The organism is Zhenpiania hominis, assembly GCF_014333425.1.
GTDB classification, from domain to species: domain Bacteria; phylum Bacillota; class Clostridia; order Peptostreptococcales; family Anaerovoracaceae; genus Hominibacterium; species Hominibacterium hominis.
Genome location: NZ_JACRYT010000017.1, coordinates 1 through 57671, shown reverse-complemented (window position 1 = coordinate 57671; position 57671 = coordinate 1). Strand labels below are relative to the sequence as shown.

57 protein-coding genes (1 of these 57 running past the window's edge) are annotated in these 57671 nt (G+C 46.9%); 16 read left to right on the top strand and 41 right to left on the bottom strand.

The features are described 5' to 3' along the window. The 3 genes in view from H9L42_RS12930 to murC are tightly spaced (at most 46 nt apart) and all read right to left on the bottom strand, a layout consistent with a single transcriptional unit that may run on beyond the window. Positions 1 to 48, bottom strand: partial view of a ribose-phosphate diphosphokinase gene (locus tag H9L42_RS12930; protein WP_187303822.1) — the 5' portion only. 903 nt of this gene lie to the left of the window's left edge; the window shows 48 of its 951 coding nt (coding positions 1-48); it begins with the start codon at positions 46 to 48; its stop codon lies off the left edge, out of view. 46 nt (positions 49 to 94) lie between these two features. Beyond that, positions 95 to 796: a DapH/DapD/GlmU-related protein gene (locus H9L42_RS12925; RefSeq protein ID WP_187303821.1), complete on the bottom strand. Its 702-nt coding sequence runs from the start codon at positions 794 to 796 to the stop codon at positions 95 to 97. A gap of 18 nt (positions 797 to 814) precedes the next feature. Beyond that, positions 815 to 2203 carry a UDP-N-acetylmuramate--L-alanine ligase gene (gene murC, locus H9L42_RS12920; RefSeq protein WP_187303820.1) on the bottom strand — a complete coding sequence of 463 codons (1389 nt, stop codon included), beginning with the start codon at positions 2201 to 2203 and terminating at the stop codon, positions 815 to 817. Positions 2204 to 2370: 167 nt separating this feature from the next. Here murC and purR point away from each other — a divergent pair, with 167 nt between their 5' ends. After that, positions 2371 to 3195: a pur operon repressor gene (gene purR / locus H9L42_RS12915; protein ID WP_187303819.1), complete on the top strand. Its 825-nt coding sequence runs from the start codon at positions 2371 to 2373 to the stop codon at positions 3193 to 3195. Between the two features lie 84 nt (positions 3196 to 3279). After that, positions 3280 to 3570 carry a septation regulator SpoVG gene (gene spoVG / locus H9L42_RS12910; RefSeq protein WP_187303818.1) on the top strand — a complete coding sequence of 97 codons (291 nt, stop codon included), beginning with the start codon at positions 3280 to 3282 and terminating at the stop codon, positions 3568 to 3570. Between the two features lie 223 nt (positions 3571 to 3793). On the opposite strand, the gene H9L42_RS12905 is transcribed toward spoVG, so the two are convergent. The 4 genes from H9L42_RS12905 to H9L42_RS12890 all read right to left on the bottom strand — a co-directional run bounded on the left by H9L42_RS12905 (position 3794) and on the right by H9L42_RS12890 (position 9745). Continuing rightward, positions 3794 to 5197, bottom strand: a complete 1404-nt coding sequence (locus tag H9L42_RS12905; protein WP_187303817.1) for an MFS transporter — start codon at positions 5195 to 5197, stop codon at positions 3794 to 3796. Between the two features lie 72 nt (positions 5198 to 5269). Continuing rightward, positions 5270 to 6466, bottom strand: a complete 1197-nt coding sequence (locus H9L42_RS12900) for an L-lactate MFS transporter (protein WP_187303816.1) — start codon at positions 6464 to 6466, stop codon at positions 5270 to 5272. Positions 6467 to 6491: 25 nt separating this feature from the next. Further along, positions 6492 to 8105, bottom strand: a complete 1614-nt coding sequence (locus tag H9L42_RS12895; RefSeq protein ID WP_187303815.1) for an amidohydrolase — start codon at positions 8103 to 8105, stop codon at positions 6492 to 6494. A 14-nt stretch (positions 8106 to 8119) separates the two neighbouring features. Next, positions 8120 to 9745 carry an amidohydrolase family protein gene (locus H9L42_RS12890; RefSeq protein ID WP_187303814.1) on the bottom strand — a complete coding sequence of 542 codons (1626 nt, stop codon included), beginning with the start codon at positions 9743 to 9745 and terminating at the stop codon, positions 8120 to 8122. 229 nt (positions 9746 to 9974) lie between these two features. Here H9L42_RS12890 and H9L42_RS12885 point away from each other — a divergent pair, with 229 nt between their 5' ends. From H9L42_RS12885 to H9L42_RS17055, 5 genes are all read left to right on the top strand, one after another. Beyond that, a complete protein-coding gene (locus tag H9L42_RS12885; RefSeq protein WP_187303813.1) occupies positions 9975 to 10724 on the top strand; it encodes a LuxR C-terminal-related transcriptional regulator in 750 nt (249 codons plus the stop codon). A gap of 18 nt (positions 10725 to 10742) precedes the next feature. Further along, positions 10743 to 11381 carry a DUF6873 family GME fold protein gene (locus H9L42_RS12880; protein ID WP_187303812.1) on the top strand — a complete coding sequence of 213 codons (639 nt, stop codon included), beginning with the start codon at positions 10743 to 10745 and terminating at the stop codon, positions 11379 to 11381. A 96-nt stretch (positions 11382 to 11477) separates the two neighbouring features. After that, positions 11478 to 11624 carry a six-cysteine ranthipeptide SCIFF gene (scfA, locus tag H9L42_RS12875; protein WP_148395035.1) on the top strand — a complete coding sequence of 49 codons (147 nt, stop codon included), beginning with the start codon at positions 11478 to 11480 and terminating at the stop codon, positions 11622 to 11624. 134 nt (positions 11625 to 11758) lie between these two features. Next, on the top strand, positions 11759 to 13132 hold the full coding sequence (gene scfB, locus H9L42_RS12870; protein WP_187303811.1) for a thioether cross-link-forming SCIFF peptide maturase: 1374 nt from the start codon (positions 11759 to 11761) through the stop codon (positions 13130 to 13132). Beyond that, positions 13126 to 14043: a LysO family transporter gene (locus tag H9L42_RS17055; RefSeq protein WP_243235783.1), complete on the top strand. Its 918-nt coding sequence runs from the start codon at positions 13126 to 13128 to the stop codon at positions 14041 to 14043. The genes scfB and H9L42_RS17055 overlap by 7 nt, the downstream gene beginning before the upstream one ends. 33 nt (positions 14044 to 14076) lie before the next feature. On the opposite strand, the gene recQ is transcribed toward H9L42_RS17055, so the two are convergent. From recQ to H9L42_RS12810, 11 genes are all read right to left on the bottom strand, one after another. Beyond that, complete coding sequence (gene recQ, locus H9L42_RS12860; RefSeq protein ID WP_243235781.1) at positions 14077 to 15897, bottom strand: DNA helicase RecQ; 1821 nt, start codon at positions 15895 to 15897, stop codon at positions 14077 to 14079. A 53-nt stretch (positions 15898 to 15950) separates the two neighbouring features. Next, the gene (locus tag H9L42_RS12855; RefSeq protein ID WP_187303809.1) at positions 15951 to 16514 is read right to left on the bottom strand and encodes a VanZ family protein; all 564 of its coding nucleotides are present in this window, start codon (positions 16512 to 16514) and stop codon (positions 15951 to 15953) included. A gap of 122 nt (positions 16515 to 16636) precedes the next feature. Beyond that, complete coding sequence (locus tag H9L42_RS12850) at positions 16637 to 17299, bottom strand: hypothetical protein (RefSeq protein ID WP_187303808.1); 663 nt, start codon at positions 17297 to 17299, stop codon at positions 16637 to 16639. Beyond that, positions 17278 to 18120, bottom strand: a complete 843-nt coding sequence (locus tag H9L42_RS12845) for an ABC transporter ATP-binding protein (protein WP_187303807.1) — start codon at positions 18118 to 18120, stop codon at positions 17278 to 17280. The genes H9L42_RS12850 and H9L42_RS12845 overlap by 22 nt, the downstream gene beginning before the upstream one ends. A 17-nt stretch (positions 18121 to 18137) precedes the next feature. Further along, positions 18138 to 19781 carry a M1 aminopeptidase family protein gene (locus H9L42_RS12840; protein ID WP_187303806.1) on the bottom strand — a complete coding sequence of 548 codons (1644 nt, stop codon included), beginning with the start codon at positions 19779 to 19781 and terminating at the stop codon, positions 18138 to 18140. A 13-nt stretch (positions 19782 to 19794) separates the two neighbouring features. After that, a complete protein-coding gene (locus H9L42_RS12835) occupies positions 19795 to 20331 on the bottom strand; it encodes a hypothetical protein (RefSeq protein WP_187303805.1) in 537 nt (178 codons plus the stop codon). Continuing rightward, entirely contained in the window at positions 20319 to 20951 is a 633-nt protein-coding gene (locus tag H9L42_RS12830; protein WP_187303804.1) for an ABC transporter ATP-binding protein, read from the bottom strand. Before H9L42_RS12830 ends, H9L42_RS12835 begins: the two co-directional genes overlap by 13 nt. A 1-nt stretch (position 20952) precedes the next feature. Continuing rightward, entirely contained in the window at positions 20953 to 21717 is a 765-nt protein-coding gene (locus tag H9L42_RS12825; RefSeq protein WP_187303803.1) for a hypothetical protein, read from the bottom strand. Positions 21718 to 21721: 4 nt separating this feature from the next. Beyond that, a complete protein-coding gene (locus tag H9L42_RS12820) occupies positions 21722 to 22306 on the bottom strand; it encodes a hypothetical protein (RefSeq protein WP_187303802.1) in 585 nt (194 codons plus the stop codon). Between the two features lie 55 nt (positions 22307 to 22361). Further along, positions 22362 to 23159 (bottom strand): hypothetical protein, encoded by a 798-nt coding sequence (locus H9L42_RS12815; protein WP_187303801.1) that lies wholly within the window; start codon positions 23157 to 23159, stop codon positions 22362 to 22364. Positions 23160 to 23190: 31 nt separating this feature from the next. Further along, positions 23191 to 23361 (bottom strand): hypothetical protein, encoded by a 171-nt coding sequence (locus H9L42_RS12810; RefSeq protein WP_187303800.1) that lies wholly within the window; start codon positions 23359 to 23361, stop codon positions 23191 to 23193. A 177-nt stretch (positions 23362 to 23538) separates the two neighbouring features. Here H9L42_RS12810 and H9L42_RS12805 point away from each other — a divergent pair, with 177 nt between their 5' ends. From H9L42_RS12805 to H9L42_RS12795, 3 genes are all read left to right on the top strand, one after another. After that, positions 23539 to 23886, top strand: a complete 348-nt coding sequence (locus tag H9L42_RS12805) for a PadR family transcriptional regulator (protein WP_187303799.1) — start codon at positions 23539 to 23541, stop codon at positions 23884 to 23886. A 19-nt stretch (positions 23887 to 23905) separates the two neighbouring features. Beyond that, positions 23906 to 24307, top strand: a complete 402-nt coding sequence (locus H9L42_RS12800; protein WP_187303798.1) for a hypothetical protein — start codon at positions 23906 to 23908, stop codon at positions 24305 to 24307. Between the two features lie 131 nt (positions 24308 to 24438). Next, positions 24439 to 25212, top strand: coding sequence for a CehA/McbA family metallohydrolase (locus tag H9L42_RS12795; RefSeq protein ID WP_187303797.1), 774 nt, complete (start codon positions 24439 to 24441; stop codon positions 25210 to 25212). A 57-nt stretch (positions 25213 to 25269) separates the two neighbouring features. On the opposite strand, the gene H9L42_RS12790 is transcribed toward H9L42_RS12795, so the two are convergent. From H9L42_RS12790 to murI, 6 genes are all read right to left on the bottom strand, one after another. After that, positions 25270 to 26205 (bottom strand): MBL fold metallo-hydrolase, encoded by a 936-nt coding sequence (locus tag H9L42_RS12790; protein WP_187303796.1) that lies wholly within the window; start codon positions 26203 to 26205, stop codon positions 25270 to 25272. Between the two features lie 84 nt (positions 26206 to 26289). Then, a complete protein-coding gene (locus H9L42_RS12785) occupies positions 26290 to 28743 on the bottom strand; it encodes an ABC transporter ATP-binding protein/permease (protein WP_187303795.1) in 2454 nt (817 codons plus the stop codon). 2 nt (positions 28744 to 28745) lie between these two features. After that, positions 28746 to 30968 (bottom strand): ABC transporter ATP-binding protein/permease, encoded by a 2223-nt coding sequence (locus H9L42_RS12780; RefSeq protein WP_187303794.1) that lies wholly within the window; start codon positions 30966 to 30968, stop codon positions 28746 to 28748. Positions 30969 to 31165: 197 nt separating this feature from the next. Further along, entirely contained in the window at positions 31166 to 31351 is a 186-nt protein-coding gene (locus tag H9L42_RS12775) for a hypothetical protein (RefSeq protein ID WP_187303793.1), read from the bottom strand. A gap of 65 nt (positions 31352 to 31416) precedes the next feature. Beyond that, on the bottom strand, positions 31417 to 32058 hold the full coding sequence (locus tag H9L42_RS12770) for a hypothetical protein (RefSeq protein WP_187303792.1): 642 nt from the start codon (positions 32056 to 32058) through the stop codon (positions 31417 to 31419). Continuing rightward, positions 32055 to 32885 (bottom strand): glutamate racemase, encoded by an 831-nt coding sequence (murI, locus tag H9L42_RS12765; protein ID WP_187303791.1) that lies wholly within the window; start codon positions 32883 to 32885, stop codon positions 32055 to 32057. The genes H9L42_RS12770 and murI overlap by 4 nt, the downstream gene beginning before the upstream one ends. A 153-nt stretch (positions 32886 to 33038) precedes the next feature. Here murI and pepF point away from each other — a divergent pair, with 153 nt between their 5' ends. Genes pepF through H9L42_RS12750 form a run of 3 tightly spaced genes read left to right on the top strand, consistent with a single transcriptional unit; the run spans position 33039 to position 36562 of the window. Beyond that, positions 33039 to 34838, top strand: coding sequence for an oligoendopeptidase F (pepF, locus tag H9L42_RS12760; protein ID WP_187303790.1), 1800 nt, complete (start codon positions 33039 to 33041; stop codon positions 34836 to 34838). 1 nt (position 34839) lies between these two features. Continuing rightward, positions 34840 to 35655, top strand: coding sequence for an NAD(+)/NADH kinase (locus H9L42_RS12755; protein WP_187303789.1), 816 nt, complete (start codon positions 34840 to 34842; stop codon positions 35653 to 35655). Positions 35656 to 35671: 16 nt separating this feature from the next. Further along, on the top strand, positions 35672 to 36562 hold the full coding sequence (locus H9L42_RS12750) for an RluA family pseudouridine synthase (protein ID WP_187303788.1): 891 nt from the start codon (positions 35672 to 35674) through the stop codon (positions 36560 to 36562). A 78-nt stretch (positions 36563 to 36640) separates the two neighbouring features. Here the strand turns inward: H9L42_RS12750 and H9L42_RS12745 are convergent, their stop codons facing one another. The 11 genes from H9L42_RS12745 to H9L42_RS12695 all read right to left on the bottom strand — a co-directional run bounded on the left by H9L42_RS12745 (position 36641) and on the right by H9L42_RS12695 (position 50530). Further along, positions 36641 to 38050, bottom strand: a complete 1410-nt coding sequence (locus H9L42_RS12745) for a DUF4825 domain-containing protein (protein ID WP_187303787.1) — start codon at positions 38048 to 38050, stop codon at positions 36641 to 36643. Positions 38051 to 38149: 99 nt separating this feature from the next. Continuing rightward, complete coding sequence (locus H9L42_RS12740; protein ID WP_187303786.1) at positions 38150 to 39520, bottom strand: sigma-54-dependent transcriptional regulator; 1371 nt, start codon at positions 39518 to 39520, stop codon at positions 38150 to 38152. Further along, entirely contained in the window at positions 39501 to 41474 is a 1974-nt protein-coding gene (locus H9L42_RS12735; protein ID WP_187303785.1) for an ATP-binding protein, read from the bottom strand. Before H9L42_RS12735 ends, H9L42_RS12740 begins: the two co-directional genes overlap by 20 nt. Position 41475: 1 nt before the next feature. Continuing rightward, a complete protein-coding gene (locus H9L42_RS12730; protein ID WP_187303784.1) occupies positions 41476 to 42897 on the bottom strand; it encodes an APC family permease in 1422 nt (473 codons plus the stop codon). 102 nt (positions 42898 to 42999) lie between these two features. Then, on the bottom strand, positions 43000 to 44445 hold the full coding sequence (locus H9L42_RS12725; protein ID WP_187303783.1) for an APC family permease: 1446 nt from the start codon (positions 44443 to 44445) through the stop codon (positions 43000 to 43002). A gap of 215 nt (positions 44446 to 44660) precedes the next feature. Then, the gene (locus H9L42_RS12720; protein WP_187303782.1) at positions 44661 to 46175 is read right to left on the bottom strand and encodes a Mur ligase family protein; all 1515 of its coding nucleotides are present in this window, start codon (positions 46173 to 46175) and stop codon (positions 44661 to 44663) included. Then, positions 46165 to 46896 carry a cysteate racemase gene (gene cuyB, locus H9L42_RS12715; RefSeq protein ID WP_187303781.1) on the bottom strand — a complete coding sequence of 244 codons (732 nt, stop codon included), beginning with the start codon at positions 46894 to 46896 and terminating at the stop codon, positions 46165 to 46167. Before cuyB ends, H9L42_RS12720 begins: the two co-directional genes overlap by 11 nt. A 16-nt stretch (positions 46897 to 46912) precedes the next feature. Then, the gene (locus tag H9L42_RS12710; RefSeq protein WP_187303780.1) at positions 46913 to 48115 is read right to left on the bottom strand and encodes a carboxylate--amine ligase; all 1203 of its coding nucleotides are present in this window, start codon (positions 48113 to 48115) and stop codon (positions 46913 to 46915) included. 58 nt (positions 48116 to 48173) lie between these two features. Further along, complete coding sequence (locus H9L42_RS12705) at positions 48174 to 49280, bottom strand: ATPase (protein ID WP_187303779.1); 1107 nt, start codon at positions 49278 to 49280, stop codon at positions 48174 to 48176. A 103-nt stretch (positions 49281 to 49383) separates the two neighbouring features. Then, a complete protein-coding gene (locus tag H9L42_RS12700) occupies positions 49384 to 49665 on the bottom strand; it encodes a cysteine-rich small domain-containing protein (protein WP_187303829.1) in 282 nt (93 codons plus the stop codon). A gap of 49 nt (positions 49666 to 49714) precedes the next feature. Then, positions 49715 to 50530, bottom strand: a complete 816-nt coding sequence (locus H9L42_RS12695) for a DUF975 family protein (protein ID WP_187303778.1) — start codon at positions 50528 to 50530, stop codon at positions 49715 to 49717. Positions 50531 to 50744: 214 nt separating this feature from the next. Here H9L42_RS12695 and H9L42_RS12690 point away from each other — a divergent pair, with 214 nt between their 5' ends. From H9L42_RS12690 to H9L42_RS12680, 3 genes are read left to right on the top strand one after another with little or no spacing between them, the layout of a single operon-like run. Beyond that, on the top strand, positions 50745 to 51353 hold the full coding sequence (locus H9L42_RS12690) for a TetR/AcrR family transcriptional regulator (RefSeq protein ID WP_187303777.1): 609 nt from the start codon (positions 50745 to 50747) through the stop codon (positions 51351 to 51353). Next, the gene (locus H9L42_RS12685; protein WP_187303776.1) at positions 51346 to 51708 is read left to right on the top strand and encodes a DMT family transporter; all 363 of its coding nucleotides are present in this window, start codon (positions 51346 to 51348) and stop codon (positions 51706 to 51708) included. The genes H9L42_RS12690 and H9L42_RS12685 overlap by 8 nt, the downstream gene beginning before the upstream one ends. Next, the gene (locus H9L42_RS12680; protein WP_187303775.1) at positions 51709 to 52023 is read left to right on the top strand and encodes a DMT family transporter; all 315 of its coding nucleotides are present in this window, start codon (positions 51709 to 51711) and stop codon (positions 52021 to 52023) included. A 115-nt stretch (positions 52024 to 52138) separates the two neighbouring features. On the opposite strand, the gene H9L42_RS12675 is transcribed toward H9L42_RS12680, so the two are convergent. The 6 genes from H9L42_RS12675 to H9L42_RS12650 all read right to left on the bottom strand — a co-directional run bounded on the left by H9L42_RS12675 (position 52139) and on the right by H9L42_RS12650 (position 57433). Next, positions 52139 to 52495 carry a DUF4190 domain-containing protein gene (locus tag H9L42_RS12675; protein ID WP_187303774.1) on the bottom strand — a complete coding sequence of 119 codons (357 nt, stop codon included), beginning with the start codon at positions 52493 to 52495 and terminating at the stop codon, positions 52139 to 52141. 147 nt (positions 52496 to 52642) lie between these two features. Continuing rightward, a complete protein-coding gene (locus H9L42_RS12670; RefSeq protein WP_187303773.1) occupies positions 52643 to 53767 on the bottom strand; it encodes a 4-hydroxybutyrate dehydrogenase in 1125 nt (374 codons plus the stop codon). A gap of 71 nt (positions 53768 to 53838) precedes the next feature. Then, positions 53839 to 55155 (bottom strand): acetyl-CoA hydrolase/transferase family protein, encoded by a 1317-nt coding sequence (locus tag H9L42_RS12665; protein ID WP_187303772.1) that lies wholly within the window; start codon positions 55153 to 55155, stop codon positions 53839 to 53841. Positions 55156 to 55184: 29 nt separating this feature from the next. After that, the gene (locus H9L42_RS12660; protein ID WP_187303771.1) at positions 55185 to 55451 is read right to left on the bottom strand and encodes a hypothetical protein; all 267 of its coding nucleotides are present in this window, start codon (positions 55449 to 55451) and stop codon (positions 55185 to 55187) included. 100 nt (positions 55452 to 55551) lie between these two features. Beyond that, positions 55552 to 57027: a 4-hydroxyphenylacetate 3-hydroxylase family protein gene (locus tag H9L42_RS12655; RefSeq protein ID WP_346726319.1), complete on the bottom strand. Its 1476-nt coding sequence runs from the start codon at positions 57025 to 57027 to the stop codon at positions 55552 to 55554. Between the two features lie 127 nt (positions 57028 to 57154). Next, positions 57155 to 57433 carry a NifU family protein gene (locus H9L42_RS12650; RefSeq protein ID WP_187303769.1) on the bottom strand — a complete coding sequence of 93 codons (279 nt, stop codon included), beginning with the start codon at positions 57431 to 57433 and terminating at the stop codon, positions 57155 to 57157. Positions 57434 to 57671 lie beyond the last annotated feature (238 nt).

Genomic DNA, 57671 nt, shown 5'->3' with positions numbered 1-57671 from the left:
TGAGTTTCCTGCAAATACTTTGTAATCTGCAAACGCTCCATTCTTCATCTGTCCTTTTTACCTCTTCTTTCTCTTTACTTGAATTAAAAAACGTTTATTTCTTTTCTTTTTTAAGGATCCCTCTCTTTTCGACCCATCCATCCAGGGTCCGACCTTTTGACCTCGCTACATACAGAGCTCCTGCCGGCACATCGTGAGTCACCGTGCTTCCTGCCGCCACATAAGCACCCTCCTCCACTACCACCGGTGAAACCAGATTACTGTTACATCCGATAAACGCTCCGTCCTTTACGGTCGAACGATATTTCTTGCTTCCATCATAATTCACAAATACAACACCGCAGCCTAAATTTACGTTTTTCCCCACGTCAGAGTCTCCAATATACGTCAGATGGGACGCCTTCGCTCCATCTCCCATTGACGAATTTTTAATCTCCACGAAATCTCCAACTTTGCACTGATTTCCCACATTGCTGCCCGGTCTGAGATATGCGAAGGGACCAACCTTTGTTTCACTGCCAACTCTGCTCTCTAAAATAACCGAACTCTGAATTGTTGTTCTGTCTCCGATTTCCGAGTCTACAATCCGTGAGTTTTGTCCGATCACACAATCTTCACCGATTTTAACACTCCCCTCCAGTACAACGCAAGGGTAAATCGTCGTCCCCGGTCCGATTTCTACAGTCTCATCAATATATGCGGCTCTGAGATCAATAAACCGGACACCATTTTCCATATGCCTTAAGTTGATCTCCATCCGTTTTTGTTCGATTTGCTCATATTCCTTTAAATTCATCTTGCTCTCCCTGAAACTTTAAAATTTTCGATCCTTTTCCAGAATCATTTCTCCCGCTTTATAGATATCGCCAGCTCCCATGGTTATAACCAGATCTCCCGGCTCCGCGTTATTATATACAAAACTGGCGATTTCCTCAAAATCTTTGAAAAAATAAACTTCCTTGTCCGGATGAGCCTCCTTAATGCGGTTTACCAATTCCTTTGAACTAATCTTGTAGATATTCTTCTCCCTAGCCGCATAGATCTCTGCCAGCACAATTTTGTCCGCATCCCCAAAAGACTCTGCAAAGTCGTCAAACAGAGCCATAGTTCTCGTATAAGTATGGGGCTGAAAAAGACACCACATCTTATTGTGTTTCATATTTTTTACCGCGGAAAGAGTTGCCTTGATTTCTGTCGGATGATGGGCGTAGTCATCAATGATTTTAATCCCTTCCGATGTAGTTCCCATGATGTCAAACCGTCTTTGGGTTCCTGTGAAGGACTGAAGCGTACGCGCAATAGACTCCGCTTCCACCCCCAAAATATGGCAGCAGGCAAATGCTGCCAAAGAGTTCAGAATATTATGTTCCCCAGGAATGGAAAGCTGGACATTGCACAATACCTTTCCTCTATGATTTACATTAAAGTCCGGCATGCCTTCTCCATTAAAGACAATATCGCCGGCATAATAGTCGCAACTTTCATTCAGCCCGTAAGTCACCACATTCGCCCGTTCTTTTACCACACTCTTCACAAACGGGTTGGCATCGTAAGCAATGATTGTCCCATCTTCCGGCACCAATGAAGCAAAGGTTTCAAAAGAACGGGCAATGTGATCAATATCCTTAAAATAGTCCAGATGATCCGAATCAATGTTTAAGATAATCTCAATTTTAGGCTTCAGAGACAGAAAGCTGTCCATGTATTCACAAGCTTCCGTAACAAAGTACCGGCTGTCTCCAACTTTCACATTTCCCCCGATTTCGGACAAATTACCGCCCACCAAAATCGTCGGATCCTTTTTGGCGTCCTTTAAAATTAAAGAAACCATAGAGGTTGTCGTAGTCTTCCCGTGAGTTCCTGAGATTGCAATACTGTCTTCATACTCACTCATAAGAAGCCCCAGAACTTCCGCTCTGGTCGCGGTCGGAATATTCAGTTCCTTCGCCCTCGCGAGTTCCGGATTGTCATTTCCGACTGCCGCGGAGTAGACCACCAGGTCTGCTCCCTCTACGTTCTTTTCTCTATGGCCTAAAAAAATATTCGCTCCATCCGCGATAAGTTTTTCTGTAATATCACTTTCTCTCATATCAGAGCCTGTGACCTTATACCCTCTGGCGATTAGGATCTCCGCAATTGCAGAAAGTCCAATACCCCCAATTCCAATGCAATGTATCTGCCTGCAATCAGATAAATTCACCATTGTCTAATCCTCCCTGGTCGTGATAAAACGATTATACCATACCTGCGCCAAAAAATGCGCTCTATTTGACAAAAAAATAAAAAGCGAATATTATCATAGAATACGCCATATTTTATCGGAAAATTTATTCATTTCTGTTTCTTATTATTCATTAAGGAGGCATCTTCATGAAACGTGTACAGCGCATTGGCGCACTGATGGAGATCCTAAGCGGTTCTCCCAACAAAGTGTTTTCTCTAAGCGAATTTTGTTCTCTATTTGGAGCCGCAAAATCCAGCGTCAGTGAAGATCTCGCGCAAGCCCGCGAGATTACCCGCCTAACCGGCCTTGGGAAAATTGAAACAATTTCCGGCGTAACAGGAGGCGTCCGCTATGTTCCTTTTATTTCTGAAGAACGGGCCGCTCAATGCCAGGAAAAACTGTGCCGCAAGCTCCGGGAAAAGAACCGGGTTTTAGGCGGTGGTTTTTTGTACACTTCCGACATCATGTTCCACCCGGCCATTGTAAAAGAAATGGCTCAGGTCTTTGCCCGCAAATTCAGCGACTGCGGAGCTGATTATATCGTGACGATCGAAACCAAAGGCATTCCTCTCGCTTTAAAGACAGCGGAACTTCTCAACCTTCCTTCCGTTGTTGTAAGGCGGGAAGCAAAAATTTCAGAGGGTGCCACCATGAGTATCAACTACCTGTCCGGTTCTTCAGAGCGGATGCAGAAAATGTCCATTTCCAAACGAGCGGCGCTCAGCGGTTCCAGAGCGCTTATTATCGATGATTTTATGCGGGGAGGCGGCAGCGTCAGAGGAATCAGTGATATTCTTTCTGAATTCGATACAGAAGTCATTGGCATCGGTGTGGCGATCGCGAACATCTCTCCGGAAAAAAAGAAAGTCTCAGATTATTGCCCTATCGTATATCTGGGACATGTAGATGAGGAAACAAAGGAGATAGAGGTTTTTCCAAACAATCAGATTTTTCAAAAAAGTGCCTTGTAAAAGAAACTCAATTCATGTATAATATTACTAGGTGTATTTAAAAACACTAATACATTTGTCAGCATGAAAGGGTGGTAACTAAGAATGAACATAACGGATGTTAGAGTACGTAAAGTCAACGACGAAGGGAAAATGAAAGCGGTTGTTTCGATCACGTTCGATGATGAGTTCGTGGTACATGATATTAAAATTATCGAAGGTCAGAATGGGCTTTTTATTGCAATGCCTAGCAGAAAGATGGGAGAAGGCGATTTTCGCGATATTGCGCACCCTCTTGTATCTGAAACAAGGAATAAAATCAAGGAAGCAATTTTTGCGGAATACGAAAAAGTTTTAGCGGAAAAAAACGCCATGGAAGCAGCTTCCGAAGAATAAATACACCGACCTGAGAAAGACTTCACTGACAATCATATAATGAAGGGATGCCATCTTTTACAATGACATCCCTTTTTTACTTGCCATTTTTTAATATCTGATAAAAAAATTACGATAAGACAACGCCGTCAGCTCCAACGTTGACGGCGTTGTCTTGTCGAGACCCGAAAGAGTTGTACTGGCCTCTATGCTTATGTAAAATTGGCGAGATAATCAGTAATCTTTAAAGAATTCTCTCAAGTCCTTCCCTGCTGTATTCTCCTGTTTTCTTTTTATCCTCAAGCGCTTTCTGTACAAGCAGGAATTTTTCTCTTGAAATCGGGTATGCGATAATAAATACGGCGGAAAGCAGAATTCCAATTCCAGGAACGATCGTACTCAAAGATAAAATCGAGTCCAAAGCGCTATCAGTCTGCGCAGCTGCTGTCGCGTCGAATCCTCCAAAGGCAAGAACCCATCCCCAGATCAGCATACCGATGGAACCGGCAACCTGCTGCAGAACCGTCTGCAGAGAAGCAAGCGCTCCCTCCAGCCTCCTGCCGCAGTTAATTTCCACAACCTCCACAAGGTCATAGCTGAGAGCCGCGATTAACTGCCAGTAAGCTGCCATCGCGATCATGACTCCCGCTCCCAGCAAAATAATCAACGGTATCGACGGTTCAAATAAATCGAAAATGAACCTGAACACAAACAACCAAACTGCAGCCGCTACGAAAAAGATAACATAAGCTTTCCGTTTGTCCATTTTGTTCGCGACAGTACCGATTAACGGAACGAGTACCAACGCAATCAACATTCCTGCTCCTGATACGATCGATACGATGGAAGCCGGAAGACCGGAGTAATAGGTAACAACGAAAGAGAGGTTAGAGGCATAAATGGTATTGATAATAATATAACATAAGATCGCTCCTATTAGCCATTTGGTCGGTTTTGCCTTAACAATTTCAAAAGTATCTTTCACAATATTTGTTCTGTTCTTACTTACATCAATAATCAGCTCGTGCCCTTTGGTTGCCTTTATTGTAATTGCAAAAATAATGCAGGACGCAACCACCAGGATGGCGGCCATTACGGTCCACGACATCGATTCCCCAAGGCCGCAGGCAGCCAGCAGACCTACCAGTGCCATCGGCACCGCACCACCGATGAAATTTCCACTCTGTGTAAAAATCGCCGCGCGATTACGCAAGTTAAGCCGCTCGTCATAATCCTCTGTAATCTCTGCTCCCAAAGCTGTATAAGGAACAAACCACATGGTATACGCGCACCACAGAATCATAACCAAGGTTCCATAGTAGAGAATCGCCGTCGTTCCGGAGAATCCAAAATCAGAAAATAACAGTATCATTGCGACAAGCAACACCGGAATCGCTACTTTAATAAAAGGCCTTCTCCTTCCATTCGGGTTTTTACAATTATCGGATAAATACCCTACAACTAACGCGGCACCCGCGCTTACAAATAGTCCGACTGAGGACATAGTTCCCGCCGGACCTGCCGCCACGCCCGCCGGTCCGGTCAGAAAATAAGCCAAATAGCTGACCAGCATACAATATACCATCGCGTCACCTAACTGCCCGATAGCATATCCAAATATAACTTTATTTGATAATTTCTTTTTCATACTTGATAACATCTCCTTTCCTTACAAATTGCAGTACATTATTCCAAAACAGATACGTTTATCTCGCCATATTTACGCTTTCTGTCTTTTCACAAATAATGAGATTACCAGTCCTATCGCCGCAATGACAAAAGCAGCGATGAATCCACCGATATAGGGATTTGAACCGACATTTCCCAAGGATACGGTAAGCTGCGGACCCACAAGTCCTCCAATGGCGAACCCCCAAAACATGATTCCATAATTAGTTCCCTGATTCTTTGTTCCAAAGTTTTCCGCTGTAATTGCAGGATAAATGCCGATAAATCCCCCATAGCAGATTCCTACCATTGAAATTCCGATTAAAAAACGAATCCAGGTTCCGTAACCCGATGTGATAAGCAACGCCTCTCCCGCCAGGATTGCCAGGAACATGATTATCAGCACATTCCGCCATCCAATCCTGTCGGCCAGAATACCGTATGTTACTCTACCGGCCGCATTCATAAAGGAAAAAACACTGACCGCTACCGCTGCGGCCGCTGCAGTAACCTTTACGATTCCCTGTGCCATAATCGCAAGCTGACTCGCGATCATCATTCCTGCGGTCGCTCCCGCAAGAAACATCAGTACAAGCGCGTAGAACAACGGAGTTTTCAGCATTTCTTTCCAGTTTTTATCCACGCTTCTCACCTTCCTATGAGGAACGCTAAGTCCTTCCTGTTCCGGCGCCTGTCTGATAAAAAGACTGGCTGCTATCATAATTACCATACTCGCGATACCGATGATTCGAAATGTCATCTGGACATGGAATATATGAATCAGCATTTGCACCAGAGGTGCGATGAAAATGGTCGCACCTCCTATGCTTGTTGTGACAACTCCTGAAACCAAACCTCTATGTTCCGGAAAAAATTTGATGCTATTATTTACAGTGCAGTTGAAGACCGTTGACATCCCAAGGGTGACGGTAGCCGGATAAACCACATACAACACCGCTAAGGATTCAATCACTCCGCAAAAAAAATTTCCAGCGCTGTATAAAATGGACGCCAAGAGAATCACGACGCGCACTCCGTATTTATCCATCATTTTTCCACCGATTGTCATAGAAACCGGACCTAATAAAGCCGATAAAATAAACACGATCGTGAGCTTGTCCGCAGGCCATTGAAACAAATCCATATAGCCCGCCGCAAAGATACTCCACGCGTAATAGGTACCGAGACAGAAATTAATCGAAATGCTGGCGGCTAATACCTGCCACCTTTTGTGTTTCAGACTGCTCATTCCGTACTCCTTATCTCTATATCATCTATTTTTCATAAATTATTTTTCCATCCAGCATCGTCATCACCACTTTGGCATCTTTAATTTCTTCAACATCGATATCAAAAAGATTCCGATCAATTACTGCGATATCCGCCAATTTTCCTGCAGAAAGGGTACCCAACTCGTGATCTCTTCCCTCCGCGTAAGCACCTCCCAAGGTATAGGCCCGTAGCGCCTCATAGAGATCTATTTTTTCCCACGGGTTAATACTCGTAATTTTCCCGTCATAACCATGCCTTGTTACCGCATAATAAATGCTAGGAAGCGGGTTGTAATCCGATACAAAGTAGTCCGTTCCAAAGGCCAGGATCCCTCCCGTTTCCAAAATCGACCGGAAAGGCCACTCGTATACACAGCGCTCATACCCTACGCGGGACAATTTTTCATTGTATTCCAGAGGCACGTGAGCCGGCTGCATGGATGCTACTGTATTTAATAATTTGAATCGCGGAATATCATCCGGGTGAATCGTTTCGATATGCTCCACCGCATTTCGGATATTCGACAGATCGTTTACCCTTGCGGAAGCTTCATAACCGTCCAACGCCCATCTGACCGCCTTATCTCCGATACAGTGAATCCGTACTCCGAATCCCGCCGCGTTAGCTGCTTTGATATTTTCAATCAGTGCTTCATATTGATAAAGTGTATCTCCAGATACGCCCGGATTGTCGGTATAAGGCTCGAACAGGCTGGCGGTATAGGTGGATGTCGTTCCGTCAAGCATTCCTTTTACACAGGGTACACTTAAAAACGGAGAGGAAAACCTCTTTCTTAACGCTTTCGCCTCTTCCAGCTTTTCCGGCCCGTCCAGGTTGCCGCTCAGATGCATCCGGATAGTCAGTTCACCCCTCTGCTCCATCGCTTCCCGGGCGTCGTATTCTACATGTGGCAGATGTCCGGACAAATCATTAAAGGAAGTGATTCCACACGCGTTACATCCCCGAATCAGGTTTCTTTGAACTTTATAGTCGATGTCAAACCCCATTTGATAAATATGGGGAGTTACATAATCAAATAGAGCTTTTTCTTTTACGACTCCCGCAGGATACCCGTTTTCTTCTTTCAATATGAATTTATCCAGATCCGGATCCTGATTTTTGTCTACCCCTGTCAATTCAATGGCCTTCGTATTCAGCCACGCGGAATGTCCGTCGGCCGCATGCAGCAGAATCGGTCTGTCCGGACACACCGCATCAAGGCTGTGCCTTGTCGGAAGGGGCGCGTCATTCCAGTTGGCTGGAAACCATCCCAAGCCAACGATTTTTTCCAGCGCCGGATGGCTCTCCGCAAATGCCTGAACCATCTGAACACACTCTTCTTCGGATTTACTTTCCGCAATTTCTCTGAGGAAATCCTCGCTACCAAACAATGCTCCATCCTGAAAATGCGCGTGCGCCTCACAAAATCCCGGTAGGATCATACAATCCCCGTAGTCTTTGAGAACGGTTTGCGGACCAATATATGTCTCCGTGTCATCCCATGAAACAAAAGCAGTGATCCGGTTTCCGTTAATGATTACGGCTCCTTTCTGGGGTATCGCAGATAATCCGGTAAATACGGCGCTGCTTTTCAAAATTATATCTGCCTTCTTCATTCACCTGCCCCCTATCAATCTCTTTCGTACACCACATTTCCATCCATAACCGTCAACAAAATTTTCGTATCTTTAATTTCGTCAACCGGAATTTCAAACAGATTCCGATCCGTTACAATGACATCCGCGAGCTTTCCGGCCTCCAGAGTCCCCAGTTCTTTTTCTCTTCCATAAACGTACGCCGATCCGATGGTATTCGCTTTCAGCGCTTCCGGAAGGGTCAGGGATTCCCCATTGTCAACCCCCGCCATCGATCCATCGTAATTTTTACGGGCGATCGTCGCATAAATTCCCGGGAACTGATTGTAACGTACAACCGGATAATCCGTTCCCAGCGCCAGTCTTGCTCCCGCGTCCACAAGAGAACGAAATGCCCATTCATAGCGGCACCGTTCTTTGCCCAGACGAATAATTTTTTCATTCATTTCCAATGGAAGATGCTCACCCTGCATAGATGCCACAACTCCCAATTCCTTAAATCTAGGAATATCGTCCGGATGAATCGTCTCAATGTGCTCGATCGTATTGACAAGTCCATGCCTGCCATTGACTTTTATGGACTCTTCAAAGGCATCCAGCGCCATCCGTACGGACCCTTCGGCAATGCAGTGGATCCTGACCGGAAGCCCGGCGGCATTCGCCGCGATTACACTGGCAGTCAGTGATTCTTTGCTGACCAGAGGAACTCCTTCTCCGATTGTATCCGGACGATCCGCATAGGGTTCCAGCAACAGCCCCGTATAAGTTGATGTTACGCCATCCAGGAATCCTTTTACGCCTACCACCCGGAAGTTCGGCAATTGAAATTCTTTTGTCCATTTTACGGCTTCCGAAAAATCAGTCCGTCTCATAAACGCCGTGTATACATGCACTCTGCTTGTAATTTCTCCTTTTTCCGCCATTTCCTTAAAAATTTGATAACGATGTTTGGTAGAATCTGTATATTCATCCGCGCTCATCTCACTGAGAGACGTTACCCCCTGGGAGGCAAGTCCTTTCATAAAATTCCGCATAATCTCTTTCATCTGCTCTTCCGGAAAATCATAATAGTTTTTCCACGCGTATGCCATAGCGTCCGGTTCAAAAACCAGACCATTCAACTCCCCATTTTCGTCGACTCCGACCGATCCTGCTACCAGTTCCATATCCGGAGAATATCCGGACTCTTCCAGCGCCCTGGAATTCATCCATATCGTATGCCCGTCCGCGCAGTTCATATATGCCGGTCGATCCGGCACCGCTTTATCTAAAGACATTTTCGTTGGGAGGGGCGCATCGTTCCAGTTGGCCGGAAACCACCCGAATCCCCGGATCCTCTGTTCGTCCGGATGTTCCACCGCGTACTTTTTGATCATCTCGATCGCTTCTTCCTCTGAGCGGGAAGCATTTAGATCCAGTTCATGGTCGCTGTCTGAAATCGCTCCGCTCCACAGATGGTCATGCCCGTCCACGAGACCCGCCATGATCAAATTATCCTGATATTCGTAAACCTTTGTTCTTTCATCGCAAAACTTATCAATTCCATCATCTTGCTCAACCGCTATGATTTTATTTCCCTTAATGGCAACTCCTCCGCGGAAAGGCTTGTTTTCACAGCCTGTAAATACCGCATTACTCTTTAAAATCAAATCCGCTTTCACTTTTTACCTCCCCGTATCTTATTTTGGGCTTGCTGCAGCATCTCATTTTTTCTAAATCATACGATATATCAGAATATTTTAAAATTATTTTTCAGTGTAATTTTTATCATCTAAAAATCAATTTAATCACCTAAAAGTAGTAGTACCCCTCCCCCAGAATAATTATTTCATCCTGCTTTATTATGGTGTATACTTGGAAAGTAAAATCAAAAAGGAGTGTTGTTGCATCATGCTTGAAAAAAACAGTATCCTGCTGCTAAATGAAATTATTTATCGAATTTATACTGTCCGTGATTTTGATGAAATGCGCAGATCGGTTTTGGAGTTTTTGCAATATCTTATTCCCTCCACCATTTCCACCTTTTATCTTGCTTCCTCGGAATCCCCCTATCACTTAGAGCGGCCCGTGGGACTTGGAGTTAGCGATGAACGTCTCCAGTTATATCTGGATCAGTATTTTGAAGTGGATTACACCAGGTGGACCTTTGCCGCCCCAAAATCCAATGTGTATCGCGAAACCGATCTTCTTCGGGATGAAACACGTACGAAAACACCCTATTATCGGATGCTCTTTGAGCAGGAAAAGGTCCACTATTCGGTCATTGTCGTCCTAATTTATGACGGTGTGTTTTTAGGTACGATCGATTTATTTCGTCCCAGAGAATACGGTGATTTTACTGATGATGAAATCTTTTTTCTTGATATGCTGAAAGAGCATTTAAATTTCCGCCTATATCAAATTATGGAAAATAATACCCTCCGTGAAAAAACATATCCCAGCAAAGAAGATCTGGTGGAAGCCTACCACCTTACACCCCGTGAGCTGGAAATCGTCTATCTCCTTCTGGACGGCATCTCCAAAGCACAGATCTGCGAACAGCTCTGTATCAGTCCCAATACCCTGAAAAAGCATACATTGAACCTTTATAAAAAATTGGGAATCAAAAGCTGGAGGGAGCTTTTTTCTCTTTTAAAATAAGGAACAGGAGAGTTATCTATGGAAACAATCTATCTTTCGGAAACAGCAAACCCTTTGCTGATATCCTACCTGAAGGCACAGGGGCATCTGGTTCAGCTCATCCGAAGCACTCGCCGCACCTACGAACCGGTTTCGTCCCACCCTGACATCTATTTCTGCAGCCCGGCACCCGGCCACAGGCTTTTTCGCGGGCAGCCCGATCGAATCGGTTATTCTTATCCGCAAAATATCATCTATAACGCCGCCTGCACCGGCAAATACTTTATCCATAATCTGAAATATACGGATCCGGAACTTTTACGGTGTGTCCGCGATATGCGCAAAATCCATGTTTCTCAGGGATATACCAAGTGCAACACGGTTGTTGTGGATGAACATTCGATTATCACCTCCGATCAGGGGATCTTCAAGGCCTGCCGCGATCACATGGATGTCCTGCTGATTCGCCCTCGCCATGTAAAGCTTTCCGGTTTTCCTTACGGTTTTCTCGGCGGAGCTTCCGGCCGGGTGGAAAATACGATCCTGTTTCACGGAAATCTGAAAGCCCATCCGGACTTTGGACTCATTACGGATTTTATCCGTTCCCGTGGGTTGAAGCCTGTCTATTTTGAAGAGTTTGAACTGGAGGATATCGGAAGCATTTTATGGGAGCCGTGATAAAAAAGGGAAATCGCATTTACAATCTGCCTGAAATGTGATATTATGACTCATGTTAATTACTGAAAGAAACTATACAGAAAGGTGGAATCCCAATTGAAGAGAATCAAGACTTTAGTATCTCGTGATCTTGCGAAGTCCGCAAAGACAGGCGGATGCGGCGAATGCCAGACTTCCTGCCAGTCCGCGAGCAAGACTTCCTGCAGTGTTGCAAACCAGCAGTGCGAACAGTGCAAGAACTAACAGATTCGGCAGTTCCGATTCTGTAATATCTGTATGAATGCTGCATTTCCCCTCAGGCGATGCAGCTATTTTCTTGTTACGCAAAAAAGCAAACACGTTTTTTTCAGATTAAATGTTAAAGAAAGGATCCTGATATGGTTCATCAATATAAAATGAACGGCTATAATATCGTCTTAGACGCGGAAAGCGGCTGCGTACATACGGTGGACGATGTTGCCTACGATATTATCGAGCTTTATGAAAAAGTCCCTAAGGAAGAAATAATCCGGATCATTACAGCCCGCCACGGAGTTTCCGCTGAAGATGTGACGGAAGTCATGGAAGATCTGGAAATCCTGCGAAAGGAACAGAAACTGTTTACAAAAGATATGTTTTCCGGACAGGCCGATCTGTTCAAGCAGCGCCAGTCGGTCGTCAAGGCTCTGTGCCTTCATGTGGCCCACGCCTGCAATATGACCTGCGGCTATTGTTTCGCTGGAAAAGGCGAATACCATGGAGAAAAGGCCCTTATGAGCTATGAAACGGGAAAGAAGGCCCTGGACTTGCTGATCGAAAACTCCGGTTCCCGAAAGAATCTGGAGGTTGACTTTTTCGGAGGGGAACCGCTGCTGAATTTTGACGTGGTCAAAAAGCTCGTGGCTTACGGCCGTTCCCGGGAAGAAAGCTGCGGGAAAAAATTCCGCTTTACCCTTACAACCAATGGTCTGCTTCTTACCGATGAAGTAATTGAGTTTGCCAATCGCGAAATGAGCAATGTGGTCATCAGCCTGGACGGAAGAAAAGCGATCAACGATCGGATGCGCAAAACCCATGAGGATGGCGGAACCTATGACAGCATTCTTCCGGCCTTTCAAAAGCTGGCCCGCTCCCGCGATCAGAAGGACTATTATGTCCGCGGAACCTATACCCATTATAATACCGACTTTGCCAGCGATGTGCTCCACATGGCGGATCTGGGATTCAAGGAACTCTCCATCGAACCGGTGGTTGCTCCTCCGGACGCGCCTTATGCCCTTACAGAGGAGGATCTGCCGAAACTGCTGTCCGAATACGAGCGTCTGTCCGGCGAAATGCTGGAACGCAAGCGTGAGGGAAAGGGCCGCGATTTTACCTTTTACCACTACATGATCGACCTGACCGGAGGCCCTTGTATCGTAAAACGGATTTCCGGATGCGGAGTGGGCACCGAATATCTGGCGGTCACCCCTTCCGGTGATTTTTATCCGTGCCACCAGTTCGTGGGAGATGAAAAATTCCTGCTCGGAAATGTATATGATGGGATTACAAACGCCTCTTTATGCGATGAATTTAAAGGCTGCAATATCTATTCCCATGAGGAATGTAAAGACTGCTTCGCTAAGCTTTACTGCAGCGGCGGCTGCGCGGCTAACGCCTACCATACCACGGGCGCGATTACCGGAGTTTATGATTTTGGATGCCAGCTGCACAAAAAAAGAATCGAGTGCGCGATTATGCTGAAAGTTGCGGAGATGTGTGAAGAATGGTAACGATTGCAATTATGGTTCTGGGAATCGGGATCGGACGGATCTTTCCGGCCGATCATAAGGGGAAAAATGAGCGGCTGCAGCTTGTGTGCACACTGCTGCTTATTTTCTCGATGGGCGCCACTTTGGGCGGACGGGACGGATTCTTTTCAGAACTGCTCTTTTTAGGCGCCCGGAGTTTTCTGTTTTTCGTGTTTCCCACCGCGTTTTCCATTGCGGCCGTTTATTTATTAACCAGACGGTTTATGGGGCAAGGGGTTCAAAAGGAAGCCTCTCGCGGAATTCCCGAAGATACGTCTGATACGCCAAAAAGAAGCGATCCTATGGTGCTGATGGCTCTTGGGGCGCTGATTCTGGGGATCATCGGCGGAGCATTCCCTGCTGTCTCCCGTATTCTGTCGCCTCTGACCGCCTACTCCCAGTGGATTCTTTACCTTTTGATGTTTTCTGTCGGCATCAGCGTTGGACTTCACAAGGGGATCCTGGCCGAAATACGCCGGCATCACATTAAAATTCTGGTAATCCCCCTCGGAATCATCATCGGTTCACTGGCTGGCGGACTCCTTTGCGGTCTGATTATGCATTATCCTCTCAACCAGGCGATTTCGGTCGCCGGCGGGCTGGGCTGGTACAGTCTGTCCGGAGTCGCGATCGGCAATTTCGCCGGTGTAAAGCTTGGGAGCATCGCCTTTTTAAGCAATCTGATTCGGGAAATCGGCGCTTTTTTTATGATTCCGTTTCTCTCCCGCCATTTCAACAGCTATACCTGTATTGCTCCGGCGGCGGCTACCAGTGAGGATACCACTCTGACTATGATTATTCGCCACACCAACGAGGAAACCGTTGTGTTTTCCGTTCTTAATGGAATCCTCTGCTCTGCCTTTGTTCCGGTGCTCATTTCACTGTGTTATTAGGAGACGCTCCTTTGCGTCTCCTAACGAATCCGATTAATTCTTTTGGATTTCTTCCAGAAAAGCTTGCCCGTACTTTTTAAATTTGACTTCTCCCACGCCGGAGATCTCCAGCATTTCCGCTTTTGTCCGCGGTTTTTTCGCGCACATTTCTTTCAGGGTCTTATCGGAAAAAACCACATAAGGCGGTACGCTCTGAGTTCTGGCGATTTTCGCCCTCAGCGCTCTCAAAGCTTCAAACAGCTGTGGGTCTTCCGCATCATAAACCGCTTTGCCGCCTTTCGCCCTCCGAACAGCCGGTTCTTTTTCTTTGGGGATTTTCATGGTCACGGTTTCCTGCCGTGCCATAACCGGACCCGCTTTCGGCCCCACCTGCAGAACACTGTAACGGTCGTCACTCTGAAGCAGATATTCGTTCAGAAGCAGAAAGTCCGCGACCTGGCGGAGATAACGGACGGACTTATCCGACTCGCTGCCGTAATAATCATTTTCATCCAGATGGTATCTTCTGACCTTTTCCGTATCATTTCCATGAACCGCGTCCAGAACGACAACAAGCCCGTACCGCTCTCCGCTGCTGTCCACGCAGCCGATGATATGCCGCGCGGTCCTTGTAATATCCCTTTCCTCAAACTGTGTCAGACAGTTGATACAGTTGCCGCAGTACCCTGGAGATTTTTCTCCGAAATAGCGGAGCATATAGTTTCTGAGGCACTCGTTTGTATGGCAGTAAAAGGTCATTTTTTTCAGCCGCTGACGGTCTCTCTCCCGAATCAGCTCCCGTTCTTCCTCATCCAGATCCTCATTTTCATTATCCTTTTCAATGAAAAACTGATTCGTCACCACATCCTTTCCGCCGTAAAGCAAGATACAGTCGGCTTTTTCCCCGTCTCGTCCGGCGCGCCCCGCCTCCTGATAGTAGCTTTCCATGTTTTTCGGCATGTTGTAATGAATGACAAAGTTGACGTTGGATTTGTCGATTCCCATTCCGAAAGCGTTGGTCGCGACCATAATCGGTTTGACATCATAAATAAAGTCATCCTGATTCTGGCGCCGCTCCTCATCGGAAAGCCCCGCATGATAACGGGTTGCCGCCACACCTTCCTCGCAGAGGCGTTGGCAGACCTCCTCCACCAGCTTGCGGGTCAGGCAGTAGATAATACCGCTTTTCCCCGGATGTGTATCGATGTAATTCTTAACCACGCTATATTTGTTTGCCGGTTTCTGAACCGAAAAAAACAGATTTTTCCGGTCAAATCCGGTTGTTAGAACGGTAGGATTTTTCAGCCGCAGAATCCGGATCACATCCTCTTTTACCTGGCTCGTGGCGGTGGCCGTAAAGGCGCTGAGAATCGGCCTTTTTTCAAGCTGCTCCACAAAGTCCAGGATCTTCAGATAGCTGGGCCGGAAATCCTGCCCCCACTGGGAAACACAGTGGGCCTCATCGACGGTTACCATTTCGATATTTACAGATTTGGCAAACTCTAAAAATTCCCGGTTCATCAGCCGCTCAGGAGCCACATAGATAATCTTGTAGGTTCCTTTTTTCGCGTATTCCAATGCTTTGCGATACTGCCCCGGGGTCAGGGAGCTATTGAAATAGGCTCCCCGGATTCCCGCCTCTTTCAACGCCGCCACCTGATCCTTCATCAGCGAGATCAAAGGCGTAATCACCAGTGTGATTCCCTCCATCATAATCCCCGGGATCTGATAGCAGATGGATTTCCCCGCTCCGGTGGGCATGATCCCAAAAGTATCGCGACCTTGCAAAATACTGTCGATTAAAAGTTCCTGCCCTTCCCGGAAGGAGTCATAGCCAAAATATCGCTTTAATACTTTGTATTTATTATCGTTCATTACTTGCGCCTCATTTTTTATTACATTTTTTTCCATAGTACATCAAAAAGCGCTCAGACGCAAGACTGTTTTTGCGATTTCAAACAGCGTCGGTTTTCCAGCAGCCCGAAAAGCAGAACCCCCGCCGCCGCACCGGCGCAGTTCAAAATAAAATCATCAATATCCATAACTCCATTTGGATAGTTTGTAAGAACGTTAATCAGAAGCTGCCCAACTTCAATTCCGGCGGATACAGCCGCGCAGCACAAAAATGTTTTCAGCTGAATATGTTGACGTTTCTGCTGTCCCAGTATCCTTCGGATAAAAAAAGCCAGTGGTATAAGGAGTACAAAATTCCCAACAATCTGCCTCATATTCAGTTCCCCGTTAAAAAGCCAATGAAAGGGTATAAACTGGGTCCAAGGCACCGCGTCCGTCATAGACAGCTCTTCCCCCGGCAATGGAACCAGAATTGGCAGCATCGTAAATTTGAACAGACACTGCAGATACAAAGCAAATAGAGCGGAAAAAATAAATGGATTCCTTCTCCGTCTGGTGAACTTTCTTATGAGAAAAAGGACAAAGAGAATCACTCCGTAGACAACAGCAAATGTTGCCGGATAAAAATCATACATCATAACAGAATACACACCTTTCCTTCTTTATCTGTATGATTATTTTACCATCATCCACTCAATCAGATTGAAACATTTTCTTATTAGGTGCTTAATCTTTCCTTAAATATCCCCCTATCACAGAGTTAATGAAACTGCTGTTTCTGCCTGTTTCCAATAAGACCAAAGACGTACAGCACAGCCGCGGCCAGCATAAGATAGATGTATTTTTCTTCCAAAAGCTCTGCTGTCATGGATCGTGGATCATAGCAGTTCAGTATATCCAGGGGAATCTGATGAGCGAACAGCGACGCCATCCAGTACAGCGCCACTGCCAGAAAAGCCAGTGTCATGGAGCCGCCCCAGTACATGACGCAGTAAAGCAGTCCCGTGTAAAAACAGCAGCTGATTACCTGACGCAGGTATTCCATCCAGACCCCTTCCAGCCAGATACCCGCAATTCCAAACCACAGGGCCAAAAATACCAGATACAGTCCCAGCCAGAGGAGCATCTGACTGTCCTTCATGCGGTGGTTCACGTAATGAACCTCCTCACCTTCGCTTTCAATGAGATTTACAAAGGCAAATCCCGGTCCCCAGACAGACAGTACCGGCATCAGATACTGCGCCAGAAGTTCCAGATATTCTTCCGCGTAGGACAGATCCTCGTATTTTTTCATTGTCAGAAAGAGCAGCAGCGGAATCAGAAGAATCAGAAACACTCCCGGTATCAGGAGCAACTTTTTTACATCCCGGAGCTGAAAGAGAAACAGCCGGAATTCCCGCGTTAAATGTGTTCCAGTACGCATATATACCCATCCTCGATTCTCGGTTCCACTTTCCGGCAGACCTGCGGTTCCTCTGCCACCAGCCGGTAATGTACCGCGTTCTCCTGTTCAAACTGTCGTTCCATATAAAATCTTCCTGTCAGCTTTTTCTGTTCGAGTTCCGTACATTCAAAAGTTTTTCCTTCCGCCTGGGCTTTCAGTTCCCCCGCGGTTCCAGAAAACACGATCCGACCCGCGTCCATAATCAGAATCCGGTCACAGAGGGCGTCTACATCCTCCACAATATGGGTGGAAATGAGAATAATCCGCTCCCTGGACAGAGAGGAAATCAGCATCTTAAACCGCAGCCGCTCTTCCGGATCCAGACCGGCCGTAGGCTCGTCAAAGATCAGAACCTCCGGCTTTCCCAGCAGTGTCTGGGCAATGCCGAGACGGCGGAGCATGCCGCCGGACAGATGGCGGACCTTCTTTTCCGCCGCTTCCGTAAGGTTGACCGCTTCCAGAACCCGTTCGCTTTCTCTGCTCCATTCCTTCTTTTCTATCCGTTTCAGTACGCAAAAATACCGCAGCATTTCTTCCACGGTCAGTTCCTGGTAGGCCCCGAACTTCTGAGGCAGATAGCCGATACGATCCAGGTAATCCGTGTTTTTCCGAATGCTGCGCCCCTTCCAGAGAATCTCTCCCTGAAAACGGTATAAATTGGTCAGGCAGCGGATCAGCGTCGTCTTGCCCGCCCCGTTAGGTCCCAGCAGCCCGTAGACCCCCGGCTGAAGGGACGCGGACAGCTGATCTACCGCGCAGTTCTTTTTAAATCGTTTCGTTACCTTTTTAAGTTCCAGCATATTCCGCTCCTTTTCCCCTAAACTTCCAATTCGGATACATCTTCAAAATAGTTGCGCGTCAGAATCTGTTCCTCACTGACCGCGCTGTCTTCCCGATTCATAATTGGAGTAATGAATACCTTACAGTCCCGGTAACCCGCCTTTCGAACCGCCTTTGTCACAGCATCCAGCGCATCCGCATTCCACCCGCTAAGCGGCGCGTAAACAATTTCCACTCCGTTTTTTACTGTGGAGGTATACAGCCCGCTCAGAAGGGTCGGACCGTTGCTCATTCCGGTCCAGCTGCCGTCCTCCTGCTGGCGCAGATTGGAATACACCTGCTTTGGCGTATGTACCCGGATCTCAAACCACGCATCCTGCTCCAGAAACAGCGGATTCATCAGAAGTCCGTCCTCTGTGATCTGCCGGTATCCGGAAATCGGATAATACGGAAAGCTGCCGTGCAGATTCATGCCCTGGGAATTGGAGTAATAGGCTTCATTGGCGCCATGATATTCCACGGTAATCCGTTTGGTGTTCGCCCTTCGGTTGTCCACCAGCAGAGCGTCTCCATCCCGATCAAAGGCCATCTCTTTCCCCTGGGCATCGGTCACCCGCTCCACTTCATAGCTGTGAGATAAAGTAAATCGATACTCCTTCCGACAACGGGATACATCCATGGTAACCTTCGCCTTCAGCAGCCGATGGACATCCAAATCCATGCGATATCGCTCCACCTCAAAGCCTCCTTCCCGCTCTCCAATCCGGTACTGCCCCACTTCATAATAGTGCTGGTCTGCCATGACAGAGCCGCTGCTGCTCAAACTCATATCCACGCGGGATGAGGGAAGCGCGTATCCAATCAAAGCGGCAATACAGCAGGCGAGCCCGATCAGAGTCTTGATGCTCCGTTTGTTTTTGCTGTCCCGCACCAAAAGAATCAGGATCATTACCAGACACCAGAAGAGAATCAGACAGACGCGATAAGTCATAATCGGAAAGCCGAAGGCACTGTTAATCTGATAATTCAGTCCTATTGGCATAATCTGGAACAGGTCCAGCAGATCGGACAGATTGACCGCGTAATCCGTAAGGACCATGACGATCATGGAAATTTCCTCGAGCAGATAGGAAACGACCAGCGCTACTCCCATAATCACTCCGTAACCGACTACCCTCTTTTGGATTTTTGACAGCACCAGCCCCAACAGTACCCCGATGAGGCTGATGAGGAACACGTTGACGAACATACACTTCACAATATAGACAGCGCCTATATGACCTGCATCTACTGTCCGGCTGGCTGTAAAAGACAGGCTGGTCAGGAATAAATTCAGGCCGGTAACCGCCAGAAAGTTGATAAACAACACGGTTGTCAGAACCGCCAGCTGGACGATGGCAGGCTGGTTCGCCCGTCCCCCTCCCGTTGCCACCAGCGTTTCCGCCAGATTGGCCCGGTGCTGTCTGGAACAGAACTCATAGCTGAGGATCAGATACAGGAGCAAAAACTGCGGACAAAGCATCAGAATCATCCGGGTATGCTCCAGCATACTGCCAATTCCCAGATCCACTTTCGCCCAGTAACCGATATTCGCCATACTCAGTACATTGTAGGCAAGAAGTACTGCCCACAGAAATTTGTCCTTCCGGAAAAGGCGGAAAGTTTCTTTATATAGTCTCATTATTCCCTCCCGGTCAGATAAATTGAAGTTCAAACAAATACTGGCCTTCGTCCTGCAAGTAGCAGAGCTGCCAGTTCTCATACCGATCATCCGGAAGATCTTCTTTCACTACATCGATCACCCAGGTTCCCTTTGTCGTTTCTCCTGGCTCCACTGTCCCCCATTTTGTTTTCCGGTTTTCTTTATTCTCATAAGAGTCCTCCGGCCAACCGTACCATACGCGCCCTGCCGATACAATCTGCAGATTTTCAACAGGAAAAAGGTCTTGTTTCTCTTCCTCCAGATTCTCCGCTGTAAAAGGAATGGTATAACGGTATACGTCTGCCGAATACTCCTTGTCATAATATTTTTGAATTCGCGGTTTCTGTACTTCAACGATAAATCCATTTACTTCAAACGCTTCTCCAAAAGAAATCGTTTCTTTCTCGATTTGAAAGGCCCGCTTCGGGTCGTTAACGCGATCATAGCAAATAGAAAAAAGGCTTCCCAGGAGCAAAACAACCGCCAGAGATATACACAAACAAAACTTTGGCCTTCTTATTGCCGGCATATTACACGTCCCCCTTCCATTGTAATAACTTCATCTGCAAGGTCTTCTAAAAACATCCGGTCATGACTTGTCAAAATCAAGGTGCTTCCCTGTTTTTTCAAGTCAGTCACCAATTCCTTTATCTGCTGTACTCCACCGGCGTCGATGGCATTGGTCGGTTCATCCAGCAAAATCAGCTGCGGAACTCCCAAAATAGCCTGGGCGATCCCCAGACGCTGTTTCATTCCCAGAGAATATTTCCCATAGCGCCGGTTATCCGTTTCATCCAGTCCCACACTGCGCAACGCCCAAACAATGTCTTGTTCTGTAATCCCTTTCTGGATCAGCGCCAGAAGCTCCAGATTTTCCTTTCCGGTAAACTCCCGTAAAAAGCCGGGAAGTTCAATCATCACTCCGATGTCAAGGGGCTGCCCCTTTGTCACCGGATCCCTGCCCTGAATCCGGATCTTCCCTTCCGTACGCATTAAACCGCTGATCGCCCGCAGCAGCATGGTTTTCCCGGATCCGTTAACACCCTGAATCCCATAAATTTTATGTTGCTCCAGCTCCAATGTCACGTTCTTTAACACCGGATTCTTTTTTATGGTTTTGCTCACATTTCTCAACTCAATATAACTCATATCATTCACCTTCCTTCCCATACACATCCGCAGTGGATACAAACACCGACATACACACCAACAAGCATGCCAGCAGAACTCCGAATCCTGCCGCGCTCTGCCAGAAACAGACATCTCCGGAAAGATCCAGCATACGGCTGCGAACAGGCATAACCTGATTTACCGGAAACCAGGGGGAAACGCCTGTCATTCCCGCACATAAAACACAGATCGCCGCAGCCACACCAATTCCTTCATTCAGCCACAGGCAAACCGTCTGAAAGATACTGCAGGCTATCGTCATCCCCATAAAAAGAAATACGCTCGACATCAGATAAAGGGAAATACGCAGACCCGCATTCTTCCCCTCTGCCATCTGTGTCCACAAAAGACCTGTTCCCGCGTAAACACAGCCATGCAGCAATGCCATCACCAGACAGACACACATGCCTGCCGCGAACTTGCTCTGTCCGAACCGCTTCCTTTTCTCCAGGCGGACCAGAATACCGCAGGCATGTTCATAAAAATCCGTACGGACAAAATCATATAAAATAAAAACTCCACTAAGCTGCAGCAGGATCCAATGTACCGGAAAGATTCCAGGATTTTCCGCAAGGGAAAACGCGTCTACACCGATCAGGCTCCGCCGCACAAGCTCCGGCTCACCCATAACGCAGTAGAGCAGATTCAGCGCAGCGGAAACAAAAAGGACCATAAGCATTCTCTTCCTGCAATGCATCTTGATCAGCAGCAGATCTCTTTTTAAAAGTACCAAAAATTCTTTCATCGGATCACCGCCAGTTGATAAAGGAGGACTCCCGGACATGCCATCTCCAGATGATGACAACAAACAGAAGCGACAGGGCGGAAAAAAACAGATCACTTATCAACATTCCATAAACCTCAATTTTTTTCCAGAACAGATAAGTGAGAATCAAAACAACCGCCATTGCCCCTGCCGGCTGTACATTCTTTGTCCTCAGAAACAGAAATAAAATCGAAATAATACAGAAAAATAAGAAGAGCAGCAGCATTTCACTCAGCCATACAATCAGGCTTTCTTTCCGGTTCTGCCATGCCCCTTCTGAGAAATAAAGGGCAGACAAAAGATACACGCCGGTTCCATAGTAGGCAATGAAGCCCGCATTCATCCCAAGCACCCACTTTATAGACCTTCGGAAATAAAGCTCCCTTCCCGCGTGGATCAAAAGGTCGGAACTGCTGTATATCTGCCAGACTGTATTTAAAAGAAACAGAAGAGCCGGTACGGTCGATACCGTCAGAGAAAAACTCCAGAAAGCCCGAAAAAGCTCTTGCTCCATCCAGACAGATTCCGCATCCCCTGCCAGAAAAAATCCCAGAAAGCAATAAAGCATCGCCCCTTTGATCCAGTGATTCCTACAAGTCGCCTTAATGATCCATCTCCCAATATCACACAATCGGCACACGTTTTTTCACCCCGATTCCGTACAGGCAGGAAACGGCCAGCAGCCACAGCCCAATCACTCCGCAGGCCAGTTTTAACGTCACCTGGCTGCCCTGCTGTACACAGACAGAAAGCAGCGCGTAATTCCCTTTGCCCGTCAGAGCAAGCATCAGACTGATATACAGATAATTGATCGCGTACGGCCCAATCCACACCAGAAATCTGGAAGGTACAAAAAAACTCAGAGCCAGCGCGAAAGACGCGAAAATGCCCGCGGCAAGAAATCCTAAAAACAGATACAGGCAGACGTGCAGGAACGGATGCGTGTAATAAAGCGCCGCGAAAAGAGTATCCTGCCCGTAATAACTCACCGCATTTGTCCCTTCCGCCAGCAGATCCGGTGTTCTGTCCGGGCACACCAGAAAGCAAGCGTACAGATTAACCGCAAGCGGAATCAGGATACATAGCCCACCTGCCACAAAATTGCAGATGTACAGGCTTCGAAAGTAACGTCTCCTGTCTGCTCTGGAAACGAGAACATTCAGATACCCGCTTTTCTGATCAGCCAAATAAAGCTCCGCCATAGCCATGGCCGACAAAATGGGCAATAACATGAAAAACAGGGACTGTAGTTCAGAGGAGGACAGCGCCTCGATCCATTTGGTATAGACGGTTTCCCGGTAAAGATTTCCCGGCAGAATCACATCCCATACCACATGAAAAACACACAAGAGTGTCCCGATTCCCATTGACAGGAAAAACAGCTTCCTGCGAATTAAACGATTGATAAAAAAACGATTCATTTGAATTTCCCTCTTTTATTGAATACATACTTTACTTATTCTTTATGAGTATCCGTATTAATACGGCAATTGTGACACATAAATCCAAAGTCAGCACACTCATAAATCCCGCTTTTGCTCCTTCTCCAAATACATTAATCGCGATGGTCCAAATCAAAAGAATGATGTTTAATATAATTAAAAAGATCAGTTCCTTTTTCATAGAGATTCTCCTTCCTGATTCCTCACTCATTATATAATTGCAAAATATATATGTCAATACTATATATTCTTTTAAAATGTATCTTATTTTATTGGGCTGTATTGACAACCTTATTTTTCTTGGATAAAATCAAGGAAGAAAATAATAGTTAAAGGAGCACAGCCACGAAAAAAGAATATGCCTGATACCGGACACACATTTGAAGCGTATCTGAAAAGGGCCACCACTCCGCTCTTAGTATTGCAAATGCTGAGCGAACAGCCGATGTATCCCTATCAGATTATGCAGGAAGTAAACAAGAGAAGCGGTGGCGTATATAAAATGCCGCTCTTATATACGGTAATGGATCGACTGCAGCAGCAAGGATTTGTCTACGAGAGCAAGAAAGAAATTTCGGAAAGCAACCGCGTAAGGAATTACTATGCGCTCACAGAGGCAGGGGGAATTCATTTGCAGAAGCTGAAGGAACAGTATTCCCAGTTTACTTCTGTTATTAATGAAATTTTGTTCCCATCAGACAAATAAAAAGGATCAAATGGTATTTATGAAAAAGAAGGAAACATCACCACTTCAGAAGTATCTGGATGAAGTAAAAAATTATTTAAAACCTGTTATTTCTGTAAACAGGAATTTTTTGTGCGCCCTTAAGCAGGATCTGGAGGAATACCTTGATACACACCCGGATTCCTGTTTTGAGGATTTTGTCGAATATTTCGGTTCTCCCGAGTCTGTCGCCATGCAGCAGTTGGATGAATTAGAAGAAAAGGATATCCGTCAGATTGCCAAAAGAAAAAAAATCAGGATTTTGTTCCTTATCCTGTTACTGTTCTTTCTCCTGGCTTCGATTGGATATATTATTTATCTCTCGACTTTTGCGCAGGGAACAGAAACTTTAACCTTGGAAGTAAGCGAACCGGAATATATCGATGATTCCGTGCTGGAATAACTCTGTCGCCATTTTTCAACACTTCCCAGCCTTTCCAAAAATTTTATAAAAAATTAACAACTTCTTAATTGAATTCCGGGGAAAATAGGTTTATATTAAAAGTGTGAAAAAAAGAAAGCTGGTGTTGCACATTGAAGTTTGATTTACACTGTCACACGAAGGAAGGTTCCATTGACTCCAAAGTATCGGTGGAACGTTATGTTGAGCTTTTGAAAGCCAAGGGCTTTGACGGGTTTATGATTTCGGATCATAATTCCTATAAGGGATGCCGCGCCTGGGATCATATCCGACACAGGCCGGAATACAAAGATTTCGTGGTAATTCGCGGAGTCGAGTACGACACGAAAGACGCGGGACATATTCTGGTAATTATGCCCGACAATTTATATCTTCCGATTTTAAACGTCCGCGGTATGACATTAAAGCGTCTCCTTAAAATCGTACACCGGTTCGGCGGGATACTTGGCCCTGCCCACCCTTTCGGCGTAAAAAGTTCCAGCGCCATGTACTTTAAAAAGATGAACATGGAGCTGATCGAACGGTTTGATTTTATCGAAACATTCAACACATGCGAATCCGACCGTTCCAACGAACTGGCCAAACAGCTGGCGGAAAAATACGATCTCCCCACTTTTGGAGGATCGGACGCCCACGAGGAACGTTATGTAGGCATGGCGGAAACGGTATTTCACGATGTGATTACCTGCAACAACGATTTAATTCACGCGGTAAAAGCCCGGCATCCAATTTATGCCGGCGGTTTTGTACGCGAAACGACTGTAAAAGCAAAACGGAAGGAACATTGGACCGGAGTTTGGGGCTTCAAAATTTACAACCGCGGTCTTGCGAAATTGATTTCCCCCTACCGGAAATATCATCACATGAAGCTTCCTTTCCGCTCATAATTCGGCAAAAGTATTTTTATCCATTTGAAAGACTGTCTCAGGATCTCTAGGAGATGCCTATAGGCAGTCTTTTTTCAGGCTTTTCAGCAGTGTATGCACAATGTGCCTTGAATTAATCTGAAACGCCTCATAGGGCTGCTCCTGCGCCTTCATAGGTGTCCAATATTTTTCCAGATACTTTTCCAGGATTTCATCCTCGTTCAGCCCTTCCTTTATATACTCCGCCAGAACCTTTCGTTTGTCCTGCACTTCCTTTTCAAACAATTCCCAGTAGGTATCGTTAAAATCTTTCGGAAGCAGTCCGAAATGGGGGAGCACGATATGCTCCGCGCCGCAGTTTCTGCATTTCTCAAAAGCCGCCATCGCGTCTTCATAACTTTTTAGGATCGGCGTATGGATATAGTCCAGACGTTCCAGGATCCCGGTGCTTTCGCTGGTAAACAGAATGCTGTCCGGCTCCAGAAGAAAGCTCAGGGAACAGTCCGTATGCCCTTTCGTTTCCAGCACAAGGAATCCCCGTTTTCCCAGAGGGATCTGCTCCCCCTCTCGGATGATCCGGTCTACAGCCAGTCCTTCTGTGGGAATCTCCGCCAAAGATCCCGGTTCGTATTCGTCTCTTGCGTTTTCTCCCAGTTCTTTCATCAGCTTCCGCGCTCCGGGGCGGAGAAAAACATCTCTCGCGTGCTCCGCACCCAGGGTCACCGCCTCCGGATAAGCCTTTTTTACATAGGGAAGCGCTCCAATATGATCATAGTGACTGTGGCTGAGCAGCACATAATCCAGCTTCCTTCCTGCAAGTTCCTTTTTCAGATTTTCCACCATCCTGCTGCCGCAGTAAGCCATGCCACAATCTAAAAGCGCGGTTCTTTCCTCCCCCAGAATCAAAATCGCCTCTCCGCCCCGTCCGGCTGTCACCCTGCGAATTCCCTCAGGAAAGGCAAATCTATCAAAACTGCTTCCAAATATATCAAAATACTCTTTTTGCTTCATCATTTGCCTTATCTCCGTAATTTCTTAATGGTTTCCATCATACCACTAAAAATCCGGAAAAGCAAGAACGCCACGCGAGCAAGGATTCTAGTTGATATCTGTTCTGCTCAGTATCGCGGCCGGCCGCTTTCTCATGGTACGAAATACCGGGAGCAGTCCGAAAACCAGGTTAAATCCGTAAAGCAGCAGCAGACACAATCCGATCACCTTGCCATTGATTAAAAACAGATTGGAAAATATGGTGTACCCGGAAATCTTATCCAGAATATAAGCCATAAAGAGGAATCCCGGAACACTGGCCATGGTCGTAATAGCGAGGATTTCCCCCAGAAACATTTTATAGATATCCCTTTTCTTTACGCCGATAGCGCGGTACACGCCCACTTCCTTGACTCTGGACAAAAAGGAGGCCCTGATAATCAGGAAAATCTCAATAAAGGAAACTGCCAGCACAACGCCCGCCATAATCAGCGAAGAGCGAATGGAGGACCACAGGCTGTCCTTATATTCTTTTTTACTTTCCGCATAAGTATCCTTTACATTTACCTGCTCTTCCTGCAGCCGCATCATGGCTGCCTCCTTGTCCGCCGTCTCTTCCCCCGGGCAGACGGTAATATTGGGCTTGGTGTCAATCAGGTTGTATTTGACTGTTTTGTTTGTAACCAGCATAGCGCCGCTTGCGGCAGGATCCGAGTAATACCCGGTCACCTTCAGCTTGTGTCCGTTCACCTGCCTTGGGATCTCTTTGTTTAAAGGCATTTCCTCCGCGTTTTCCTCAGGAACCGCCACTTCATACAGCGCCTGCGGCCATCTGCCTTTTTTCAGAGACACATCCCCCTTTTTCAGACGATAATCCAGCAGCGCAGGTTCACCGCTTTCATCCGTCATCTCTCCGTACATGGCCATCTCCGGATCTTCCGGCACATTTGCCAGGAGATTGATGAAAATGCCTCGGTCCGCGTAAATGCACGGACTTGTCTTGTCCGTAATTCCCACGATTTTCATATCCGGCATATTGGGCACCGTAACCGTCTCACCGAGAAAATCCCGGGCAGAAGCGAAGCCGGCCATCTTGGTAGACTGCTCCTCCACCGCCTTTTTCAGAACCATTTTGTCGATCGCCACTTCACGCTTGTTATCCGGAAGACGTCCCCAGGCCAGATCCGAATCGCGAAGTTTTGCCGAGTCTGAAAGGGAGCCGGTAAAGACCGCCGAGTATTCCTGCAGCTGATAATAATCCCGGTACGGCATAATAAGGGAAACACTCCCATCTCCCGGTATCAGATATTCAAAGTCTCCGTTTCTCTCATAATTCAGATAGTCTTTTACCCGCACGTTGGGATCCTCAATGGTCAGATAGGATTTGTCCGCCGTCACAAACTCGTCGTCTGTAAGATTCAAAACCCCGAAGATATTGCTCACCGCGTAGGTAATGAACATCGCGGAGATCAGAAATCCCAGCAGCAGAATTTTTTTGAGAGCCGGATAGCGGAACACCGTTTTAAATCCCTTTGTAATCATGGAAACCGGACTGATAATGGAAGCGTAGCGGCGGCGTCCCGCAGCTTCGAGTTTTTCGCGGTTGATACTGTTTTTCAGCGCTTCCTCTTTTGTCAGCTCCCGGTAATGATCATCGATCAGCTCCATACTGGAATGTTCGTCAACAATTTCTACCCGGTCCCCTTCCGATTTTGTCTGAATATAGATATTTCCTCCCCGCACGACAATATTGAGAGCGGCGGGATCTCCGCTTTCGTTGTACAGATCAATCTGGTACAAATCGGTTTTCAGCCGTTTATGATCCCGAATATCCTTAAGGTAAATCTTATTTTCCATACGGTAATCCAGGTGATCGCCATGCTCATTGTTTTCATCCGATACCAGCTTTCCATCCCGGATGCGGATGATTCTGGAAGCGTAAAACTTTGCCAGATTTTCCTCGTGGGTCACCAGCACTACCAGTTTGTCCCTGGCGATGGAATGAATCATGTTCATGACTTCGATGGTGTTGCGGCTGTCCAGATTTCCCGTCGGTTCATCGGCAATGATGATAGCGGGATTTTTGACAATGGCTCTGGCAATTCCGACCCGCTGCCGCTCTCCGCCGGACAGCATGTCCGCGTAACGGTTCCGGTACCGGTACATCCCCACCTTCTCCAGAACATAGTTCACTTTTTCCTCGATCTCTTTTTTGTCCTTTACACCCACCATTTTCAGGGCAATGGCAACATTGTCAAAGACCGTCATATTATCCACCAGATTGTAGTTCTGGAAAATATATCCGATATTCAGATTCCGGATCTGATCGATTTTAGCAGATCGGCGCCTTGTAATCCTCTGCCCGTTAATATAGATTTTTCCGCTGCTGACCTTGTCCAATCCTCCGATGGCATTTAAAAGGGTCGTTTTCCCGCAGCCGGAAGGTCCCAGCAGGGCAACCAGTCCCGACCCGCCCAGTTCCAGGGAAGTGTTGTTGATTACATGAAGTTCATTTTTCCTTCTGCGATTAAAATATTTATTTACATGTTCCAGTTTTACCATGCTTACGCCTCCTCTCTGTACGACCCCATAGCCGTCTTCTTAAACAGTTTCCTCGCGAATTTTCCTGAAATCAGGTAAGACATGGCAAGGAGCACGACATAGAGAATCACGTAATCCCAAGCGCTCATATATTCCATCAGCGTCTTCAGATATTCAAAATGAATCAGACCGTAACGGACACATGCCACCAGCGTCAGAAAGAGACCGTAAGCGATATGGACAACGGTAATCAGCTCAACATCCAGAATACGGCGGATGCTCCGCTTGTCCAGCCCCAGCATCCGCAGAATGCTGAAATAGGAAGCCCTGGAGCGCAAAATCAGTTGAATAACAAAATAAGCGATAAAGAACACCGCGATCAGCAGAACAACGGTTACCGGGACCTGCACAATGGAAATCAGTTCATTCGCCGTATTTATCAGCGTATTCTTCAGCGCCAGAGGCTGATATCCCATTTTCTCAAGTTCGGACGCGGTCCGGTCCACGTCCTTTAAGTCCGCGGTATAAACAGATACCTGGTAGTTATCTGTTTTGAACAGCCGGTTGTAATCAGACGGATTCAGAAAGATCGCGCCGTCATTGAGCTCAAAATCCTTTAGCCCCGTCTTTGCCGTGAAGGTTTTCTCATTGTAGGTATCCGCGGCTTTGACCCGGATGCCTTTCTCATAATAAAGGTTTTTTGTTTTGATCGCGATTTCCTGGCCGATCACCTTCCCTTTTTCGTAATAGCTGTTCAGTTCTTCGGAAACAAGCGCCTCTCCCTTTTTTACATTGCTATTTGCCATAGGCCGGTAATACTGCATCCCCTTTTCGCTTTGCAGCTCATTTTCATTGACAACGGCAATTATGTTCCCCGAAACGCTGTATGTCTGGCGGAGCAGCTTTTTCATCATCGCCTCGGTCAGATAAATATGCCCTCCATAGGTGTAGAGGTTTTCTGCCGGCTCCTCCCAGGCAACGCCTACAACCTTTAGCTTTGGTGTATAGTCGGATGTCACCAGCGTTGCCGTATAGGATTTGTCCAGAATCTGATCGAGGTTTTCTTCCTGAAAGTAATAATCATCTTTGGGGCCGGTAAGCAGTACTTCATTCTCTTTTTCAGGCATTCTTCCCCTGGCGAGTTCTCCCTTGAAATCCCTTGCGCTGCGGGGATACGCGTCATAACCGAACTGTGAATCCTCCAAAAAAATGGACGAATCCAGCAGAATGTCTTCTTTTACGACGGATTTCACAGTTTCAAGCCTCTGCAGCGTTTCATAATCCGAAGCCGTAAAGGCGGAGTGATCCTGCTTTCGCAGAACAATCCGCTCTTCGCTATAATTCATGAAGTAATCGTTATATCCCAGCTTTGCGGCTTCCGCGTCACTGTAGCGGAACGTGGTATATTCCCCGCACACCGCCAGCACCACAAACAGAAAGACAATTAAAAGCAGCACAAATTTCGGCAGGATGTTAAAGGTATTGCGCAGCCCCAGCCGCAGCTTGCTGGCAGCGGAAAGCGTTCCCGCGTGAAACTGGCGTTTTCCCGCCTCCCGCGCCGGCTCCGTTTTCCTCAGAATCTCATCCTCCACCACTTTTCCGTCGTGCATTTTAATTTTCCGCGTGGCGTAGGCTTCAAACTGTTCATAATTATGGGTCACGACAATCACCAGTTTGTCTCTGGCTATTTCACTGAGAAGCTTTACGATCCCCTCCGCGGACTTACTGTCCAGATTCCCCGTCGGCTCATCCGCCACTACAATCGCGGTATCCTTGGCTAAAGCCCTGGCGATGGCGACCCGCTGCTTTTGCCCGCCGGACAGCTTGGAGACTTTGGTTTTCGCGTATTTGGAAAGCCCGACGCGTTTTAAAATCGCCGGCACCTTCCGTTTGATTTCCGCTTTTTTGCAGCCGTTGACACGAAGAATCAGCTCCACATTCTGATAGACGGTGTAGCTGTTCACAAGATTAAAGTTCTGAAAAATATTTCCGATATACTTTTTGCGGTACGCTTCAAAATCCGAAGCAAGATAATGGCTGGTTTCTTTTCCCTCTATGTACAGTTCTCCCTCTTCATAGGAATCCAGCCCGGAGATTACATTGAGCAGTGTGGTCTTGCCGCTGCCCGACTCTCCTGTGATTACGACAAATTCGCCTACATCAAACCGGAGATTTACCCTGGAAAATCCGCTGGCAATCATCCCCTTGCTGTAGTAGAATTTGGAGACATTTTTTAATTGGATCAAAAAAATACCCTTCCTTTCTCTCCTACACAACGATACACTACGGATTTACTTTACCATATCCGAATCAGCTTGTCACGTATTTTCACAGCGGCAAATTAACAACTGAGAAAAAAAGCTCCCCGGCTCCTGACAAAACAGGAGAACCCGGAGAGCCTTCGCGTTTTAGAACCACTGAACAGGCAGGCTGGCAAACAGATCTAGAACAGTCCGCCGAACAGACCTCCTCTTCCGTGGCCGTTGTTATTACAACAGAACAGTAAGTACAGAATAATCAGGATCCAGATAATATTTCCGTTATTGTTATTGTCGCAGTAACATTCTTCGAAACACTTTTCTTTACAATCTCTCAGACATTCCCTTTCACAGCATTCTCTTTCATCCATAAGAAAAAACCTCCATCCTACAAAGTTATTTTCTTCATAGTATGCGAGGTTTTCAAATTCTGTGATTAATGAAGTTTTCCGGACTTATCCGGCGTAAAAATCTGATCGGTATATTCCAGCCCGGGGAAATCCACATCAGAAAGCGTCTCAAGTTCGATGTCGCGGTCCTGTCCGCTGCCTGTATCGCCTGCCAGTTCAGCAAAGGACATCGTATATTCATCCATCTCAAAGCCCATAATGTCATCAAAGATGTATTCGTATTTTTCTCCTCCCAGCCGTTCCATACGCGAAAGAGTAAGGGCATCCCGCAAAGGCATGCAGATTTCTTCGGAACCGCTGGAAAACGCCTGTACCCAGACTTCCGAGTCAAGAGAATACCAGCTCCTGAAACGGCAGAATTCATCGGCCAGCAGCACCAGATCCCGTTCTTCTTCCAGATTCCGCAGCATTCCAATAAAAGAAAGCTTCACTGAGTCGAGCAACGTATAAAGTTCCACCGCGTCTTCCGGCACAGCTTTCAGCATTTCCTCAAAATAGTTGGTAAACAACTCTTCCAGCACGGTTTTGTCAGCTCCCTCAAAAAGGGGAAACACCGCCTCTGAAGGGATTTCCGCCTCTGCCTCGACTAAATCCGCCATATTCTCAAAATATTCGAATTCTCCCGGCTCTGTAATTCCCAGGTATTCCAGCAGTTTATCAAAATTCATCGTCTGCCTTCCTCCACTTCTTCCAGTTCCAGATTTTTAAACTTCACTTTAATTTCCTCATCGTGGAAAATCCGATCGATCATGTTTACAAAGTTCTCCGAAAGGTCGCTGGCGTAAAACACGTTTTCAAATTCAAAGTCTCCCGCGAACATATCCCTTTCCTTCAGTACCCGACGGATACTGTAAACAATTTCCTCGGAAGGGTTGATGATCCGCAGAGACGGGTAGAGTCTCTTGATATTGGAACGGATCAGCGGATAATGGGTACAGCCCAGCACAATGGTATCCAGCCGGTTTTCCAGGATAAAATCTTCCATATAATATTTGATCGTCAGATCCATGATATCGTTTTGGATAATCCCTTCTTCAATCAGCGGAACAAAGGCCGGACACGGAGTCTGGTAAATGTCCAGCTCGTCGTTGAGACTCTGAATCTGCTCTCTGTAAGCGCCGCTCTGGATCGTCACCTTGGTACCGATAATCCCGATTTTATTCATAATGGAGCAGCTTTTGACAATCCGCTCCGCCGCCGGCTGAATAATCCCCACAATGGGAATCTGCGGCCAGCGCCGCTGCAGCTGGGGGATACATGTCGCGCTTACGGTATTGCAGGCGATCACGATCATCTTCACATTATTTCTCACCAGAAAATCCGCAATCTGAAGAGAAAAGCTCTGGATCGTGGAAACCGCTTTCGACCCGTACGGGGTTCTCGCCGTATCGCCAAAATATATGATTTTTTCTTTTGGAAGCAATTTCATCAGATTCGGGATGCAGGTCAGCCCTCCAAGCCCTGAATCAAAAAAACCTATCGGTCGATTATCCATTCCGGTTATTTTCCTTTCCCTTTTGTGGTATAATAATTCCTGAATTGACACCCAATAAAAGGAATCCCTTTATTATACGATAAAATCCCGGCACATACAAGTGCGCGCCGCGGATTTCAAGCAGGAACCAAAATTACAGGAGGAATATGAAATATGAGCGAAAAAGCACAGAAAACCAGAGATCAGATCGATTCCAAATACAAGTGGAACATCGAAGCAATGTTTTCCGATGAATCTCAGATAGAACCCATCTTGCAGGAAGTTTTAGAGGAAGCCGGATCCTATTCCGATTTTGCCGGCCGCCTGACAGAAAGCGCCGCTACGCTCCTTTCCGCCCTGCGGCAGCGGGACGCCATCTGGCAAAAGCTTGAGAAGGTCTATGTTTACGCCAGGATGCGCCGGGACGAGGATAACCGGAAGACCGAATATCAAGCCATGACAGACCGGTGCCAGACGGTAATCGCCCAGGTTTCCGCGGCCATGTCCTTCTTCACGCCGGAGCTTTTATCCGCTTCTGAGGAAACGCTGCTTTCTTATATCCGGCAGGAGCCCGGACTGGCGCAGTATGAATTTTTTATCCGCGATCTGCTGCGGGAAAAGGCCCACGTCCTTTCCAAGGAGGAAGAAAATATTCTGGCGCAGATGGGAGAAATCACCGGGGCTACAAATGACATTTTCACCATGCTCAACAACGCGGACATCAAGTTCGGGAAGATCACAGACGAAGACGGAGACGAGGTGGAACTGACCCACGGAAACTATATCACATTTATGGAAAGCCACAGCCGGCAGGTCCGCAAGGACGCTTACGAGCAGATGTACGCGCCTTTTAAATCCATGATCAACACCATCGGCGCGACTTACAACTACAACACAAAGACCGATGTCATCAGCGCCCGGATTCGCAAATATGACTCCGCCCGCCATGCGGCCCTTTCCGGCGATAATATTCCGGGAGAAGTCTATGACAACCTGATAAAAGTAGTCAATGACAATCTGCCGGCTGTCCACCGCTACATGGAAATCCGCAAAAGACTGCTGGGCGTTGATAAGCTTCATATGTACGACATTTATGTGCCGCTCATTGAACTTCCCAAACAGGTCATTCCTTATGAAGAGGGACTGGAAATCATGCGGGAGGGCCTTGCGCCTCTCGGCGGGGAATATCTCGCCCGTATGAACCGGGGAATCGAGGAAGGCTGGATCGATGTTTATGAAAACCAGGGAAAAACCAGCGGAGCCTACAGCTTCGGAAGCTACGACAGCTATCCTTATATACTTCTCAATTACACGGATACATTAAAAGACGTGTTTACCATTGTCCACGAAATGGGACATTCCATGCATTCTTCCTACACCAGGGAAGCGCAGCCCTATATCTACGGGAGCCACTCCATCTTTACGGCAGAGGTTGCTTCCACGGTAAACGAATCGCTGCTGATGCGCTACCTGCTGAAAAAAGAAAAAGATCCGCAGATGCAGAAATACCTTCTGAACCTGTATATCGAAGAATTCCGCACAACTCTTTTCCGTCAGACCATGTTCGCGGAGTTTGAGGATATCACCCATAAGGCGATTGAAAACGATCAGGTGCTGACTCCTCAGTGGATGTGCGAAGAGTACCAGAAACTCAATGATAAATATTTTGGCCCCGCGGTAGAAAAGGATGATACCATTCGCTATGAATGGGCCCGGATTCCACATTTCTATAACGCCTTCTATGTGTACAAATACGCTACCGGCTATTCGGCGGCAACGGCGATCTCGGGCAAAATTCTTGAAGAAGGAGCGCCGGCAAGGGACGCTTACATCGAATTCTTAAAGACCGGCGAAAGCGATCATCCTATCGAGCTTCTGAAGCTGGCCGGTGTGGACATGAGCAGTCCGCAGCCGATTCAGCAGGCAATGGAAACCTTTACTGCTCTTGTCGATCAATTTGAGGCACTGGTGTAAAATGAGAATTGTGACAATATTTACAAACGGCACTTCAGTGTCCGAAAAAGAAAAAGAAAACCTGATCAAGACTTTCGAGAAAAACGGATTCGCTGTCCGGGAGAACTGTTCTCCGGACAGCGAACTGCTGGTCTGCGTGGGAGGAGACGGCGCGTTCCTCAGAGCGGTGCATACCTATCATTTTCCTCCCATTCCGATTGTAGGCGTCAACACCGGACATCTCGGATTTTTTCAGGAAATTTCCCCCGACGATCCGCAAGAGCTGGAACGATTTATTCAGGAATATAAAGAGGGAAGATACACCTTACAGCCCCTTAATACGGTGCAGGCGGTCGTCACAACCAAGGCGGGAAATCAGATGGTTCACCGGGGTCTTAATGAAATCGTTATTCGCGGAAGCCACTCCTATTCGGTACACCTGAACATTGCCATCGGAAACAGCCCCATTGAAAAATTCAGCGGAGACGGAATTCTCGTTGCCACCTCTGCCGGCAGCACCGCCTATAACTATTCTCTGGGAGGCTCCATTGTGGATCCGCGAATCAAACTGCTGCAGGTCACTCCCATCGCGCCGATGAACACAACCGCGTATCGGTCGTTTACTTCCAGTATCCTGCTGCCTTCTGAGCTGTCCCTTGGAATTGTTCCCGAGATGGCTCCCGGAAAAAGCGAGCAGCTTATTCTTCTCAATGATGGAATCGAACATACTTACACGGACGTAAAAGAAATTAAAATCGAGTTTTCGGAAACGATTATTAATCTGCTGCGGTTTGAGAGTTACGATTTTTGGGACAAGGTAAAAACAAAATTTCTATAAGGAACGATTATGAACTATGAGCGAATTTACATATACGATTACAGCTGAGGATAAAGATCTGGCGATCAAACAGATCCTCCGCCAGAGATTTCAGTTTTCCGCCCGCATGCGCAATAAAATCAAGCGTGAAAAGCTGGTATATCTCAACGGCGAGCAGATTCCGGGTTGGATCACCGCCAAGCCCGGCGATGTTCTGGAAATCCGGCTTCCTGAGGAAACCAGCGATTTCATTCCGGAAGACATTCCGATCCGCACGGTCTATGAGGATTCCAGCCTGCTGATTATCAACAAGCAGCCGGGAATCGTTGTCCACCCTACAAAGGGACATCCCCAGCATACGCTGGCAAACGGGATTATGAAAGAGATGCTGGATCGGGGCCAGAGCTTTAAAATTCGTTTTATGAACCGGCTGGACATGGATACTTCCGGAATTGTAGCAGTAGCGAAAAATTCCCACTGTCAGGCCAGCTTTATGAAGCAGAGCCAGGCAGGGCTTGTGGAAAAACGATATCTGGCCATTGTCAAAGGACTCGTAAAAGAGGATCAGGGCACCATCTCTCTTCCCATCGGACAGCCGGACCCGGAACGTGTGGAACGTGCCGTTGTGGAAGGCGGTTCCCCGTCTGTCACCCATTACCAGGTGCTGGATCGATTTCGGGCAGGATATTCTCTGGTTGAGCTCTCGCTGGAAACCGGACGTACCCATCAGATCCGCGTCCATATGGCCGCCATCGGTCATCCCGTTGTGAGCGATCATCTCTATGGGGAGTCAAACCCGTTCCTCATTGAAAGGCAGGCTCTTCACGCGAGAAAACTCGCTATGCTCCATCCGGTGACCGGCGAGCCGGTTTCTTTCGAGGCGGAACTGCCGGAGGACATGGCAAACTTGCTGGAGAAGCTGCGATAACATAAAAAAGCCGGTTTTGCCGTATAATAAAGACGGCCTCCGGCTTTTTTTCGATATTCCGTTCCTTAGTCTGCCCTATCAAAGCGCCGATCCATTCCACATTCCTTCCAGTACATAATCCGTAAGCTGCGCCTTCTCTTGCCCCAGCTTTTTAATATTCCGGTTCCGCAGGCAGTTGGCGTCATCCTCGGTAACCCGCAGTTTTTCCCCATTGCTCTGAATTTCTACAAACTCCAGATTCTCCACAAGCCCCAGCACGATACCGGCCTGACGGGTAAGTTGTTCCCTCTGTTGTTCCCTCTGTTCTTCCGTTTTCACTGACAGGGGCTTTTCATACTGGAGAATCATGCCGTAGGGCTCTTTCTCCGTAACCAGCTTTATCGTATATGTTCCAAAATCGCCAAAGCCTGCCCCGTCGGAAAGCGTCCGCGCCTTGCTGTTATCACCCGCGTACTTCGTCCGGTTTTCCCAAAGTGTATTCACCCTTTCCATAGCCAGCTCCGCGCTCTGAAAAGACCGCAGCATCTCCGGATATGGGAATTTTTTCTGTTTTTCATAAGATGAGAGGACCACACAGACATCCTTTCCTTCCTGATTTTGAGCGATATTCAGAATATAGGCACCTGTTATCGAGGTTCTGTTTGACTCTCCTCCTGCCGAAGTTTTCATCCGCACCACTTTTCCCTTATCAATAGTCTTGTTTTTCACTTCTTTGGCCCAGGCTCTTTCCGCCTCATAGAAATCATTTTCCCGGTAAGCCCGGTTAATCGCTTCATCGGCGGTTTCGTCCTCTTTCAGAGGAATCAGCCGGATCGTATCCTCCTCCGTACTGTAGGAAACCATGCCCAGGTATGTTTCCGTGCGGGTTACCCATCCGGACAGCGGAAATAGAAGCTCTCCTGCCTGACCGGTATTCTGCGCGTACACTTCCTCATCCATTTTATCGGTGATAGTGAAGGAATCCAGCACCTCATCGTAGGCTGCCTGCCTCTTTTCCGAATTAATTCCTGTGCCCTGAACAAAGTAGGCCCCAATCCTGGTCTCCATTCCGGTTATAATCCATTTATGATCTTTTTTTCTCAGATCGCCGTCTGCTTTAAAGGTAACCACAATTTGTTTGGCAGGCTGGCCTCCCATCTCCGCATCCTTTCGTTCCACCTGGATCCCTTCCGTTTTTTCAAGATCGGAAACCGGAGCGAACAGAAGCTCCTCGCATTCCTTCTCAAGGGTGTCAATACTGTCTGTTTTTACAAAGCTGACCGTATAGGAGCCCTCTCCATCGTACTGGTAGAACTTTGCCTCAGAAGGATATGGCTCCACCATTTTTTCCTTCCAGCCTTTCGGCACCTCAAAGGCTGCGTAGTAAACTTTCTCCTTTACAGTCTCCGGCTCTGACGCAGTATCTTTATCCGAAGAACTGCCGCAGCCGCAGACAGTAAGAAGCATTGCCGCCAAAAAACAAAATAACACAAAAACACGTTTCTTCATTACGCTCACCCCGCGGCGTCAAGCCGCTCCCTTTCTTTTTTTGAATACTCACACATTTTTTATATTATAACAAAAGAAGGCGGAATATGCAAGCTCCGCCTATTTCAGTTCATACTCTACCAGCTTGTTGAACAGCTGTCTCCTGGAAATATCCAGAATTTCCGCCACTTTATTCATATCTTTCGGATAACGTTCCAAAAGACTTGCGATATACGCTTTCTCCACTTTTCCGCGGTACTCTTTGAGGGAAATCGTAAGATCCATCGCTTCACTTTGCACTTGCCGCGCGGTTCTCTGATTTTTTACAACATCGGAAGGCAAATAAGCTTCCCGGATTTCTCCTTTCTCCGAAAGCACTACAAGACGCTCGATAATATTTTTCAATTCCCGGACGTTTCCCGGATAGGAATAGCCTGCCAACAGTTCTTTTACGGAATTCTCCACATCCGTAATCCGTTTGTTCATCTCGCGCTGATATTTATCAAAGAAATACTGAATAAACAAAGGAATATCCTCCGGCCGTTCCCGGAGAGGCGGCAGTTCCAGCACAATCGTGCTGATCCGATAAAACAAATCGTCTCGAAAGGATCCATCACCCATATCCTTCCGCAAATTGTGGTTGGTGGCGGTAATCAGACGGAAATCCACATTGATGGGCGTACTGCTCCCCAGACGGTAGATCTGTTTATTCTCAATGGCCTTCAGAAGCTTAGCCTGTAAGTTCACGGAAACGCCTCCTATTTCATCCAGAAACAAGGTTCCACCGTTAGACGCTTCAAACAACCCGATTCTGCGCCGATCCGCTCCGGTAAACGCTCCCTTTTCATGGCCGAACAATTCAGATTCCAGGATGGACTCCGACAGCGCCTGGCAGTTCAGCTCCATAAAGTTGGCTTCTTTTCGCTTACTTTTCTGATGGATAAACGAAGCCAGCACTTCCTTTCCCGTTCCTGACTCTCCCAGAATCAGAATATTGGAATCGCTTTGAGCCGCCCGCTCCGCCAGCTCCATCATCTGCCGATATTTTTTATTTCTGCTTTCCAGCATAAAGTTGCCGTTCAACTTTTCTTTGAGAATCGCATTGTCCCTTTTCATTTTCCTCGCGTCCCGAAGTTTGCGAACCTCCATAAAGAGTTCTTCCGGATCACGCCCTTTTGTAACGTATGAATACGCCCCCGCTTTCATGGCGTCAACTGCTTTCTCAATGGTTCCGTGAGCGGTCAGCATAATCACTTCCGTATCCCAGTCCCTTTTTTTGATTTCTTCCAGCAGCTGCCTTCCGTCCATCACCGGCATGCACAGATCCGTGATCACCAGATCAAACGACTTTTTTTCCAGCTTTTCCACTGCTTCCTGGCCGTTCCCGCAGGTGTCCACCTTATATCCCTTTCCGGTCAAAATCATTTTTAATACATCGCAATAATCCTTTTCATCGTCTACAACTAGAATATTAAAGTTTTCTCTGTTCATCCGCGTCCTCCATTCCGAGAGGCAGGATCACCCTGAAGGTTGTTCCCGCTCCCACTTTGCTTGTCACTTTAATTTGCCCGTTCATTTTCTGTATTTCATTATAGACGATGTACAGCCCCAGTCCGTTTCCTTCTGTCGTACGCTTTGTCGTAAAAAACGGATTGAAAATATCGTCCAGAATATCTTCTTCGATTCCGGTTCCCGTATCCGACACTTCCACACAAAACTCCCCCTCCCGGCGTTGTACGCGAACCATCAGTTTTCCATTCTGATCCATAGCGTCAATGGCGTTAGATACCAAATTGATCAAAATGATATCGAAGGACTCCACTGCCATCCGTACCGGAAAATCCTCCTCGCACTGAACGGAAATAAAAATCTGCTTTTTCTTTATCAGTCCCTTATTCAGAGAAATTACGGAGTTAATATGCTCCACAATCGGAACCTCTTCTTTCACTTTTGAGGAAACTCTCGAAAAGTTCAGCAGGTTGTCAATAATATTACCCGCTGTATCCACGGATTTTTCAATGGCCTGCACCGCCTGTGCCTGAGAGTTTTCATCTTTCATTGTTTTCAGCACATAACAGTAATTGCGGATTACACCCAGCGGATTTCGAATTTCATGAGCGACTCCTGCGGCAAGCTGGCCTACCGCGATCATCTTATTATCCTGCAGCATCTGACGCTCTGCCATCCGCACGCCAGTCACATCGCTGGCCATAAACAGCAGCTTTTCCACCTCGCCTTTCGGGCTCATAATAGGAAACACGTTTACCTCCAAGATCTGCCTCTTCATCGTAATTTCTCTGGATGCTCTCTTCCCGGTATTTCCCGTATAACGCAGCATTTCCTGGAGTTCCTCCCGCATCTTCCTCGGAAACTGCAGAACTTCTGTGATATCTTTCCCCATACATTCCCGGTTCACATAGTTTAAAAAAGCGCGGTTAATATCTAAAATAACGCCTTCCGGTGTCAGCTCCGCCATATAATAAGATACGCTATTAAATGTAGTCTGCATCTCCTGCTTGCTGGCAACCAGCTGCTTCATCCTCTCCGTCAGTTCGCTGTACAAATTCTTATTTGACTGATAATATACAAAGAACGTACAAAAGACTGCCGCAAAAACGATGAGCAGCAGCGCTGCCATATCTCCGTACCGACTGTCCTCCACCAGAGGCTCGGAAATCCCGAACCACTTTTCCTGGGCCTGCACCATCAGCTGCTTTCGATCCGCGCATTGGATAGATTTATTGACAATACTGTAAAGAAACGGGTTTGTAGCCTCGATCAGAATACATACATTCTGTTTCGTAAAATCCGTATTGATATCTTCATACTGTTGCAGAATTCCCTTCTCCTTCAAGACGGAAACAACGGCAGTCTGATCCCCCAGAATGCAGTCCGCTCCTTCCTCCTCGGCAAGGGCAACAACCTCTCTCACAGAATCTGCCTCCTTTAGGCGTATGGACTGCCCATTATAGGAAAGAGCCCGTTTTTCCTCATCGGTAAGCATCCCCTTCAGACAAATTCCATCCAGCCGGCGCGAAGTATCCGCGTCGGTCCGCACAAACAGGCTTCCCTCCACCTGAAAGAGCGGGGATGTAAAATCCATGTTTTTTTCTTGTTCCCGGAGCGCTTCATCGACTACCGCAAGCGCAGCGTCCGCGTTCTTCGGATTATCTGTAATCCGGACGCGCAGCCCGGAAACGTCCAGCACAGAGTTCAGATAGTCCTCCAGAAACCCTGTATCAAAATAGGACAGACGTTCGTCAATCCGCAGCGTGATTGTCTTTTTTTCCCGTATTAGCGCGCGTTCCCGCTGGTTAAAAGTTACTTTTTCCTTTTCACTCGAAATAATCTTAACGGAATCCGTTGTGCCGGAATAAATAAGGATCGCGAAAATAACGGCAATCAAAATGATAATGAGTATCACATCTTTTCGTTTTTGCCGCATTCTACTGCCTCCTTCTTGCCATTTTCTCGCCAAAGATCAGCACCTCTCTCTCCTCGCGGCTGATTCTGCCGAAATCTTTCCGGGTCCGGAGAGCCAGTCCCGCTCCCAGCGCCATCCAGACAAGGAACAGAAGCATCTCGCTGAAAGAATTCCGATTGGTAAGTGTATCCTGCACATAAATAATAAAATAAAGAATCGTAATTCCTGTCATGCACACTCCCAAAGGCATTCCATATTTCACTTTAAACGGGCGCGCCAGTTCCGGCTCTTTTTTCCGCAGAACTACAAAAGACATACAGACACAGCAGTACGCGAAAACCGCGCAGAAAGAGCTGATATCCACGAACCACAGCAGCGCGTTCTGTCCCAGAAGCGGCGCCGCGATACAGACAATTCCCACCAAAAGCGTAGCTGCCCAGGGAGTCCGATACTTCGGATGCACCACACCAAAAACCGCCGGAAGCATTTTAGCCCTTCCCATAGCGAAAAGCAGCCGGGTCGCCCCCATAAAAAAACCGTTCCAGGAAGTCAGAATTCCCAGCATTCCTCCCAGTACAAGAATGGATCCGAAAAAATCATCTCCATACGCGTAGGAAATAACATCTGCCGCCGGGATAAGGCCGGACATCCGCACTTCCAGAGGAGCGGAAAAGGCCAGCCCCACAATAATAATCAGGTACCAGGAAACGCTGAAAACAATACAAACCAGCACCATTTTCCCAACGCCCCTCGGAGGAATGTTCATCTCTTCCGCGGACTGGGGCAATACATCAAATCCCACCAGCATGGAAGGAATCATTAAAAACACATAGATAAACCCGTCAAGACTTCCAAAGCTTTCTCCCACGTTTTCCATTCCGCCAAATGTCAAGCCGCCGAACAAAAGCAGAAGCGCTACCAGAACAATCGCCGCGGTTCCCATCACCTGAAAAAGAACAGCCGGTCTGCTGGCAAAAAGATTCAAAAGAAGCATAATAACCGCTCCCAGCATCCCTACTATCGCCCAGGAAAGATGTACCGTATATCCCGCAATCTCCCACAGCGGCAGATAAAGCCCGATGGGTAGAATCGAATCCAGCGCGGTGGCCAGCGCGATTCCCTCCCAGGCCGCTACGCCCAGATAAGCAAACGCCAGCACCCATCCCACCAGCCAGGCCGCTTTTCCGCCCATCGCCCGATACATATATACAACTTCTCCGCCTGCCTGCGGCAATGCGGAAGTCAGTTCCCCATAGAGCGCTCCAACCCCCAGGATAATCAGGGAGCCAATCAGAAACGCGAGAATGGTTCCCCAGAACCCTGCCTGTGTCAGCCAGGTAGACGCCAGCATCACCCAGCTCCATCCAACCATGGTTCCGAATCCGATTGCCAGAACATCCGTCCTTCCCAGTACCTTACTTAACGAATTGCGATGTCCTTCCATACCGCACCTTTCTCAACCAAACAATAAAAATATAATAAGGCAGTGAGCGTTCTGCCCACTACCTTATTATACTGAATCTTGTTTCCTTTTGAAAGAATAATTCTAAAATCTCTTATATTCGTCTCCGAACATCTGGAATTCCACTTCTTCGGCTGTAGCCTTTCCATTTGCCGAACACTTGTTGGCAATGAAGAGGATGACACCCAGTATCAGCCAGCCGCCAACCAGAGCCCATTCGATGGGTTTCAGCGGAGTCGGGCTGTAAATCGGCAGATACAAGGAAATCATAAACAGCGCTACCAGAACGGCCAGGAATCCAACCAGAACACCTGCGGTCTTTACTTTGAACGGACGTTCCAGTGTCGGCTCCTTCTTTCTCAGAACCAGATAGGAGAGGGATACCATGAAGTATGCCACAACGGTTCCGAAAGCAGCCGCGTTAACAAACCAGCTCAGAGCGCTCTTTCCAAGCAACGGTGCCAGGAAGGTAATGATACCTACCATCAGGATAGCAACTGTCGGAGAGCCGTATTTCGGATGAACTTTCGCGAATACACCCGGCAGCATGTGCGCTCTCGCCATGGAGAATAATACTCTGGAAGCGCCTACGATAAATCCGTTCCAGGAGGTCAGGATTCCGCACATCGCGGCGATAATCATGATCTTGCCGAATACCGGGCTTCCCATCGCGTATGCCCACGCGTTAGCTACCGGTACGCAGTTCGGATCCGCGTTGTATCCTGCCAGAACATCTCCCGGTGTGGACAGCGCGGTCGCCAGAATCATGATAATGTACCAGGTTGCCGCCATAACGATTGCGATAATCATAACTTTTCCGATTTTTCCAAGTGGGATGTTCATTTCTTCCGCGGCCTGCGGGATTACGTCAAATCCTACGAACATCGCCGGTACTGCCAGTACAACAGCGGTAAAGCCAGCGCCGTCTGTGAACATCGGCTGCAGATTTTCCATGGTGCCGGTTGCTGTGCTGCTGACGAAAAACGCGATTCCGCCGATCGCCATCGCAACTGTTGCAGTAGTCTGGAAAATCGCGGAAGCTTTCGCTCCTCTGTAGTTCAGAATTGTCATGATAACGGAACCAACGCATCCGATCAGCAGGAACATACCGGTCACTTCGGATCCCTGCAGTTCGTACAGCACTCCCAGTTCCGGAAGCAGTCCCTGGAATAAGAATCCCAGCGCGTTTGCCAGCGCCGGTCCCTCCCAGGCGGCTACTCCAATGTAAGCCAGGGTAATCATCCATCCTGTAAACCAGGACGCGTTGTAGCCCATGGCTCTGTAGGAAAACACCAATTCGCCCCCTGCCAGCGGCAGCATCGGAGTCAGTTCCGCATAGGTCAGACCTACGAAAATTGCCATAATACCGCCCAGTACAAAGGCCAGAATCGCGCCGATTGTACCGCCGTTCCCTACCCAGGAACCTGCCAGCATGATCCAGCCCCATCCGATCATCGTACCGAATGCCAGGGCCAGAACATCCTTCATCTTGAGTGATCTTTGAAGTTCTTGTCTTCCTCCTTGACTCATGATTAAGTCCTCCTTCGATAGAATATAGAATAATTGCGTACGCCTATTTAAAATACAAAATTCATGCCATAATCAAAATTTTAAAAAAATTCCACTTTGCCATTGAAATTTACAGTCCTTTCCTGCGCGCTCAAGTTTGCAAAAAAAGAAAAGAAGCTTTGAATTGGAAATTAATTTCCAATTCAAAGCTTCTTTTATGAAGTTTATTTCCAGCTTTATTTTTCCGCCAGGAATTTTTCCACATATTCCACATCTGACGGCGTATCAATATATTGAGTACCTCGCTTCTGCCGAGTTTCTCTTCCCTTTCCGGTAATGAGAACTACCGTATTGTCATCCGCGGTTTCAATCGCCTGACGGATCGCCTCTTCTCTGTCCACAATAATCTGGCATTGGCAGTCAAATGGCTTCACATAGCCGGCGATTTCCTCTGAAATTTTCATTACCGGCTCTTCTCCGGCATCTTCTTCGGTAATAAAGACTTTATCCGCGTATTTTCCCGCCAGCTCTCCAAGTTCTTTCCTGCGTCCGAATGCCTTTTTCCCAGGACATCCGAATACAATGGAAATTTTTTTCCCCGGATATTCTTTTCTGGTGGATTCAAACAGCGACTGAAAACTCATCTGGTTGTGGGCATAGTCCACAATCACATCGAGATTTCCGCTCCGGCTCGTATAAATTTCCATTCGGCCGCTGACCCTCGCTTTTTTCAGTCCTGCCTTCACATATTCCAGCGGAATATTCAGGGCATAGCTGACAGCAATCGCCGCCAGGGCGTTCTGTACGTTGAACAGCCCCGTCATTCCAATTCGGAATTCCTCATCAAAGCTGTCACATTTTACCCGGAAGGAGATTCCTTTCCTTCCCGGTTCCACGTCATATCCGTAAATATCCGCTTCCGGCCGAAGGCCGAAAGTCAGAACCCGCTGCGCTTTACCATCCGCCGCTTCAAGAGCCATCTTCGCGTAGTCGCTTTCCAGATTAATACAGGCGGTTTTACACTGGCTGAACAAAATCATCTTGGATTTCAGATAATCTTCAAAATCCGGATGCTCTACCCCGCTGATGTGATCAATTCCAATATTCAGAAAGCATCCCACATCAAACGTAACCCCCATGGTCCGGTCATATTTCAGCGCCTGACTGGATACTTCCATGGTAAGAAATTCAATTCCGCTTTTGACCGCGTTGTCAAAATGGCGGTGCAGATCCAGCGCTTCCGGCGTTGTCAGATGAGATTCCTCGTTAATCACCCCATCGTAGTTGTCAATCCCGGAAATAACTGCGCTGAGCGGCTTTTTCTGGGCTCTCAGGTATTCGTCTAAAATAAAACGCATGAAATAGGTGGTTGTTGATTTTCCTTTTGTACCGGTAATTCCAGTAATTGTAATTCTTTTCCAAACCTGATTGTAAAAAAGATCGGCCGCCAGCGCAATGGTCTTACGCATATTATTTACAATAATATACGGAGCGTCCGGCGCCTCTTTGTCATATTTCACCTCGCTGATATAGGCAAACGCGCCTTCCTCCAGAGCGCTCAGCAGATAGTCTACCGTAAAATGCGCTCCCTTGCAGATGAACAGCGTATCGTACCGGACATCCTGAGAATTGTAGGAGACATAATTCACCTTTTTGTCCAGCAGTTCTTCCGTCAAATTTGTTTCGGCAACAAGGCCGTAATTTTTCAGCAGTTCTACATATTCCCGCAATAAGTGCAGTCTATCTATCATTTTCATCTTTCCTCCTGATTTTTTTCCCGCAAAGCCGGAGCGACTCCAGTGCCAGCTCGTCCATCGCGTCTACAAAATAATCGGACAGCTCGTACTGAATTTTAAAACAGGAAAGCTCTGTACATGCCATAATCACGCAGTCGCATTCCTCATCGCGGAACTGGCGTTCCGCGTCTTCAAAATCATCATAGTTAACAGGGCCGCCATTCTTAATCCCGTCATAAATAACCCGCATCACTTTCCTTTGATTTTCCGGCGACGGAATACGCGGCTGCAGTCCTTGTTTTTCACATTCCTTTTGATAAAGTCCAATCTCTATGGTTCCGTCTGTGGCCATAATTCCCACTTTCGCCCCTTTTCCATAGACTCTTTGAACCTTTCGAACCGCGGCTTCGATCATGTTGATGACTGGGGTCCTTGTGTTTTCCTGCAGCTGCCTGATCAAAACATGAGACGTATTGCAGGGGATCGCGATATAATCCGCTCCGCAAAGTTCCAGCGTCTTCGCGTCCTCGGTCAGTCCATTGAGCAGTCCTTCAAGCTTCCCGCTCTGAATAGATTTCGTGCGATCCGGCATGGTCGCATGATTTAAAATGACCATATTGAGATGCTCCTGATCGCAATGGGCATCTGTATGTTCAATTACCATTTTGTAAAACAGCTGTGTAGCCAGAGGCCCCATTCCTCCGATTACACCCAGCACTTTCTGATTATCTTTCATCCCTTTCTCCAAACTCTTACTTATAATACTTCTTAAAAGCGGCATGATGCCGGTGCATATTCTTAAACACCCGCAGCCTGCGAATCAGGCTCCTGTCCGGCTTGTAAATCAGCGGGTTGGAGACCTTTCCCTCCGCATACAGCTGCCGCATTTTCTTCTGATATTCTTCCGGCCGTATATAAGTGAACGCCACTTTTTTGGGCACAACGGTGAACATATGCTCATTTTCCACGGCTTTGAATTCCAGTGGCCTGTCCAGAATATAATCATCCACAAGAAGTTTCGCAATATTTGCTCCTGCCCCGGTCACATAGTAATTGCTTCTTCCCTGCCGGGTATTAATCTCAAAAACCTTAAACTTTCCGTCCCTCTGGTCATATTTGATGTCAAAATTAGAAAATCCTGTATAGCCAATATTTTCCAAAAGCGTTTTAAACTGGCGCTGGAGTTCTTCATTATGCTCTGTAATAATGACCGCGTGGTTTCCCAGTCCGTGAGGCGTATGTTCCTCCAGCAGCACATGACCCAGGCACATCATTTTCACCTTTCCATGCTTGTCCGAATAGTTGGTGAGTACCCGCATATAGGTGTCGTCTCCAGGTATAAAATTCTGAATGATCACCGAGTCCTCGTATCCGGATCCGTAAATATCTCCCAGTACACATTGAACATCCTGCCAGGTATCTTCTTTATAAACTTTTTTCTGGGTAGGATAGGGATGTCTCCAGTATTCAATCCCGTTTGACGGCTTTACAATGTAAGGGCCCTCAAAAGGAGCCTCTACATACAGGCCCATCTCCTTTTTATGGACATAGGTCGTAGGGTAATCGACGCCTGCCTTCTCACACATGGCATAAAATTTTTCCTTGTGGATCAGATCATTCATCAGATCCACATCAATATAAGGCGCGATTACATTTTCAGGAAAATTATCCTTGTTGCGGCTGGCAAGCTGCACATAACTGTCTCCGCAGCCGATGAGAAGTACTGTCTCATCCTTGTGTGCCTCTGCGAAATCAGTCACGAGCCGCAGAAACGTGTCTTGCTCGTCCGCCTTTTCATTTGCTTTATAATCTATAATTTTACTGTCCATGCAGGGGCCGGTGGGATACTTTCCATAGGCGCTGGAAACTATCCCGTACTGTTCATGAAACGCTCTTGCCACACTGCATACATTTATATCTCCGGCAAAAAGTAATGGTACAAACTTCTTATCCATTGTAATCTCCTTATTTGCTTTTGTATTGTTCTTCCCGGCTCGAAAGCCTTATGTTATATTATAATACGTTTCTCTCTATTTTACCAATGATTTCATCCCTGAGCCCGTCTATTTTTTTAAAGTCCATATTGGGAATATAGTAACTTTCCAGACGATCGTGTTCCTTCTTTGCCCGTATAATGCAGCGAACCCCCTCATTTAACAATTCTTCCATTCTGCGTTCACAATCAGCGGCTAACGCTCCAGCCTCCTCCGTTCTGCTCCAGTCCATCATATCATTTACGTCAATCAGTTTTACCTCTTCCGGCCGTTCCCATGGATCCAGATCGTGATAGGAATTCAGTGAAACAAATGCTGTTTCAATCTGAGGAACCAACAGGTGTTCCAGCTTTGTCTCCGGTTTCATAGGACAGTAGTAGGCCTCAATATCCATTCCTCTGTACAGCGCGCTTTCCGCAATCAGGTTCAAAAGCCTCGCGTTGCTCATCCCCACCGGCGCTGTAATCATATAGATTCGCCGGTAGCCATCAATGAGAGATTCCAAATGGTGCTGTACACCAGCGGGGGTAATCGCGCTTGCGAATTGCTTTTTTATACATCCCGGATTTAAAGCGATCTCTTTGTGCCCCATCTCCTCACCGATAATCTCTGCCGCCTTCTTATACAACTCCCCGTCTTCCAGAGCATCCTCATAAATATCCGCTAAGGCATCATAAAGATTTCCCGCGGCTGCCAGATAATGATAAGCATATTCAAACCACCGTTTTATTTTCTCATTGCTCTCCAGTACGTGACTTTTGCATTTTTTCAGTGCCTCGCCGTTCCAGAATTCCCCCAAATGAACAATACTGTCTACTGCCCCCGGGTTGACAGGATCCACAATATGCGGGCTGGTCGCGTCAATCATAGCAATTCTTCGTTTTTTCAAAACGATCCCATCTAAGGACCCCGGATCCGAAGAACACCATAAAAAATCCACATCCTCGCCCTTTTCCACAAAATGCTCTCCGATTTTACGCATGAATGTGGATTTTCCCACTCCGGGACCACCTTTCAGACAGATAATCCGGTTGGCTTCCTGCTGTCCCATTATGTACGAATAATAGGAGAAAAAACCTTCCGGCGTATTGCCTCCGGGATAGATGTGCCTGATTTTACCGTTCAACCAAAATTCCCCCTTTACATTTCTTCTCCTATCTTATGCAAAAGGGCTTTTTCAAGTTCCAAAAAAGAAAGAGCGGACGTCGAAACCGTCCGCCTCCGCGATTTTATTTTTTTATCAGTTCCACAATCTTCGAAAAACGCTCCGTCACATAGTCATATCCGCCCGGACTATGGGGAATCAGACAGTTTGTACAATCCTTTACCCCGTTTTCTGTATACTGAAAATTCCCGCCGCATTCTTCCCCCAACGCGTACAGAGGGCAGTAACAAAACAGGCAATTAAAGCTCTCCGGGTCTTTTACCGCGTGGCATGGAAAGAATTCGCATGCCCTATGGCTGAAGAATTTAAAGTTTTTCGGTTCTTCCACTGTCTCGGATTCCTGCATCTCAATCTCTTTTTCTTTGCTCACAAAGTCCCTCCTTATTCATTACCCGTTAAAATTGCCCGGCTCCCTGCGTTCCCGCTCTCAGTCTTCCGGTCAGGATTTCATAAAAAGCCGCTTCCGTTGCCGTCATATATGCCATGACCCAGCAGATTGCCAGATTCAGGATCCAATTGATAACAATCATCACAACTCCGGCTCCAATCATTGCCTCAAGAAGGTTACTGACAAGAGCTACAGCAAAAGTCGTCAGTAGCATCCAACCGATGAAGGACAATTCCATACAGAAAAATTTTCCTTTATTCCCCCGCATCAGCATTTTACTCTCACTGATACACTGCATAATTCCCTTTCCCGGATCATCCGCCAGAATAAAAAATGCCTGGCTATAGCGGATCGCCGCGATAATTCCCGGGACGACAAACAGCAGGCCCCATAAAAAGATAAACACGCTCATTACGAAAAAGAGCCCCAGTGTCTTGAAGAAGTACTCAAACCCGGAAAACACCTGCGCCGCTTCCGTCTGTCTCCTGCGAAACAGGTTCAGGAAAAAGAGGCTGATTCCAAATGTAAAAGCGCCGCTTACCAGGAACACATAGACTCCGGACATGGTAGAAACCTTTTCCGCGCTGCTGCTGATTCCTGCTATGACATTCGCTCCAAATTCATAGGATGAATCGTAATACATATTTCCATAAAGCTCTGCCAGCGTCTTTCCAAATACCTGATCCAGAATTAACGCCGGAAGGGTAATACAAATCTGATAGATTAACGTCGCGATAATCGCGCTCTGCCATTTTCCCGCCAGCGAGTTCCTTCCCAGTCTCCGCAGGTTGCTGCTCGGCTCTGTAATAATGATATTGTACATGTCTTGCTTTCCCCCTTGATTTCAATCTCTATGCGATTATTCATTGTCGAGTCTAATGGTATCATAAGAGGATCGGAAGTGTCAAGAGTATGGAAAAGAAGGGGGCTCTAACCGTCATGCCAAAACTCTGTTTTTCGTTTCAACTTCCGCTTGACATCATATTTATTCTATGCTAGGATTTCCTTACGAACGTTCGGAAGGAAGGTGCTTAGCTATGACGACAATCGAAAAAATCAGACAATCCGCTATCCGTCATTTTGCCAGAGAAGGATATGACGGCGCGTCCCTTGCCGCTATCGCCGGTGACGCGGGGATCAAAAAACAGTCTCTTTATACCTACTTTAAAAATAAAGACGAACTGTTTCTCCAAATGTTTCCGGATGTCTTTCAGAATGAACTGCAACACATAACCGGGCAGCTTGAAAACCGTTCCGGTTCTCACCTGAAAGAACTGCTGTTTTCCCTGCTGCAAACTTTTATCCGGCGATATCAGACCTGCGACTCCACGCGCTTTCTCATACGAAGCTCTCTATATCCGCCGGAGCATCTGAAAGAAGCCGCGCTCCATCATTTTTATAATTACTGGGATCAGCTGGAAGCGCTGCTGCTTCCGCTTTTCCGGGAATCGAAGCGGCAAGGCGTGCTCGCTTCTGATATCCAGGAGGAAACCGCGGTTTCCGCTTACCTTGGAATCCTGGACAGCATCTACATTGAAATGGTCTACGGGGGTGAAATCCGCCTGCAAAAAAGACTGGAGACATCATGGCCCGTTTACTGGCGGGGTATTTCTAATCGAAATTTGGGAGGTAAAGAAATTGAATAAACATTGGCTGCTCGTCTATGCGGCGGGCATTATCGAAATTCTTTGGGTAATCGGTTTAAAGCATTCCGATGCATGGTATGAATGGGTACTGACCATCCTGCTGCTGGCCTCTTCCTTCTTTGTGCTGATTAAGGCTATGGAGTCCCTTCCATCGGCTACGGTTTACGCGGTGTTTACCGGAATCGGCACCGCAGGTACTAATGTAGTGGATACCCTTGTATTCGGAGAATCTTTCAGCTTTTTGAAAGTGTTTTTCATCGCGCTTTTGCTGGCAGGCGTAATCGGGCTGAAACTCGTTACCCACAGGCCGACTGCCGAAACGGCTAATCTTCCAGAAGCAGAGGGGGTGAGCTAAATGGCATGGGTCTTTGTAATCTGCGCGGGGATTTTTGAAATCGTCGGGGTCATCGGTATGAATGGAGTGGCCAGAGCAAAAACGCTGCGTTCTTTCGCGACCCTTTTCATCGGGTTCGCCTTCAGCTTTACCCTTCTGAATCTCTCCCTTCAGACCCTGCCCATGGGGGTCGCCTATGCGGTCTGGACGGGAATCGGCGCGGCTGGTGCGACGCTTGTAGGAATGCTCCTTTTTAAGGAGTCCAAAGACTGGAAACGGATCCTGTTTATTTCCTTCATTATTATAGCGGTCATTGGCTTAAAACTGACATCTTAAGAGTATAGAAAAAACTCCCCCTGTCCTCTCAGGGAGAGTTTTTTGTTGCCTCTTATCGCTTCAAAATTACTTCCGGATAAGGAGACTCTCCTTATCCGGAAGTAAAATCCCTCGCTTACGCGAAAATCCAAACGAAAATCTTCACCAGCGACACCACCAACCCTACAATGGAACATACCAGTCCGGCGGTCGCCATGCCGTTTCCACCATATATGGTCTTCTTACCTTCTTTTCTTCCCTGCACTCCGAAAAAAATTCCTACAACTCCCATAACCGGAGACGCGTAAAGGAACAGCCAGATAAAAACAATGCTGAGAATTCCTAATGTGAAAGAAACAATCGCTTTTTCATTCATTGCCTGCCTATATACGCTACCCTTTGCTTCTTCCATTTCTTCGATGATTGTTTCAACTTCTTCGTTTTCGTTTGCCAGGTTAATTTCCCGTTTCTCGTCTCTTGTTCTAGTATCCATATCATCGCCCCCTGTCTCTTTTCTTTTATTATACCACAAAATATGGGAGTTGGATACAACACCTTTTCTATATCTGGAACTGCTGCACAAAAAAATAACTATGGCCCCGGAGCTTAATCCCGGGGCCATAGCAAAACTCACTTATTTTTAGTACAGGTTATCAAAGATTTCTTTGATTTCCGCTTCTGTCAGTTCTACATAGTTGTTGCCCAGCAGTCTCTGCTGATTGTCAATTGTAGACTTCGCGAACGGAGCAGCCTGATCCGGAGTCATGCCGTATTCTCTCAGAGGTTTCTTTTCCAGAATCTTGCCTAAGAATTCGTCCAGAGCCGGATATACATCCGCAACATCGCAGCCCAGTACGTCCGCGAACATCTTGTTTACGATTTCGATCTTGCCCTGCGGTTTCTTTCTCATGTACATCTTGAATACTTCTGTGAAGCAGATGAAGTTCGCTTCGCCGTGAGCGATATGGAACGCTCCGCCATGAGCGTAGGACAGGGCGTGAACCGCCGCGCATCCAGCGTTGCCGAAGGCGATTCCAGCATAGTTCGCAGCCAGGCAGAAGTCCTTCAGCAGGTCTTTTCTGTTATCCGCAGTGTTTCCGCCTCTTTCAATGATCGTCTTGTATCCGTTCATGATCATTTCGATCGCTTTTACAGAATACATTTCTGTAAACGGAGAAGCTTTCGGTGACAGGAAGGATTCAACCGCGTGGATCAGAGCGTCTACGGAAGAAGTCGCAAATACTTTATCCGGCAGTCCCTGCAGGGATTCCGGAATCAGAACTGCAGTATCCGCATAAGTCTGTTCGTCCGCAATACCTTTCTTCAGATCCAGAGAAGGAATCGAAGCTACCGCAACATTTGTTACTTCAGAACCGGTTCCGCAAGTTGTAGGAACTACGATCAGCTCTTTAATTCTCTTCGGAGCTACTTTTCCGGTGTACAGATCCGCTACTTTGTCCGGAATTTCGCATGCCAGTACTTTACAAATGTCAACGATTGTACCGCCGCCGAAAGCGATGATGCGATCGAATTCATATTTATCCATTTCCACTTTCATAGCGTCCATCATTTCGTCCGTCGGTTCGCCGGCACCATATTTTTCCTGGTAGATTACCGGAATATCAATGCCCAGCGGCTTTACATACGGATCATACATCCACTGGTTTGTAACTAAGATGTCGCCTTTTCCCAGTTTGAATTCGTCGTTGAATTCTTTAAATGTGTCAAAATAATGGATTGCAGGTACTACTCTTAAAGCTTGCATAATGTTACCTCTCTTTTCTTTTTTCTCTTTTTAACATAAGCAATAATATACAATCAAATGTCTTTCAGACATTAAAATTCATCTTTAAACCGTTCTACAAACTGTTCCTTCAGTTCATCTCTGAAGTCAGGATGCGCGATATTGATCAGCTGTCTTGCTCTGTCTTTCAGGGTTCTTCCCTTCATTTCCGCGATACCATATTCCGTGATGATGTAGTCCGCGTCACATCTGGAAGTCGTTACCGCAGCGCCATGGTCAATATAAGGAACGATCTTGGAGATCTTTGTACCATCTTTCTTTATGGTTACAGACGGCATTGCGATAATCGCTTTTCCTTTTCCGTCATGAGACATCGCGGCACCGCGAACAAAGTCAACCTGACCGCCTACGCCGGAAATCTGGTTGGTTCCGATACATTCGGATACGATCTGTCCCATAAAGTCCACCTGAACACACGCGTTGATACATACCAGGTTCTTTAATTTGGCAACCGTTTCCGGATGATTTACATAATCGACTGGTCTTAACTCTACCATCGGGTTCTTGTTGCAGAAATCATACAGCTTCTTTGTACCCATCAGGAAAGTGACAACCATCTTACCTTCGTCGATTCCCTTCTGGCTGCAGTCGATGGCGCCCTTTTCATACAGATCAACAACGCCGTCCGCGATCATTTCGGAATGGATACCCAGATGCTTTTTCTCTCCCAGCTGGGACAGTACAGCGTCCGGAATCGCTCCGATACCAAGCTGCAGAGTGGAACCATCTTCAATCAGGGATGCACAGTTCTTACCGATAGCCTCTTCCACCGGTCCAATCTTCGCCGGCTTGCTTTCATAAAGCGGATGTGAATTTTCAACAAACGCGTCGATTTCACTTACATGTACGAAGGTATCTCCGAATACTACCGGAACCTGATCATTCACTTCAGCCAGGACAGTCCTGCAGGATTTAATCGCCTGCATCGTGTAGTCGGAAGAAACACCTACATTACAAAATCCGTGCTCATCCGGTTCTGATACGGAAACCAGCAGCACGTCTTCATGGAAAATTCCTCTTCTCAGATAGCTCGGTACTTCATGGAAGAATACCGGAACAAATTCACCATGTCCCTGAGAAATAGATTTTCTTGTGCTCGGGCTCGTAAACCAGCCTTCGAATGTAAATACATCATGATTTTCAGGCAGGGAATATTCACCTTTTCCCAGAGTTACCATGTGGGATACGGTAATATCTTTATACAGATCTTTGTTCGCTACCATCGCGTCTACCAGAATCTGGGGTTCCGCAACCGCATGAGCAAACAGAACACGGTCACCTGACTGAATTTTTTTTACCGCTTCATCCGCAGAGCATTTTCTGCTTTCATAAATTTCTTTCCAGTCCATTGTTTTGCATCCTCCGTTTTCAACATTAACTAATCTTTTTTTTTATTTATTTCATCACAGATCCTTTCGATATGGGTTTTATTCCACATCTTCAGGACTCCGTTTTTTGTCTCAAACTGTTCATATCCGGCACAGCAACTGCTGCAGCCGCCGATCACCAGCAGCAAATCGTGTGGAACGCCTTCTACCGCGTTTACAAAGTCAACATCCTTTATCTGATTTTTTATCTCTTCAAAAGCCTTGCCTCTGTCATACTGGGGATTGCATCCCCCGCAAAATCTTACTCCGCACTTCATTTGCCAATAGCTCCTTTATGTTAAAATATTCCTTTTTCTCTCGCTAAAAAATAAGCCGCCACGGAATGCCCACAGCGGCCTATTCTTACATTGCCTAAGCTTATTTAATGCCAGCGATATCCTTTGCCAGCTGTTTCTTTCCTTCGATGTTGCCCTGACGGGAAATCATGATTCTCTGAGCCTGCGGAGAACCAGCGCCGTGCATGGATTCTGTTCTGTATCCAACAGCGGCAGCACCCAGACACATGTTCTCGATCAGTCTCATCAGCTTCTGTCTTTCTTCCGTCGTGCATGCCGGGGAAGCAGCGAAGAACTTGTTGCAGATTTCACCGATTGTTTCACCGTTTCTTCCAACCTTCAGGTCAGACTTGAAGTCTGTTTCGGACGGCATTGTTACCATCAGTCCGCCTGCGATATCTTCTGCCAGTCTTACGATTTCATACGGGAATCTTGTGATGTTCTGCTTACATACGTTTGCCAGCAGCAGGTCGATCTGGTAGTTTCCAGCTTCCGTCTTCCATCCTTCTGCGGAGCATGCGATACCGCAGCAGTACAGAGTTTCGTTCAGGTGAGTCATTTCGATTAACTTGTCCTTAATGTGGGAAGCTTTCTGAGCTCCGTTGTATTCTGCAGCCAGAGCAGCAGCGCCGATCAGAACGTCGCCTACACCTACTTTACATCCGCCGTAGGACTGTCTGTGGTATCCGGCGAATCTTTCTACCATCATGCCGGCAAAATCATATTCTCCAGCCTGGAAGATGTATTCGTTCGGGATAAATACGTTATCCAGAACAACCAGCGCTTCCTGTCCTCCGAACTTCGGATTACCAACGTCAATCTGGTTGTCTTTTTCCATTTTTCTTGTGTCGCAGGACTGTCTTCCGTAGATCATGTACATACCTTCTGCATCAGTCGGGCATGCGAAAGATACTGCGAAATCTTTGTCCTCTTCTCTCATTGCCTGAGTCGGCATGAAGATGTGCCAGTGGGAGTTGATGGAACCGGTCTGGTGGCATTTCGCACCGCTTACTACGATACCGTCTTCTCTTCTTTCAACGATATGTAAGAACAGGTCCTTATCCTTCTGCTTATGAGGCGGAAGTCCTCTGTCACCCTTCGGGTCAGTCATAGCGCCGTCTACTACCAGGTCTTCTCTCTGAACCATTTCCAGGAATTTTTTGAAGTTTTCATGATAGTGAGTGCCATACTTTTTATCTGTTTCATAGGTAGTGGAGAATACAGCGTTAAACGCGTCCATACCTACGCATCTCTGGAAACAGGAAGCAGTCTTCTGTCCGAGAAGTCTCTGCATCTTAACCTTTTTTCTCAGGTCATCTGTGCTCTGATGAAGATGTGCGAATCTGTTAACAGTTTCTCCAGTCAGATTGGACTTTGCTGTCATCAGGTCAGCGTACTGCGGATCCTGGGCCAGTTCATAAGTCATGGCAACACAGTTGATGGACGGACGGATAATCGGATGGTCTACCCAGTTATCGATCTTTTCACCAAACATGTAAACCCGTGTCTTTAATTTTCTCAAACTTTCGATGTACTGTTCTCCTGTCATTAGCATAATAAAATCACTCCTTTTTTATTCTTAGGACCGAACCGCTTCATTTTCATTGTTGTGTCCGACCCTAGCATTAACCTTTTATAACCTATGCAATCTTTATACCATCAAATTGCATCTGTTAACATACCAATTATTTCCGCAAAATTTTCTTTGCCATATCCAGCAAATCATCACTGACAGATGTGTCAAGTTCCACATCCTCTACCCCTTCGCAATTTTCCATTACCGCAGCTTTTACGATATCCTCAATTGTATACTGGGCAGACGGGCATGACGCGCAGGCCCCTGTCAATCTTACTTTTGCGATTCTATTCTCAAATCCGGTAAGCACCGCTCCTCCAAAATGCTCTGCCAGAATCGGATCCACCTTTTCCTCCAGAACTTTTTGAATTTGTTCTTCTGTGTTCATCTCTCACGTCTCCCTTACCACTCATTGTTTTTTGTTAATGCCTTACAGTTTTGATTATATCTCGATCCACTTCTTTTTTCAAGTGGATAATAGCTAAAAGTTTGTCTTATTTCAGGAAAAGTAACTTGTAAAAGTAACATCCACCCGTTCTTCGGTGCACATGGAAGTTATTAATTCTAAACAAGGTGGGTGGAATTTAATAGCTCGGAATGATAGAATCTATCTATTCATCCACTTC

Excerpts from the sequence above, each read along its gene's own strand:
- H9L42_RS12750 (WP_187303788.1), top strand. The coding sequence starts at position 35,672 with ATGAGCGAATTTACATATACGATTACAGCTGAGGATAAAGATCTGGCG.
- murI (WP_187303791.1), bottom strand. The coding sequence starts at position 32,885 with ATGGATAATCGACCGATAGGTTTTTTTGATTCAGGGCTTGGAGGGCTG.
- H9L42_RS12700 (WP_187303829.1), bottom strand. The coding sequence starts at position 49,665 with ATGCAGGAATCCGAGACAGTGGAAGAACCGAAAAACTTTAAATTCTTC.
- H9L42_RS12830 (WP_187303804.1), bottom strand. The coding sequence starts at position 20,951 with ATGAGTTATATTGAGTTGAGAAATGTGAGCAAAACCATAAAAAAGAAT.
- cuyB (WP_187303781.1), bottom strand. The coding sequence starts at position 46,896 with ATGAAAGATAATCAGAAAGTGCTGGGTGTAATCGGAGGAATGGGGCCT.
- H9L42_RS12785 (WP_187303795.1), bottom strand. The coding sequence starts at position 28,743 with ATGGTAAAACTGGAACATGTAAATAAATATTTTAATCGCAGAAGGAAA.
- murC (WP_187303820.1), bottom strand. The coding sequence starts at position 2,203 with ATGGTGAATTTATCTGATTGCAGGCAGATACATTGCATTGGAATTGGG.
- H9L42_RS12740 (WP_187303786.1), bottom strand. The coding sequence starts at position 39,520 with ATGAACAGAGAAAACTTTAATATTCTAGTTGTAGACGATGAAAAGGAT.
- spoVG (WP_187303818.1), top strand. The coding sequence starts at position 3,280 with ATGAACATAACGGATGTTAGAGTACGTAAAGTCAACGACGAAGGGAAA.
- H9L42_RS12710 (WP_187303780.1), bottom strand. The coding sequence starts at position 48,115 with ATGGATAAGAAGTTTGTACCATTACTTTTTGCCGGAGATATAAATGTA.
- H9L42_RS12880 (WP_187303812.1), top strand. The coding sequence starts at position 10,743 with ATGGAAACAATCTATCTTTCGGAAACAGCAAACCCTTTGCTGATATCC.
- H9L42_RS12650 (WP_187303769.1), bottom strand. The coding sequence starts at position 57,433 with ATGAACACAGAAGAACAAATTCAAAAAGTTCTGGAGGAAAAGGTGGAT.
- H9L42_RS12840 (WP_187303806.1), bottom strand. The coding sequence starts at position 19,781 with ATGAGACTATATAAAGAAACTTTCCGCCTTTTCCGGAAGGACAAATTT.
- H9L42_RS12675 (WP_187303774.1), bottom strand. The coding sequence starts at position 52,495 with ATGGATACTAGAACAAGAGACGAGAAACGGGAAATTAACCTGGCAAAC.
- H9L42_RS12800 (WP_187303798.1), top strand. The coding sequence starts at position 23,906 with ATGAAAAAGAAGGAAACATCACCACTTCAGAAGTATCTGGATGAAGTA.
- H9L42_RS12770 (WP_187303792.1), bottom strand. The coding sequence starts at position 32,058 with ATGAATTTTGATAAACTGCTGGAATACCTGGGAATTACAGAGCCGGGA.
- H9L42_RS12845 (WP_187303807.1), bottom strand. The coding sequence starts at position 18,120 with ATGCTGGAACTTAAAAAGGTAACGAAACGATTTAAAAAGAACTGCGCG.
- purR (WP_187303819.1), top strand. The coding sequence starts at position 2,371 with ATGAAACGTGTACAGCGCATTGGCGCACTGATGGAGATCCTAAGCGGT.
- H9L42_RS12810 (WP_187303800.1), bottom strand. The coding sequence starts at position 23,361 with ATGAAAAAGGAACTGATCTTTTTAATTATATTAAACATCATTCTTTTG.
- H9L42_RS12835 (WP_187303805.1), bottom strand. The coding sequence starts at position 20,331 with ATGCCGGCAATAAGAAGGCCAAAGTTTTGTTTGTGTATATCTCTGGCG.
- H9L42_RS12850 (WP_187303808.1), bottom strand. The coding sequence starts at position 17,299 with ATGCGTACTGGAACACATTTAACGCGGGAATTCCGGCTGTTTCTCTTT.
- H9L42_RS12730 (WP_187303784.1), bottom strand. The coding sequence starts at position 42,897 with ATGGAAGGACATCGCAATTCGTTAAGTAAGGTACTGGGAAGGACGGAT.
- H9L42_RS12805 (WP_187303799.1), top strand. The coding sequence starts at position 23,539 with ATGCCTGATACCGGACACACATTTGAAGCGTATCTGAAAAGGGCCACC.
- H9L42_RS12820 (WP_187303802.1), bottom strand. The coding sequence starts at position 22,306 with ATGCTTTATTGCTTTCTGGGATTTTTTCTGGCAGGGGATGCGGAATCT.
- H9L42_RS12855 (WP_187303809.1), bottom strand. The coding sequence starts at position 16,514 with ATGATGTATGATTTTTATCCGGCAACATTTGCTGTTGTCTACGGAGTG.
- H9L42_RS12720 (WP_187303782.1), bottom strand. The coding sequence starts at position 46,175 with ATGATAGATAGACTGCACTTATTGCGGGAATATGTAGAACTGCTGAAA.
- H9L42_RS12690 (WP_187303777.1), top strand. The coding sequence starts at position 50,745 with ATGACGACAATCGAAAAAATCAGACAATCCGCTATCCGTCATTTTGCC.
- H9L42_RS12825 (WP_187303803.1), bottom strand. The coding sequence starts at position 21,717 with ATGAAAGAATTTTTGGTACTTTTAAAAAGAGATCTGCTGCTGATCAAG.
- scfB (WP_187303811.1), top strand. The coding sequence starts at position 11,759 with ATGGTTCATCAATATAAAATGAACGGCTATAATATCGTCTTAGACGCG.
- pepF (WP_187303790.1), top strand. The coding sequence starts at position 33,039 with ATGAGCGAAAAAGCACAGAAAACCAGAGATCAGATCGATTCCAAATAC.
- recQ (WP_243235781.1), bottom strand. The coding sequence starts at position 15,897 with ATGAACGATAATAAATACAAAGTATTAAAGCGATATTTTGGCTATGAC.
- H9L42_RS12790 (WP_187303796.1), bottom strand. The coding sequence starts at position 26,205 with ATGATGAAGCAAAAAGAGTATTTTGATATATTTGGAAGCAGTTTTGAT.
- H9L42_RS12665 (WP_187303772.1), bottom strand. The coding sequence starts at position 55,155 with ATGGACTGGAAAGAAATTTATGAAAGCAGAAAATGCTCTGCGGATGAA.
- H9L42_RS17055 (WP_243235783.1), top strand. The coding sequence starts at position 13,126 with ATGGTAACGATTGCAATTATGGTTCTGGGAATCGGGATCGGACGGATC.
- H9L42_RS12670 (WP_187303773.1), bottom strand. The coding sequence starts at position 53,767 with ATGCAAGCTTTAAGAGTAGTACCTGCAATCCATTATTTTGACACATTT.
- H9L42_RS12775 (WP_187303793.1), bottom strand. The coding sequence starts at position 31,351 with ATGGATGAAAGAGAATGCTGTGAAAGGGAATGTCTGAGAGATTGTAAA.
- H9L42_RS12815 (WP_187303801.1), bottom strand. The coding sequence starts at position 23,159 with ATGAATCGTTTTTTTATCAATCGTTTAATTCGCAGGAAGCTGTTTTTC.
- H9L42_RS12755 (WP_187303789.1), top strand. The coding sequence starts at position 34,840 with ATGAGAATTGTGACAATATTTACAAACGGCACTTCAGTGTCCGAAAAA.
- H9L42_RS12725 (WP_187303783.1), bottom strand. The coding sequence starts at position 44,445 with ATGAGTCAAGGAGGAAGACAAGAACTTCAAAGATCACTCAAGATGAAG.
- H9L42_RS12895 (WP_187303815.1), bottom strand. The coding sequence starts at position 8,105 with ATGAAGAAGGCAGATATAATTTTGAAAAGCAGCGCCGTATTTACCGGA.
- H9L42_RS12885 (WP_187303813.1), top strand. The coding sequence starts at position 9,975 with ATGCTTGAAAAAAACAGTATCCTGCTGCTAAATGAAATTATTTATCGA.
- H9L42_RS12735 (WP_187303785.1), bottom strand. The coding sequence starts at position 41,474 with ATGCGGCAAAAACGAAAAGATGTGATACTCATTATCATTTTGATTGCC.
- H9L42_RS12680 (WP_187303775.1), top strand. The coding sequence starts at position 51,709 with ATGGCATGGGTCTTTGTAATCTGCGCGGGGATTTTTGAAATCGTCGGG.
- H9L42_RS12905 (WP_187303817.1), bottom strand. The coding sequence starts at position 5,197 with ATGAAAAAGAAATTATCAAATAAAGTTATATTTGGATATGCTATCGGG.
- H9L42_RS12745 (WP_187303787.1), bottom strand. The coding sequence starts at position 38,050 with ATGAAGAAACGTGTTTTTGTGTTATTTTGTTTTTTGGCGGCAATGCTT.
- H9L42_RS12925 (WP_187303821.1), bottom strand. The coding sequence starts at position 796 with ATGAATTTAAAGGAATATGAGCAAATCGAACAAAAACGGATGGAGATC.
- H9L42_RS12695 (WP_187303778.1), bottom strand. The coding sequence starts at position 50,530 with ATGTACAATATCATTATTACAGAGCCGAGCAGCAACCTGCGGAGACTG.
- H9L42_RS12900 (WP_187303816.1), bottom strand. The coding sequence starts at position 6,466 with ATGAGCAGTCTGAAACACAAAAGGTGGCAGGTATTAGCCGCCAGCATT.
- H9L42_RS12660 (WP_187303771.1), bottom strand. The coding sequence starts at position 55,451 with ATGAAGTGCGGAGTAAGATTTTGCGGGGGATGCAATCCCCAGTATGAC.